Consider the following 57,671-nt stretch of genomic DNA (forward strand, 5'->3'; position numbering starts at 1 on the left):
AGAAGAGCAGGCCAATCAGCTGGGTATCGATGTCGCTAAGATGTTGTTGGCTGATGGTGCAGGTGATATTTTGGCAGCAATTTATAACCCTTAATTGTAAACAGACCCTAGTTGTCGTGAGTATCTTCATGGCTTCTGTTTTTTAATCCATGGTCAAACTCAAAAAGTTGAGCAACAAACGCAGGCAAACTTCTTGAGTTTGGCACAAACCAAACCCATTGTTTCGAGCAAGTATATGTCTATGTCTCGCGCATCATCGTCTCAATTAACGGACTTCTCAACATCATCTCCAGCCGTGGTGATCAATACCCGTCCAGTAGAGCGCGCCGCACCTTTAACGGAGTATTTGCAGGCTGCTGGTTTGACGGTTGTCGATATACCAATGTTGACACTGCAAACCCGTGCTGTCAGTGATGCAGATATCGAGCTGATGCGCCGCTGGCTAGCAGGTGACTATCAAGCGTTGGTCATCGTCAGCCCCACGGCGGCGGCTTCGGGCTTGGCAGTGTGGCAAGCGCTTGCACAAGAAAAGCAGCAAGCTGATACAAATAAATCATCAGGAACGATAGCGAATGAGCTTGGCGCTAACACAGCACCCAGCCACATCATTGCGGTAGGAGAGGCGACAGCTTCAGTATTGCAAGATCCCAAGCTACACCCTAACTATCAAGTCCTAAAGCCAATTATTGCCAACAATGAAGGTATGCTGGCTATGCCAGAGATTGAGCATCTGCAAGCAGGTGACAAGCTTTTGGTTTGGCGCGGGCTTGGTGGACGACGATTATTGGCGAATACTCTAAAGGAGCGCGGAGTACAGATTGATAGTATCGCTTGGTACGAGCGTACTTTACCTGTCGATGCAAGTGCAAACTACCAGCAATGGCATAGCCGCTTTACGGCAAAAGATGAAGAACAACCACTGTCAAAGCCAGTTGTCATTGTGAGTAGTGGTACCGCTTTTGAGCATTGGACAAGCGTGGTCGCGCAAAAACAGGCCTCTGTATCAGACTCAGGTTTAGAGCAGGCGTCTGCGCTGACCTTGTCTGATTTTAATTATGTGGTACTAGGTGAGCGTTTAACGAATATGCTTGCTGAGAAGCAACTGCGCCATTGGCGTGTAGAGGACTTGTCGCCTGCGACTATTTTAGATGCCATTCAAAGTGATCGTCTGTCCTAGCGGACGCTTTTATAAACAACTATTTTTGCTACTTTATTATTTGATTGCTCATTTTGAGGAGCAATCAAAACTATCTATAACGGTGCTGCATTATGTCAACAGAGCTTGAACCTTCATCTGATACGCTAGCTGCCGTTCAGCAGCGCCGGCAGGCGAGCATCTTATTGTTACGATTGCAGTGGCTGTTTATATTGCTATTGATAATCGCTTTGGCTTGGTTATATGTCTCTCAGCAGCGTTTTCAAAATCAAATCAATGAGCGTTTGCACAGCAATGAGCAAGTAGTCAGTCGTTTGAATGAGATGGATGATCGCCTCTTTGCCATCAGTCAGCAAAGTCTACCTGAACCTAGATCGCAAGCAGGCAGTCAAGCACAAAACCAGCTGGATTTATTACGCATTCAAATACAGGCAGCCGATAGACTACTGGCTGATAACAACCATAGTGCTGCGATTGATTTGCTACGAGGTTTGCAGTGGCAGCTATCGCAAAGTAATAATGAGATTGCACCGACTTTAACCATCGTGATCAAACAAAGCTTGGCCGAAGACATTGAGCGTCTGCAGGCTCAGAGCAACCAGCCTAGCCCATGGCAGCTACAAAACCTTGCGATGCAAGATATTCAAGAGTTTTTGCATAGCACTAATTATGGGAATAGCATTGATGCTAGAAATGATGGCCGAGATAGCACTACAAGGATCACAGTAACGAATCGGCAGCTCATCATTCATGAAGTAATCATGACGCTAAACTTGGCGATGCAAGCCAGCAATATGCGTGAAAAAGAACAGTTAACCAGTTATCTACAGCAGGCACAAAAGCAGCTGCAAGTACTTGTGCCAAATACATCTCTGCCCAAAGATAAAGCTCATGCAAAGTTTGCCACGCCATCTACTGATACTGATAAGCACACGACTGGTCATCAGAAGAGCTTAACCAAAGAAGCACCACATAATATCTCCGAAGTCATGGTCTGGCTTGATGAGCTGATTGCCAATGCTCCAGCCGCAACGCCTTTATTGACGACACAAATGCTTGATAAGTCTCGATAGGAGTGAGTATAGTGATAATGGCATCAGCGTTATAGCCAATCCACGATAAAAACAAGGTGAATGATGACTACTATTAATCAAATATCAAGTTTGACGGCAGAGCTGCCACGTGAGAGCCGTCCTGAAGCGCTTGCACATTATGCAGTGATATATATCCAAGCCATACACTGGGGTGAGATGGATGCGTTCAATCATTTGAATAACGTGGTTTATTATCGTTACGCTGAATCAGCGCGTATCGCTTATTTACAAAAGATTGGGGCATTTGATGGCAGTGTTACCATATTGGCGCAGTCAAGCTGTCAGTATATACGTCCAGTGGTCTATCCTGATACTTTACTGATTGGCGTCCGTTGTCAGCGTCTTGGCAATACCAGTATTGTCATTGAGTACAGCTACTATAGCTTGGCGCAGCAAGCAGTGGTTGCTACTGCTGATGCGGTGTTGGTGCGTTTTGCTAGTGATGGCAAACAAAAAATGCCATGGACCACCGCTGAGCGCGAGCAACTGTTTGCTTTGGAAGCAGAGTTTGGTCACACGCCTGAGTCTTAATAGTAGGGTCTGTTTGATTATTCAAATATAGTTCTGACAGTCAGAAGCAGTCTATAGTCGTCGATACACTCTAAAAATGTCATAACGCTACTGGGATGCTATCTTTTGAAGTACAGTTGCGCAGCCTCTGGGTACGCAGCACGCAAGTAAAATTTATACCAGTAGCGCGTTTAATTCCATAACAGTTTTACATTCAGCTGACTATAAACGCAGTTAAAAAAAAGGCACGCCAATAAAATGAGCGTGCCTTTTTTGTATGCTGTATTTGCTAACAGGAAGTTTTAAACTCGATATTAGCTTTATTTGGGTGCATGGACAAAGTCCACAACGTTTAAGTCAAAGCCAGATAGAGCGTAAAACTTCATCGGCGATGACAGCAAGCGCATATCACGCACCCCTAAATGGCGCAGAATCTGGGCACCAAGACCGATACTACGATACGGCTGCTGAGCAATGGTCGATAGTGATTGATTATCGGAGGCTTTATCAAGCGCGTCACCCAAATCGATCGGCTGATGACTACCAATCCATACCAAGACCCCACGCTCTGAAGCACTGATCTCTTCTAATGCCGCTTGTACGCTCCAGCCACTACGTCCAGTGGTGTCATTCTTGGCGGCGAACAAGTCACGCAGCGGATGAAACCCGTGAACACGTACCGTACTCACACCTTCGCTCACATCACCCTTGACCAGTGCTATATGAGTCTCATCTGCACCAAACTCGCGGAAACGGTGTAGCGTAAAGGTACCGTGTTCTGTCTCAAAAGGATGCGTGTCAATCTCTTCTACCGTTTGCTCATTAGCGATGCGATAGTTGATGAGATCAGCGATGGTACCGATCTTTAGATCATGCTCTTTGGCAAATATCTCAAGATCATCACGGCGTGCCATCGTACCATCAGCGTTGATAATCTCTACAATGACCGCTGCTGGCTCAAGTCCTGCTAGACGTGCTAAATCACAACCGGCTTCAGTGTGGCCAGCACGGTGCAAGACACCGCCGTTTTGAGCCATAATAGGAAAGATGTGCCCAGGTTGTACGATGTCTTCTGGTTTTGCAGCTGACGATACAGCCGCCTGAATGGTACGCGCACGATCTGCAGCAGAAATACCAGTCGTTACGCCTTCAGCCGCTTCAATAGAGACGGTAAAGTTGGTGCTGAATTTTGCCTCGTTACGATCAGACATTAGCGGCAGTGCTAGCTGTTGGCAACGTGCTTGCGAAAGGGTCAAACATACCAGTCCACGTGCATGAGTAATCATAAAGTTGATGTCTTCAGGACGGACATGGGTTGCCGCCATGATAATGTCGCCTTCGTTTTCGCGATCTTCATCATCCATTAAGATGACCATCTTTCCAGCGCGAATGTCTTCGATAATTTCAGGAACAGTATTCAAATTCATAAAAAGTCTCAATGTTTTATTATTTATCAATGTGTGGAAGATAAGGTGTAAAAATAAAAATTAATTTGCCTATTGTAGCAGTAGATTAGCCGCAGCGCTGTGGTTGTTGCTAGAAAGTCACTCATTAATAGGGATGGGAAAGCCTCAATAAATGTTACTCGTATCCTGATATGGTTACTGTTGGCAGATTTTAAAGGCTTGGGCTGCGACTGGTCATCTCATTGCTAGGCCATCAATCTGATTATTGGTGTATGGCGTTATAATATTTGTCGCTATTTTATTTAGGACTGACTGTATATCTGATGAGGACGCGGCCTAGAGGACACTTTTTATTCATTGCTCGCCGCTTGAGATTTTAGCCAATCCATAAACTGTTTACTGTGCTGCTCACGCTGATTGTCTGCAAATTCATAAAAGCGTGTGCCCACTAGATTATCAGGCAAGTAGCTCTGCGGATAATAATGATTGGGATAGTTATGTGGATAAGCATAACCTTGACCATAGCCTTGGTCACGCATCAGTTTGGTGACACCGTTACGCAGATGTAGAGGAACAGGGGAGGCGTCTTTTTCTGCCAAAGCCATCGCCGCATTGATTGCTTGATAGGTGCTATTACTTTTGGCGCTGGTCGCCAGATAAACCACGACCTGACCTAAGATAATACGTGCTTCAGGCATCCCAATCGACTGGACGCTGCGCAGCGCCGCATCAGCGAGCAGGAGTGCATTGGGGTTGGCATTGCCAATATCTTCACTGGCCAAAATCACTAAGCGCCGTGCGATAAAGTCTGCAGGCTCACCGCCAACCAACATTCGCGCCATCCAATATAGCGCCGCATCAGGGTCTGAGCCGCGTACGGATTTGATCATTGCGGAGACGATATCATAATGCTGCTCACCGTTTTTGTCGTAGCGTACCAGCGCCGTTTGAGCCACTCGTCCGACCAATTCATCATCAATCATGATAGGTGACTGCTTTGCATCGGCCGTTTGTACCGCCAGCTCTAATAGATTGAGCGCTTTGCGGGCATCTCCATGAGCCAATTGACTGATAAAATCTTGCGCTTGCAAGTTGATAGACAGTTGTTGAAGTACGCTATCTTCAGTAATCGCGCGATGGAGTACGGTAGCAATCTGTTCCGAGGTAAGCGGCTCTAGACGGTACACTTGGCAACGTGATAGTAGAGCATTATTGACACTGAAAGATGGGTTTTCAGTGGTCGCGCCAATCAAAGTAATATCACCAGATTCGACGGCTCCTAAAAGAGCATCTTGCTGGGCTTTATTAAAGCGGTGAATCTCATCGATAAAAACCACTGGCGACTCAAAGCTCAAACCGTCTTTACTGTCCAAGACTTCACGTAGTTGTTTGACGCCTGTATTGAGCGCTGACAAAGCATGAAACGGCCGCCCAACGGCACCAGCTAATAGCATGGCGATGGTGGTTTTACCGATACCTGCTTCACCATGTAAGATGATAGATGGTAGATGGTTTTGCTCAACCAAGCGCCGCAGCGGTGCACCTTCAGCCAACAGATGTGCTTGACCGATGATGGCATCAAGAGAAGTCGGACGCATACGCTGCGCCAGTGGGGTATCGGTATGAAAGTTGGGGGGCATAAAGTTCTCTGTTTTTTGATGAAGCGTTGCTGCAGTATCAGTGAGGCTAGCGCAGTTCCATGTTAATGCCAGTCATATAAATGTACAGCTTATGTCTTAGATGCTTTTATTTTGTGGTGGCCAGCCTTATTTATAGACTATGATAATCAATAGATTATGGTATCAATGCCTTATAAAAAAGTAGGCCGATTACTTGCATCGCAGTTAGGCAGCTATTCTGCATTTGCCATGCAATCTTAACGACGGAGACACTGATTAACCATGATACGTCAGACCATAAAGCAGTTATTGAGTCGAAAATGGCATTTATCAAGCCATGATAAGCAGCTATCGCGGCACCTTAGCACAGGTGAAGTTGCGCTGGCACGTTCAGTCTTTGGAGACAACATTGATCTCGATACTGTGCAGCTAAAAACCGCTTGGTGGGTACTAAAAAACTATGCAGTTAGCCCTAATGGCAATATCTATTTTCATCGAGCAGATTGGATAGAGGATTTTAGTAAAGTCTCAATCAGCAAACAACGTTGGCTAATACATGAGCTGACCCATGTCTGGCAACTGCAGCAAGGCTTAAAGGTGGTGCGCGGAGCACTTATCAATCGGCGTTATGATTATGATTTAGCAATAGGTCAGTCGTTTTTTAAATACGGTATTGAGCAGCAAGCACGCATGGTAGAGGATTACTTTGTACATCGCCATTTTGGACAGGACTGTCGGGCATTTGAAACTTGCATTCCATTTCTAGCATCGCCGGTCAAGGATGCTACTATCATGAGCTGATCCTGTTACCATAAATCAAAGTGTCTCTTTAAAGCTACCTTTTTGGAATTACCTTTTTAAAAGTACTCTAACGAATCGCACTGACGGTTCGTTCACAGATTGATATTCAGCTTGCGCTTAAGACACGCTATGCTAAAACAGGTATTTACTATCAGTGCTTATAATAACCACATCAATTAATAATAAATAAGAGCTGCTATTTGGGCTTGTAACAAAGGAGTGGTGCCGTGATGTTTACTCGTTTAACCTCAAAGTCTGATGCCAACAGTCAGAAAAGCACTATGCGTAAGGATAACGCTACTGAACTGACTACTCAGACACGGCGTATCCCTAGTCTGTTAGCTGCAACACTTGCAGGAGCGTTATTGCTGACGGGTTGTCAGCAGCCGTCAGAACCATCAGCTTCTGATGCAGATAGTCAACCCAGTACCCAAGCCGATGTTGAAGCCTCCAAGCCTGTGGCAATCAGCGACTCTGCAGCAGCGCGTATCGAGCAATTCCAACCATCATACGTCGTGCAGATGCAAGGGCTACAGCGACGATTACAGGCAGAGTATGAGTCATTACAAGCGGCAGATAGTCCTGACAGTGACAATGGCTTACTAACGACTGCATCACCTGAAATGACGACTGGCACCGAGTCCATTGATACCGATAGCCAAACCAATGACACAGCGGCACCTAACACCGCTGAATCGACCAATGTCACTGCTGGTGCCGATACAGCTACTCAAGAAGGCGCTGTAGAGACAGAAATAAATACCAGCACTGAGGTTGGTGAACGAGACTTAGAAGTGCTAAAGCGCATCAGTCTTGAGCCAAGAGAGCCCGAAGTACTGACGGAAGCGCAAATCATAGAACGCTATCAGCAAGCAACACAGGCACTGTATCAGCCAGCAAATACTGCGCTTAGCGCTCAAGACATAGATACTTTGCTTAATATTGCAACCTTATTGCCGCAATTGTTCGAACATACGGAGATTGCAGAGCGGCTGAGCGTAAAAAGCCCAGCACTGGCTCGGATTATCGTACAGCATCAAGTTTGGAAGCAAATAGAAGCGCAGCAAGCATTAGATATGCAACAAATGAAGCTGACACAGCAGCAAGAGTTTGAAACCTTAATGGCAAAGTTTAATGACACCATTAAAGATTATGATGCGCAGATTGCCAAATATGAACGTCTGCTACAAGAGTTTCAGGACTAAAAGAGTTTTAGAGATATAGTCGACCTAAATAAAGCGAATAGATTTTGCCATGTGCTGTTGGGATGAATTTTGCGCAGCCTCTGGAGTGACGAAGTCATACAGCAAGCAAGGAAAATTTATACCAACAGCACTGCATCATTTTTAACATTTCAGCGCAGAATTCCCCTACTTCTAAAGTAGTGGGATGAATGCGTTATTGATAACTACCCTTACTCCCTATGGTATTATAATTAATAATCATAACGCCAATTAACAACAAGCTCCTTATGACCAAGCAAATCCTAAAAGCCTATAAAGTCAGGCTGTACCCTAATGAAGAACAGCAAATATTCTTTGCCAAATCATTCGGCTGCACACGCTTTATCTGGAATAGGATGCTTAGTGACAAGATTGATCATTACAACGAGCATAAGACCGAGCTTAAAAACACTCCAGCTCAATACAAAAAAGAGTTTGAATGGCTAAGAGAAGTCGATAGCCTGGCACTGGCTAACGTCCAGCAAAACCTAAGAGCCGCTTATAGCACCTTTTTCAAAAGCGGGTTTGGCTTCCCTAAGTTCAAGAAAAAAGGTCAGCGTGACAGCTACACTACCAATAATCAAAAAGGCACAGTAGCGGTCACAAACAACACCGTCAAACTGCCTAAGATTGGTCATATCAACGCTAAGTTCCCAAATAAAATAAATGGCCTAATCAAAAGTGCCACCATCAGCAAAACCCCATCAGGCAAGTACTATGCCAGCTTATTGGTTGAAACGGTTGTCGAGGTATTACCTAAGACTGGCTCTAACATCGGCCTTGATTTAGGGTTAACCGACTTCATCGTCTTGTCGGATGGCACAAAAGTGGCTAATCCTAAGTTCTTATCGAAACTGCAAGATAGGCTTACGCGAGAACAGAAAATACTGGCCAAGCGTACAGCAGTGGCCAAAGCCGATCAACGCAAGCTGTCTGACAGCCGCAACTATCAAAAGCAAAAAATCAAAGTCGCTAAGGTATATGAAAAAATAACCAATACCCGAAAAGACTTTCTACATAAACTCTCATTCAATCTCATCAAAAACCACGATGTGATTGCCATAGAGGACTTAAACGTCAAAGGCATGGTTAAGAATAAAAAGTTAGCTAAAGCCATATCAGACAGCTCATGGTCAGCGTTTACCACCATGCTGGCTTATAAAGCGGACTGGTACGGCAAAACGCTGGTGAAAATAGACAGATGGTATCCATCTTCTAAAACCTGCTCAGGGTGCGCTCATGTGCTGACTAAGGCTGAGCTACCATTACAGGTGAGATCATGGAATTGCCCAAGTTGCTTGCAGGACAATGATAGAGACATCAACGCCAGTATCAATATCCTAAACGAAGGATTGAAGCTGCCCACACTCAAAACCGTCGGTGCGACGGGGTTAGCTTAGTCCATTTGCCTAACCGCTGATACAAAACATTGTATCAAGTATGGGTATTACCTAAGAAACCCTCACCTCTATAGGTGGTGGGTAGTTCATAGTATCTTAACTAACTATAGTTCGAGAGTAAGTTTCTCTTCCATAAATCTTCCATAAAAAAATCCCGCACACTGGCGTAATGCCAGTCAGTTAAGGCTGACTGGTATTTTTTTTGGGATATTTTTGTGGTTTACCCTTAACCACCCTCGGGCAAGATCGCTTTCTGCGTTCAGGAATGACAAACAATTTTCCTTCCTCTAAAACTGCATCTAACAACTTAGGGAAGAGTCCTGCAGCCTGTAAAGGCGCAAACCGTAAAAGATCAACAATCGTAATAGACACCATATGAAAGCTAATTCGTAGAGGGCTAACCTTAGCTCTAACTGCCATATATCGCATCAAACGTCTTATCAGATTATAAGCAATCATAAGCCCCCAGAACTCTTGTAACACAAGCTGTGGCAGCTTACTTCTTAACAACAGCCCGTGCTGTAGATCAGACTTAATTTCCCTAAAAGCCATCTCGATCTCCCAGCGCTGCAAGTACAGCTGTGCCACTTTATCCTTAGTAAAGCGTTTATCATCTATTAAAGAGGTGATGTATCGTCTTATCTTACCCTCATAACGACACTCAATTAATCGAGCTTGCCAAGTATCGGGTAGGTTTGGATTTTTCTTTTGAGCTTGGGGAGAAACCGGCATTTGTATCAAGTAGTCCCCTTCACTAAAGGTTTCAATCACAGTGTAACGCAGATTATCTTTAGCCCGCATGAGCCAGTGACTGTTTGGATGGGTTTGTTGCCAACTAATCAGTAGGTCTGCTGAGAAATAGGCTCTATCAAAGAGCGTAATGCTGTTGTCTTGAATATTTAGCTGACGGGCTAATGTGATCTCTCCTTGACCCATATCTCCAAGGGTTGTGTCAATGATCTCATGCGTGTCAGTATTGATCAGGCATACCGAACGCATTTGGGGATAGGGCGCCTCTTTAGTTCTGCCTTTGCTTGAACTAAAGTACTGAAGGTTCTCATCAGTATAGGGTAGTGAGTATACGACACCGTCTACAGCTTGGACGCTAAGTCCCATAAAGTCTTGCTGCTGGGCTCGTGATTCTGTTTGGTAGTGAGCACTTAGTTGATGAAATAGCTGCTTTAGAGGCTCATGCCCGAGGCGTTGTCTTGCTTGTACCACTGCACTGGGTACGCAGGCCTGTGAGTCTATATTAAGCCGCATCTGCTCTGTGATATACCAAATTGAACGGTTTCGATATAAAGCTGTGCCGATGACTATCCAAACAACGTGTTCGGCAGGTAGCTTACGCCTTCTAATGCTCGCCTTGCCGGTATACTCTAAAGCTTGCTGTATCCACTCAGGATCTATTAATTCACTAAATTGTTCTAGGGTGTCTGGAATCCTTTTATGCGTCTCATTAATAGCGTCTTGTAGTCTCATAGTAAAATAGCCCATCTACTTATTAGATGGGCTATTTTATTACTTTTATTGAGTTTTTGCCTTAACTGACTGGCATTAGCACACTGGCGGGATTTTTGTTGTTTCAATATCTAGTATCTGTTCAAAATTACTTACGATCTTCAGTTTTGACAAAATCGCGCTTTACTTCACCAGTATATAACTGACGTGGGCGACCGATTTTGAATGGTGCGCTGTGCATCTCTAACCAATGACTGATCCAACCAGAGGTACGAGCCAATGAGAAAATCACAGTAAACATTGACGTTGGAATGCCGATGGCTTTTAGAATAATGCCAGAGTAGAAGTCAACGTTTGGATACAAATTACGCTCGATGAAGAACGGATCTTCTAAAGCAATTTTTTCGAGCTCCATCGCTAATTCAAGCTTAGGATCATCGATACCTAGCGCTTCTAATACTTCATCAGAGGCCTGTTTAAGCACTTGAGCGCGTGGGTCGAAGTTCTTATAGACACGGTGACCAAAGCCCATGAGTTTCACTTCACGGCTTTTCACTTTTTCCATAAATGCAGGAACGTTTTCAACAGTACCGATCTCATCTAACATCTCAAGTACTGCTTCGTTGGCACCACCATGTGATGGGCCCCATAACGCAGCAATACCAGCAGCGATACAAGCGTATGGGTTTGCGCCAGTAGAGCCAGCCAGACGTACCGTAGACGTTGAAGCGTTTTGCTCATGATCCGCATGCAAAGTAAAGATTTTGTCCATTGCTCTTGCAACAACAGGGTTTACTTTATAGTCAACGTCACCAGGGGTAGCAAACATCATGTACAAGAAGTTTTCAGCATAGCTAAAGTCATTGCGTGGATACATGAACGGCTCGCCCTGTGAGTATTTATAACTCATCGCAGCCAGCGTTGGCATTTTGGCAATCAGACGAATAGCCGTGATCTCACGATGCTCTTCATTACTGATATCTAAGTCTTCATGATAAAACGCTGATAGAGCACCAACGACACCGACCATAATGGCCATCGGGTGTGCGTCACGGCGGAAGCCTTCAAAGAACTTACGCAGCTGATCATGAACACCAGTGTGTTTACGAATTTTTTCAAAGAAGTCTGCTTTTTGTTCGCTATTAGGCAGGTCGCCGTGGATGAGGGCATAAGCCACTTCTAAATATTCAGCATTGTTTGCTAGTTGATCGATAGGGTAGCCGCGATGCAGCAGCTCGCCTTTACCACCGTCGATAAAGGTGATTTTTGACTCGACAGGGGCAGTTACTTTAAAGCCAGGATCGTAAGACCAGTAACCAGACTCTTGTAAGGCAGCAACATCAATAACTGGGCGTCCTAGAGTTCCTTTAGTAATAGGGAGTTGGTAATCCTTACCATCTACTGTTAGTGTGGCATTGTTATCAGCCATAATTTCCTCTCCGTTGGTTTTAGCTTGTTAGAGTAAAAGTGCTAACGATACAAACCTTCGTATCGTTAATTTCGTATCGTTGATAGTACAAATGAATAAACACGAATGAACTAATTTGGTAATTCAGCTATGTTACCAGTAATTAAGCGCGATTTGAAAAGACTTTTCATAGTGAGAGAGCCAAGATATATGGTTTAAAGGCATTTGTCCGCAGTAATATTTGTATCAAAATATGTCTATTTGCCAATTTGTTATAAAACACTCATTCTTGGACTCGCTAAAAAAAGCGGTCTATTATGATAAAATATGACTCTTTTTAACAACAGGCTATGAATAGGTTTTCTATTTAGCTTGGCAAAAACAGACAGTGCATGACTAACAGGAAAACTTAGTCGAGTTTATAATAGATCAGGTATGCGCAACATTCTAGCAAACATATTACGCATATCTGGCTTTTTGTGAGAATAACTCTGATATTCACTATTTAGGGGATAAATTTGTAATTATCGGCCAGTCATTTTATAATTAGAAAAATTTGACTGACACTAATTTCGCTATATCCAATAATTACTTAGCAAAAGACACTCTACTAAGCATCAGATTTGCTGCTATTTTTTAGTCGCTAGTTGATGGTTAGCTCATAAATCAGAAGCTAAACAATAGTTTATGACTTGAATGTTGTTGTTATTTGATCTATTTTTAGATAAGCATTGGTTTTAGAGTATAGTTATGTCTTTTTCAAAGACCAATTAGAAATAGACCAGATAACAATACTCAGCAATCAACGATAATACCGTTGGCTGTTGCAGCCAAAGCATGATTATTGACTTACTTCACCGCTTACAATGACTAGATTCATTATGATTATATGATGAGGCAACACCTATTGTTGACTGTCAAAAAGTAAGTGAGCTGTAAAGTAAGTAAACATAGTATGTATCAGTGATTATAGTATGAATCAGTGATTGTTGAAACTCATAGTGATATGTAGTAGGACCTTAGCGAAGTCAGCTAGCTCTTCCTTACTTTATTCGTCTCGTGTGGTGCTATAGGCACTCAATGTTATTTAGTTTCATTGAATCCCCATGGCAGATACAGGAGTATAACCGCAAAAAGGATGCCCGCTGTGAAAAGCAACCGACCCATTAACTTGCCTTTGAGCCAAGTGATTAGCGTTAATAGTTCGCCGATAGCCAGAGCCTCGATTTTACATCGTATCTCAGGAATTGTTCTTTTCTTATTGATTCCGGTAATGCTGTGGCTTTTACAAACCTCTTTATCTTCTCCTCAAGATTTTGTCGCTGTCTTTGATAATGTGCTTGTGCGTTTTGTTGCATGGGTTTTTGTCGCAGCAACCGCATACCATTTCGTGATGGGTGTTAAGCACTTATTTGCGGATATGGGCTTCAACGAGGATCTTCAGTCAGGTAAAACAGCGTCAATTGTGAGCTTTGTTATTGCCGCTATATTGATCGTGCTGTCATTTATATGGGTGATGTTCTAATGATTAAAAATGATACAGGAATTAAGAGCGCGACTGGTCTTACTGGCTCAGGCTCGCGCGATTGGGTAATGCAGCGTATTAGTGCCGTCGTATTGGCGGTATATTCCGTTGTCATGGTAGGTTTTTTTGTATTCAACGGTGATCTGACTTACGAGCAGTGGGTTGGTTTCATTACGAGCCTACCGATGCGCTTACTAAGCTTGGTGGCAATCATTGCACTGGCAGCTCACGCTTGGGTAGGGATGTGGACGGTATTGACTGACTATATCCAATCTTCTGGGCAGCGCCTTGTGCTACAAGCTGTTATGATTATCGCAATTTTAGTATATCTATTTTGGGGCATCATGATTTTTTGGGGTAATGGCTTAGGTGTCGTTGCCGTTTAACTGTTTAATTCACTGTTAAAAAATGATGGCTATACACATTTTAGTAAGTGGCTGAAGATTGAATAAATAAAGTCCAGTAGGGGTGATTAGGTATCTATACAATACAATGCCTTTTGCTGCTCCAATTAGACTGTCATCCAATCTTTGTATTACTTCCCAAGCATTAACAGGCATTAGGAAAATTGTAATGGCAACAAGACAAGATAATACCATTAGCAACATCAAAACCCTCAACTATGACGCTGTCATCGTTGGTGGTGGTGGGTCAGGTATGCGTGCCTCCCTACAACTGGCCGAGTCAGGCATGAAGGTTGCGGTAATCACAAAAGTATTCCCAACGCGCTCGCATACAGTCGCCGCTCAAGGTGGTATCGGTGCTAGCCTTGGTAACATGAGTAATGACAACTGGCACTTCCACTTTTATGACACTGTCAAAGGGTCAGACTGGTTGGGCGACCAAGATGCCATTGAGTATATGTGCCGCGAAGCACCAAAAGTGGTGTATGAGCTTGAGCATATGGGCATGCCTTTTGACCGTAACGAAGATGGCACGATTTATCAGCGTCCATTTGGCGGTCATACCTCAAACTATGGCGAAAAAGCTGTACAACGTGCTTGTGCTGCTGCTGACCGTACAGGTCACGCACTATTGCATACGCTCTATCAAAGAAACTTAAAGCTGGGTGCTGAGTTTTTTATTGAGTGGATTGCGCTAGATTTGATCAAAGATGAAGACGGCAATATCAATGGCGTCATCGCTATTGAGCAAGAAACAGGTACCGTCGCAGTATTTCAAGCGCCAGCCACGGTCATAGCGACTGGCGGAGCAGGTCGTATCTTTACCGCCTCTACCAACGCCTATATCAATACGGGTGACGGTCTTGGTATGGCAGTTCGTGCTGGTGTGCCTTTGCAGGATATGGAATTCTGGCAATTCCACCCAACGGGTGTGCATGGTGCCGGTGTGCTATTGACTGAAGGCTGCCGCGGTGAAGGCGCGATCTTACGTAACAAAGACGGCGAAGCCTTTATGGAGCGTTATGCCCCAACGGTTAAAGACTTAGCACCACGTGACTTGGTTTCTCGTTCTATGGACCAAGAGATCAAAGAAGGCCGCGGCTGTGGTCCGAACGCTGACCACATTGTTATGGACATGACGCACTTAGGTGTAGACACCATCATGAAGCGTCTGCCATCTGTATTTGAGATTGGTAAAAACTTCGCCAACGTCGATATCACCAAAGAGCCTATTCCTGTGATTCCAACCATTCACTATATGATGGGCGGTATCCCAACGACGATTAACGGTCAAGTGATTGTGCCAAATCTTGAAGGTCCAGTAGACGAAGACGGTCTATATACCGAAGGCACACTCGTAAAAGGTTTATATGCTATTGGCGAGTGTGCTTGTGTGAGTGTACATGGTGCCAACCGTCTAGGCACCAACTCACTGCTTGACTTGGTAGTCTTTGGCCGTGCAGCAGGTAAGCACATCGTTGAAGATTACTATCATGCGGACAACGCTTATAAACCAATCGATCCACGTGTATTAGATTACACCTTGAGTCGTTTGAACAAGCTACAAGAATCAACTGATGGCTATAACGCACAAGACGTCGCTGACGAGATTCGTGCAACCATGCAAACACACGCCAGTGTATTCCGTACACAAGCGTCGATGGATGAGGGTGTCGCAAAGATTCTTGCATTGGGCGAAAAAGTTGACAAGATTCATCTTGGTGATAAGTCGCAAGTGTTCAACACAGCTCGTATTGAAGCGCTAGAAGTGGCTAACCTCTACGAAGTTGCAAAAGCAACGATGATATCAGCAGCGAGTCGTCATGAGTGCCGTGGTGCACATACGGTACTTGATTATGAGCGTCCAGAAGATGATCTAGTTGCACCAAACGGTCGTAACGACAACGAATGGATGAAGCACACTATCTGGTATGCTGAAGATAACAAAATTATCTACAAGCCAGTTCGTAAGGTACCGCTAACTGTGGATTACGTTGAGCCAAAAGTGCGTGTTTACTAATCGTCTCGTTAAACAGGTTTATGTAGTTTAATGAACGGTTTTCGAATTTAATTTTTGATTTTGTAAGGCCCGTTATTCATTATCATAAAGAGTTAAGACTTTTGAATAACATAGCCTTACACCGCGTGGAGTTAGCACTATGAGTCGAGGTACTCGCACCATCGAGATATACCGCTACGATCCTGACAAGGACGCAGCCCCTTACATGCAAACATTTACGGTTGAGCTTTTAGAGTCAGATCGTATGTTGCTTGACGTTTTATTGCGCTTAAAAAAGCAAGACGAAACCATCACCTTTAGACGCTCTTGCCGTGAAGGCATCTGTGGCTCTGACGGCGTGAATATCAATGGCAAAAACGGTCTGGCATGTTTGATCAACATGAACACGCTGCCAGAAAAAGTCACTGTACGTCCGCTACCAGGTCTACCTGTTGTGCGCGATCTGGTCGTTGATATGAACCAGTTCTACGAGCAGTACGAAAAGGTACATCCGTTCTTGATCAATGATCAGCCAGCACCGCCAACAGAACGTTTGCAGTCACCTGAGCAACGTGAAAAACTGAACGGTCTATACGAGTGTATCCTATGCGCTTGTTGCTCGACCAGTTGCCCATCATTCTGGTGGAACCCTGATAAGTTCTTAGGCCCTTCAGCGTTGCTACATGCTTATCGTTTTGTGGCAGATAGCCGTGATACGGATGCACAAGCACGTTTGGCGCGTTTGGATGATCCATTCAGTCTCTTCCGTTGCCGCGGCATCATGAACTGTGTTTCGGTTTGTCCAAAAGGTCTGAACCCGACCCGAGCGATTGGCCATCTACGTAACCTGCTAATCGATCAAGCAGGTTAAGCTAGTAGCTAGCTTTAATAAATAGACCCTTAATATGTTGATAAAACACCGTCTGCTCATCAGGCGGTGTTTTTTTGTGATAATGACTGTCATCATGTAATGAATAAGGTTTATTAAACTAAGGCACTTGTTAATAGCGACGACCGCTCATATATATGCAGTAACGGATTATAAATTTGAGCTTATTGGCTATAAACTTTCACAAAACTGTATCAGTAACTACTAAGTAGTAATAAAAATACGTATGTAAAAATGTTATCATATGCCTGTTCGATTGCCTGAAAGTTTATTTAGAGGTCGCCGAATAAGTAGCCATGTAAATAACCGTGTAAGTAACTATGAGAAATAAAGATGATAATGAGTATTTATTAGGTAAATACCTAGTATTGAAGAAACAAACTATATCAGGTAATTTAGGCATGTTACCCTAGATAGCAATGTATGTTAGGCGTAAAAAACAGCAGAAAATAGCTGAACGTCATGTGACCTATTGATTAAGCGACATTGATTAATAAGTAGCATTGATTAAGTATTTCGATAGGAACTAATTGGTTATAGCTACTGTCAGTATATATAATTTAATTTTTTGAGACGAGCATACAAACAAAACTGTCCGTTCACAAATAATTAAGATTGAGGCATTCATCGGTGTTGACAGTCGCTCATGCAACCGACTCATGTGACATAGCCTGTCCGCTTAGCATAAAATAGATTACACAACAATAAGCACGATTCCATTCATTTATCTATCAAATAGACGATTATTATGAATAGTATAACTAAAGAAAGATCTGGCGCAGCGCATACTGAACTTGCGGCTGATAACGCCCACTATATCGAATCCCTTTATGAGCAGTATCTCAGTGATCCAGATAGCGTCGATGCTGATTGGCAAAGTTACTTCAAACAATACCAATCTCCTAATGATGCTAAGCACAATGAGATCAAAGATCAGTTCTTACTGCTTGCACGCAATCAAACAGCCAATAAAGTCAACACTGAAGCTGGTAGCACTACAGTCAGTGCAGCCGATTGCGCTGATCCTAAGCAAATGGCCGTACAGCAGCTGATCTCAGCTTACCGTCGCCGTGGTCATCGCCGTGCTCAGCTTGATCCCTTAGGGTTGCATCCACGTCCTGAAGTAGTGGATCTGACGCTAGAGTATCATGGACTGTCGGAAGCGGACTTAGATAATATTTATCCTACCAGTGACTTGAACATCGGTAAGAGTGAAGCACCGCTACGCGAAATCATCGAGATTATGGAGCGTGTCTACTGCCGTTATATTGGTGTAGAGTACATGCACGTGACCACCAGTGTCGAAAAACGCTGGATGGAGAAGTATCTTGAGAGCAACCTTGGTCATATCGAGTTCGATAAAGAAAAACGCTTGTCTATACTTGAGCGCTTAACGGCTGCTGAAGGCTTAGAGAAGTATTTGGCACGTAAATATACGGGTGTCAAACGTTTCGGCCTTGAAGGCGGCGAAAGCTTTATCCCTGCGGTCAACGAGATCATCCAGCGTGCCGGAAATTATGGCACCAAAGAGATGATGATCGGTATGGCGCACCGTGGACGCTTAAACGTACTAGTGAATATCTTAGGTAAAAACCCTGCCGATTTGTTTGATGAGTTCGATGGTAAAGTACAGCCAGAGAAAGGCTCAGGTGATGTTAAGTATCACAGTGGCTTCTCCTCTAACGTGATGACGCCAGGTGGTGAGGCGCATTTAGCACTGGCCTTTAACCCATCGCATCTTGAGATCGTTGCACCTGTACTACAAGGTTCAGTACGCGCGCGTCAAGTTCGTCGTAATGACCAACCTGGCCGTAGCGACAAAGATGGTAATTCAGTATTGCCCATCGTGGTGCATGGTGATGCTGCATTTGCAGGTCAAGGCGTGGTGCAAGAGACCTTTCAGATGTCACAAACCCGTGGTTATACCACAGGTGGTACGCTACACATCGTCATCAATAACCAAGTTGGTTTCACCACCAGCCGCCAAGAAGATTTGCGCTCGACAGAATACTGTACTGATGTCGCAAAAATGGTACATGCGCCTATCTTGCATGTGAATGGTGATGATCCTGAATCAGTGATATTTGCTGCTCAGTTAGCGCTTGACTACCGTCATGAGTTCGATAAAGACATCGTCATTGACTTATTCTGTTATCGCCGTAACGGCCATAACGAAGCGGATGAGCCGTCAGCGACTCAACCACTGATGTATGCAGTGATCAAAAAGCTACCAACCACCCGCGCTATTTATGCACAGCAGCTTATTGATAAAGGCGTCATCACTGAAGAAGATGCCAAAAAATATGAAGATCAATACCGTGAGTCGCTAGACCGTGGTGATTATGTGGTGAACTCTTTGGTGAGTGATCCTGATGAAGCGCTGTTTGTCGACTGGACACCCTATATCGGTCATGACTTGATAGATGACTGGGACACTGGTGTCGATATCGAAAAGCTAAAAGGCTATGGTCGCCGTATGGCGCAGATGCCAGAAGGCTATAAGCTTCAGCGCCAAGTAGAAAGACTGGTCGAACAACGTTTGGCCATGCAGACTGGCGAAGAGCCTCTGAACTGGGGTGCTGCTGAGACTTTAGCTTACGCCAGCTTGGTCGATAACGATGAGGTATTGGTTCGTATTACCGGTGAAGATGTCGGCCGTGGTACATTCTCACATCGCCATAGCGAAATATACAATATGAATGACGGCAGCATGTATGTGCCACTGTCTCATATCAGTGAAAAGCAGGCGCGCTTTGCAACTTACAACTCATTGTTGTCAGAAGAAGCCGTGTTGGCGTTTGAATATGGCTATGCAACGACTGTTCCAAATGCGTTGATTATTTGGGAAGCGCAGTTTGGTGACTTCGTCAATGGTGCACAGGTAGTAATTGACCAGTTTATCTCAAGCGGTGAAACCAAGTGGCAGCGTGTTTGTGGTTTGACTATGCTATTGCCGCATGGCTTTGAAGGTCAGGGCCCTGAGCATTCTTCAGCCCGTCTGGAGCGTTTCTTACAGCTATGTGCTGAAGACAATATGCAAGTGATCACTCCGACGACGCCTGCACAGATATTCCATGTGCTACGTCGTCAAGCGATACGTCCAAGCCGTGTGCCATTGGTAGTGATGTCACCTAAGAGCCTGTTACGTCATAAGCTTGCGACATCCTCTCTAGAAGAGTTGGCAGAGGGTAAGTTTGAGACAGTACTGCCAGAGATTGATCAGCATGATGCAGACAAGATCACCCGTTTATTACTGTGTGGTGGTAAGGTTTATTATGACCTACTTGAGCAGCGCCGTGCCTTAGGCATAGAACATATTGCTATTGTTCGTATTGAGCAGCTCTATCCATTACCAGAAGAGCGTCTGATTGCTGAAATTGAAAAATACAGCAATCTTAAAGAAATCGTCTGGGCACAAGAAGAGCCGCTCAACCAAGGTGCTTGGTACTATTTAGCGCCGCATATGTTCCGTATTGTGGTACCGCATCCGACTAGAGCGAAGGTGATGGAGCCAGTAGCGCGTCCACCAAGTGCGGCACCAGCGACGGGTTCACCGAAGTTGCATGCTCAGCAGCAACAAACATTGGTTGCCGAAAGTCTAGGCGTCAGTGTCGATGAGTTGGCAAAGTAGCGCTAAAAAATAGAGCAGCAGTATAAAGAAAAGATCGATCCCTATAACGTATATCAATCAGGCGGTGGCAGTCAGATATTATTAACAGTCAGCAATTATTAAATCATCAATAATAAGCTGTCATAGGTAAATGGCTCATAAATATGCATTATTATTTATGAGCCGTCTTCCAAAATACTGACTGCTCATCACGACTCAATAATAAATAGTAATATTCATATCTAAGGAGTATATCGATGGCTGAAATTAAAGCCCCCGTTTTTCCAGAATCGGTTGCCGATGGCACGATCGTTGAATGGCATGTCACTGAAGGCCAACAAGTTAACCGTGACGACCTTTTGGCTGAAATCGAAACTGATAAAGTTGTATTAGAAGTGGTTGCACCTGATGATGGTGTGGTGACTAAGATTGTTAAGCAAGTCGACGACACTGTTGAGTCTGCTGATTTGATCGCAGAGTTTGAAGCGGGCGCCAGCGGTTCTACCGATGATGCTCCTGCTGTAGATCCAGATCAACCTGCTGCTCCTGTACAAGCAAAGCAAGCTGCTGATGGCGGCGAGCCTACGCAAGGCGCAAGCGCTGCAGAAGCCGATCATAAAGATCAAAGCCCAGCAGTACGCAAAGCGGCAAAAGAGTCTGGCGTTGATCCAAAGAACGTCGAAGGCACTGGCCGTGGTGGTCGCGTAACCAAGACGGATATGGCTAGCCCAACCCTCAAAGCGGACAGCTCTATCAAGTCGGACAGTGGTCGCCCAGTCGCAGAGTCAGTTGGTGAGCGTACGGAAAAGCGTGTACCAATGACGCGTCTACGTAAGACAGTCGCCAATCGTCTGCTATCAGCGTCACAAGATACGGCAATGCTAACGACGTTTAACGAAGTCAATATGAAGCCGCTGATGGACATGCGTGCGAAGTATAAAGAACAGTTTGAAAAGCGTCATGGTGTACGTTTAGGCTTTATGTCGTTATTCGTAAAAGCAGCCACTGAAGCACTCAAACGCTTCCCAGCAGTAAACGCTTCACTAGACGGTGATGACATCGTTTATCATGGTTTCTATGACATCGGTGTGGCTGTTTCTTCAGATCGCGGCTTGGTAGTTCCTGTATTACGTGATACAGATCGCATGAGCATGGCGGATGTCGAGAGCAAAATCCGTGAGCTTGGCGGCAAAGCACAAGACGGTAAGCTTGGTCTGGACGAGATGACTGGTGGTACCTTCACTATCTCTAACGGTGGTGTCTTTGGTTCACTCATGTCTACGCCGATTTTGAACCCACCACAAACGGCTATCTTGGGTATGCACGCGATCAACGATCGTCCAATGGCGGTCAATGGTCAAGTCGAAATCCTACCAATGATGTATCTGGCACTGTCTTATGACCACCGTATGATCGATGGTAAAGAAGCTGTTCAGTTCTTGGTCACTATCAAAGAGCTGGTCGAAGATCCAGCGATGCTCTTACTAGACCTATAAGCCTCTGAGCTTGTATCGGCAATCGTCGATACAAGCTTTTTGCTTTTGAGACAGATGGCTTTTGCTTTTCTTAACCTGAATCTCAATTTAATATGAGTTATCGTAGGCTATATGCTACAAAGCCATATAGAGACGAGAGAGATAACTATCATCAGTCAATGAGCTCAAATGGTGTATTTACTGTTTGCTGATCTTGTATTTGATGACTGATTTTTACTTTTTAATGGCTGAATGATTTACCCTATATTTGATAAACTGCCCAATGAGTCAGTTGATAATCAATCTTAAAAGCAAAGCTAAAACCTAAATTAAAACCTAAGTTATAAATAGGAACCTATTATGAAAGATAATTATGATTTAGTCGTCATCGGCGGCGGTCCTGGTGGTTATGAAGCAGCTATCCGTGCAGGACAGCTTGGTATGTGCGTGGCTTGTATCGGAAAACGCGTTTACAAAGCCGAGCCTGCGCTTGGCGGTACGTGCTTAAACGTTGGTTGTATCCCATCAAAAGCTTTACTTGATAGCTCGCATCGCTATGAGGCGACTAAGCATGATCTGGCTGAGCATGGCATCAGTACTGGCGATGTGGCCATCGATGTAGAGCAGATGATTGCGCGCAAAGAGGGCATCGTTAAGCAGTTAACTGGCGGTGTTGCGGCACTGCTAAAAGGCAATGGCGTTGACTGGTTACAAGGCTGGGGCACGCTGGTTGATGGCAAAGGCGCGGACAAACAAGTTAAGTTTACCGCTCTAGAAGATGAGAAAGAGACCACCATCACTGCCAAAAATGTCATCCTAGCAGCAGGTTCTGTCCCTATCGATATCCCAGTTGCTAAGACTGACGGCGAGCGTATCGTTGACTCTACTGGTGCGCTTGATTTCACCGAAGTGCCAAAGCGTTTGGGCGTGATTGGTGCAGGCGTTATCGGTCTTGAGCTTGGCTCGGTATGGCGTCGCCTAGGTGCAGAAGTGGTGATCTATGAAGCGCTACCAAACTTCTTAGCCGCTGCTGATAAAGACATCTCAAAAGAAGCGGGCAGAATGCTGAAAAAGCAAGGTCTTGATATCCGTGTCGATACCAAAGTGACCAATGCTGAAGTTAAGGGCGATGAAGTGGTCGTCACTAGTGAAAAGAACGGTGAAGCCTCTGATGAAAGCTTTGATAAGCTAATCGTCTGTGTGGGTCGCCGTGCCTATGCTGAAAAGCTCTTGGGTGAAGACAGCGGTATCGAATTGACTGAGCGTGGTCTTATCGATGTTGACGATCAGTGCAAAACCAATCTTGACGGCGTATACGCTATCGGTGACTTGGTACGTGGCCCAATGCTTGCGCACAAGGCGATGGAAGAGGGCATGATGGCGGTTGAGCGTATTCATGGCGAAAAAGCTCAGGTCAACTATGACACTATCATCAACGTCATCTATACGCATCCAGAAATCGCATGGGTTGGTATGACTGAGCAAGAAGCGGAAGAAGCTGGCTATGAAGTCAAAACAGGCTCATTTAACTTAGCGGCAAACGGCCGTGCATTGGCGCAAAGCGAAGCTGAAGGCTCTATCAAGGTCGTCGCTGACGCCAAGACCGATCGCCTACTCGGTATGCATGCCATCTCTGCGGGTGCAGGCGACATCGTCCATCAGGGTATGATTGCGATGGAGTTTGTCTCTAGTATCGAAGATCTACAGCTGATGACCTTTGCGCATCCGACGATCTCTGAAGCGGTACATGAAGCGGCGCTCTCTGCCGATGGCCGTGCTATCCATGCTATTCAGCGCAAAAAACGTAAAAAGAAGTAGCCTTATAGTTAGGTTCTACTCATAAGTAAGTTGTACCTATAAGCTACCCCGCTTGCAACTTTTTAAATATATCGAAGTAAGCGATAGTTTATTCTCGTAGGGTGGGTTAGTTTTATTCTATTCTCGCAGAGAATGAAGATAAAACGTAACCCGCCAATGCTATCTAGGCTACTTGATTATCTAGACTATTTGGCGGGTTACGCTTCACTAACCCACCCTACAAAATTAAGTTGAGAGCGGGGTTATAAGCTATATCTATAAGTCGTCCAATATGAAAAAGGCACGCTTTAAATGCCTTGCTGATTTAGGTCTTTGCCCATGAGGTAAAGACCGCTTCACGATCTAACTCTTGATGGTAGCCCTACCATTATCATCACTGCCATTACTGTCACAAGTGCGCCAGCCAAATGTTGCCGCGCACTTATTTTCACTTTTATTAATTGTAAAAAAATAAAGGATACAATCAATGAATCTACATGAGTATCAAGCAAAAGAGCTACTAAAAAGCTATGGTTTGCCAATCCAAGAAGGCATCATCGCCCGTAATGGCGAAGAAGCGGCAGCCGCTTTTGATAAGACGCCAACCGATATTGCTGTTATCAAAGCACAGGTACATGCTGGTGGCCGTGGTAAAGCGGGTGGCGTCAAGTTGGTCAAGACTCGTGAAGAAGCGAAGCAAGTGGCTGAAGCGCTGATCGGTACCAATCTAGTGACCTTCCAAACGGACGCTGATGGCCAACCAGTCAACTTCGTATTGGTTGCAGAAGATATGTACCCAGTCAGAACTGAGCTGTATCTTGGCGCGGTTGTTGACCGTTCTACGCGCCGTGTCACCTTTATGGCATCAACCGAAGGCGGCGTTGATATCGAAGAAGTGGCCAAAGAAACCCCAGAAAAAATCTTTAAGGTAAGCGTCGATCCATTAGTAGGTCTCATGCCGTATCAAGCGCGTGAAGTAGCGTTCAAGTTGGGTCTTGAAGGCAAGCAGATCAATCAGTTTGTCAAAATCATGACCGGTGCCTACCAAGCATTTGTCGAAAATGACTTTGCCCTACTTGAAGTCAACCCACTAGCGGTACGTGAAAATGGCGAGATCGTCTGTGTCGATGGCAAAATCGGTATCGATTCAAACGCGCTGTATCGTCTACCAAAAATCGCTGCTCTCCAAGACAAAACGCAAGAAAACGAGCGTGAGCTAAAAGCAGCTGAATTTGATCTAAACTATGTGGCCCTAGAAGGTAACATCGGCTGTATGGTCAACGGTGCTGGCCTGGCGATGGCGACGATGGACATCATCAAGCTCTATGGCGGCAAGCCTGCTAACTTCCTAGACGTTGGCGGCGGTGCAACCAAAGATCGCGTCGTTGAAGCGTTCAAGATCATCCTAGAAGACAGCAGTGTGGAAGGCGTCCTGATCAATATCTTTGGTGGTATCGTGCGCTGTGACATGATTGCAGAAGCCATCATCGCCGCAGTAAAAGAAGTGGGCGTAGAAGTGCCAGTCGTAGTACGTCTAGAAGGTAACAATGCTGAAAAAGGCGCGCAGCTACTAGAAGAGTCAGATGTACAGATCATCTCAGCTCAGGGCCTCGCCGATGCTGCACAGAAGATCGTCGCTGCGGTGGGAACCAACATCGTTTACTAGGCATTGTTTATTAGGCATCTTTAATCAAGCATCATTCACTAAGAGATGCCCTAGACAGACAGCCAGATATACAAGATTATAATTAGGAGCAAATAATGAGTGTACTCATTGATAAAGACACCAAAGTATTGGTGCAAGGTTTCACTGGTAAAAACGGCACGTTCCATTCAGAGCAAGCCATCGCATACGGTACCAAAGTCGTCGGCGGTGTCACCCCAGGTAAAGGCGGTCAAACGCATTTAGGTCTCCCTGTATTCAACACCATGGCTGAGGCGATGGCGAAGACACAAGCGGACGCATCGGTTATCTATGTACCAGCGCCATTCGTCCTAGACTCTATCGTAGAAGCGGTCGATGCAGGTGTGAAGCTGATCGTGGTCATCACTGAAGGCGTACCTACGCTCGATATGCTAAAAGCCAAGCGCTATATCGAAGCAGCAGACGGCGTACGTATGGTTGGCCCGAACTGCCCAGGTGTCATCACGCCAGGTCAGTGCAAAATCGGTATCATGCCAGGTCATATCCACTTGCCAGGTAAAGTGGGCATCATCTCACGCTCTGGTACGCTGACTTATGAAGCAGTCGCGCAAACGACTAAGCTTGGCTTTGGTCAGTCTACTTGTATCGGTATCGGCGGTGACCCTATCCCTGGTATGAACCAAATCGATGCGCTAAAACTGTTCCAAGACGATCCACAAACCGAAGCCATCGTCCTGATCGGTGAGATCGGTGGTACGGCGGAAGAAGAGGCGGCTGCTTATATCAAAGAGCACGTGACTAAGCCTGTGGTTGGTTATATCGCTGGGGTGACGGCTCCAGAAGGTAAGCGTATGGGTCATGCTGGCGCGATCATCTCTGGTGGTCAAGGTACGGCAGAAGAGAAGTTCAAAGCCTTTGAAGATGCAGGCATTGCGTATACTCGTGATCCAGCGAAGATCGGTGAGAAGCTAAAAGAAGTGACTGGTTGGTAGCATATTCTGATAAAAGAATATATATAATTCTAGTAAAAACTGTTAAATATCCTTGATATACCTTTAAGACACCCCTACAATGGGGTGTTTTTTTATGTAAATTTGTCATTACGAGTAAAAATTCATATTTATAGTAGATTAAGGTGTAAAAAATTGTGAGTAAACTTACTAAATTAGCAAAAAACCCATCTCTTTTTTTTCTGGATTCTTTCAAAAAAAGAGTAAAGCAACTTAACTCTACGCTAAACAATGATAATTATAAAGTTGATAAAAAAGGCTCAAATAAAGCTAATAATATATCTAAAAAAAGCATCAATAATAATGATAAACCAGAATTTAAGAATTCTGTTGCAAATTCTTTGAATGTTCTAAGACCTGAATACGATTTTGAGAAAAATAAAGAAATTTACCTATACTTACCTTGGATAAAAAGTCACGGTGATGCAGTTATAGAATCAATAAATAAGTCAGAAAAGTTCAAAGTTTATCCACTAGAAATTTTCGAAGGCAGTAGTGAGTCGAATAGGAAGAGTATCTCGAGAATCTCGCGTGAAAATCCTGTTCAGTATAGAAAGTTCCTTCTAAGTCATTTAGCAATTATTAAGAATGATATTGAAGGAGTTATATTCACATTTGACTGGCATCCTGCAATGAGGATATTAGTAGATGTATGTAAAGACTTAGGAATAAAAACAGTTCTAGTGTTACATGAATCTGTATTTCTATCGCAAGAGAAATATTATATGTATAAGCTAGGAGATATAGAGGTAAACCTTCCAAAATGTGATCATGTAATCACATGGGGTGAGTTGCAGAAAAATATATTCATGGAACGTGGATTGAATGAAAACAAGATTCAAGTCCTCGGTGCGCCGAAATTCGATATTTATCATCAGTACAAAAGGTTAACTTCGCGCGAAGATTTTTGTATGATATATGGTCTTGATCCAAAGAAAGACATCTTGTTATATGCTTTACAACCTATGGATATTCAAGTAGATCAAAGTTATGCACTTCAGCGTCAAAATCAAGCATTACTAGATATCATAGAATATTGTGAGAGAAACGATTCTCAGCTTATTATGCGTGAACCACCAAGTAATCACAAAAATACTATCTTCAGGAGAGTAAGAGACAAAGTAGATTACGATGAAAGATTAGTTATTGATAAATCTGGTTCCTATTTGATGCCAGTAGCTGAAAATTTATATCATGCCAACTTACTGCTATCAGTCAACAGCACTTTAATTCTTGAAGCGTTATTGTCAGATACTCCAGCCGTGTCTACAAAGTATTTCGATTTTATACAGCTATGGGATGGGATTAGAATTCCAGTAGCACATGATAAAGATGAACTTTATTATGAAATAGATAAAGCTTTATCAAGCAATGATACACTTAAAAATATAGATTGGTCTTGGGCAGAAAGAGCTCTTTCAGCAGGTAGTTTTGATGGGCAATCTTCAATGAGGATCGTAAGATATTTAGAAGGTTTGGCTGATACTAAAGAACTAAAAGGAAGTAGAGAGATAAAACGTTTTAATTCTCATGTAACGTATGTCGCTAATTCTAATCCTAACTTGATAAATAATACGGGATTGTATTTACCAGAACTCTTAAATTTCTCTAAAATGATAAAGCCTAAGAACGAAATAGAGGCTTCTCTCTGTGATGAGGTAATACAATGGGGTATTACAGAAAACAATAATAAGAAGTCGGTCTCAAATCTAATGAGAAAGTTTGGTAAAAAACCTTTTATAATAGAAGATGGTTTTATAAGGTCGGTTGGCATCGGTTTATCTAAAGAGCCTGCGTTATCTATCACTCTATGCGGTAGTAATACTGCCTATTACGATTCCTATAATGCTTCAAGTTTCGAGGAGGTTCTAAACTCTGATAGAGTATTCACAGATGAAGAGTTGATGAAAGCAAAGAATACGATTGGTTTAATAACTGAGAATCATATTTCTAAGTATAACGATTCTCCTTATTTGCCTGTTTCAATAGGTCGTACTGACGCACGCAAAGTACTTGTAGTAGATCAGCGGTATGGTGATCAGTCTGTAGTCTGTGCGAAAGCTAATGAGAATGATTTTCAGATTATGTTGGTTGATGCTATTCGAGATAATCCTGATGCCGATATTTTAATAAAGAGACATCCAGATGCCGTCAAAGGAGATAAAGGCTCATATTTTAGCGACGCAAATGTAGATTTTACTAGAGATATAAATAATGTACACTTGATAGATTATGATATCCATCCTCATCAATTATTGGAGATGGTAGACAAAGTTTACGTTTGTAGCTCTGGTCTTGGATTCGAAGCATTAATGTATGGGAAAGAAGTTATCTGTTATGGCGTACCATTCTATTCTAACTGGGGCGTTACCGTTGATAAGAAAAACGAAGAAAGGAGAATAAAAAATAGAACGATAAACGAAATATTTTATGTTTCTTATATTGAGTGTAGCCGTTATTATTCTCCAGAGTTAGAAGCAGTTTGTGATATAGATGAATGCATAGAGTATACTATAAAAAATAGAAATTTTAAGTTTTGAATTTATAGAAATTGTTTTTCTAGTTAATATCATCTACAGATAAAAGTCTCTATTTTATTTCTGAAATATATATAGGGTGTCTTATGTTATATAGTTTTACACAAAAATCAGCAAAATCAGTCGGACTAAATATTGATTTACTCCGTTTAAAAGGTGAATTAAACTGTGCTGCTCCTGTATCTTCTCAAAATTGTTTAATATCTGGGAACTGTAGTGTAGGTGCTTTTACTTATTTCGGTAAGAACTGTGAGATAAGGAATACGGAAATAGGTAACTACTGCTCTATTTCTGCAGAGGTTATTATTAATCCTTTCCAACATCCAATTAATTTTTTAAGCACATCTGGTTTTGCTTTTGGTGATAATGGAGGTTTAGGGACTTTTGATGAATTTAAAAGAATTAAGTCAAGAAAAAAACAGAATAAACAAGGTGAGGTTAAGATAGGTAACGATGTTTGGATAGGTAGACGAGCCATCATTATGGCAGGAGTTCATATTGGTGATGGTGCAATAATTGCTGCTAATTCAGTTGTTACTAAAGATATTCCTCCTTATAGTATTTACGGTGGAGTAGCAGCAAAGCTAATAAGAATGAGATTTGATCCCAATTTAGTGGATATAATTTCTAAAAGCAGTTGGTTCGATTACGTATTAGATAGTAAAGTCTTAGGTGATATTGATTATAGTAATGTAATTGAGTCTGTTGATATTATTGATTTACATAAAGACAATCTTAAAAAGATAGAAAAAAATATCACCTTGAGCAGGAAAAATTCTGAAATAAAAATTAAGTATTAGAACTTATAAAAGACAATGGTAAACTAATTATCAGGCGTGCTATTCTGAGAATAAAATATGAAAAATGAATATTCTGTAGTGTTTGAAAGAGTTGTTAGTATAGAAATAGAGTCCTTATTTAGACTTAAAGAGACTGTGAATGAAAGTTTTACGAAAGCTTGCAACGAGATTCTTGAATGCAAAGGACGTCTAATCATTACGGGAATGGGTAAGTCAGGTTTAGTAGGTCGTAAAATAGCGGCGACGATGGCTTCTACTGGTACCCCAGCGTTTTTTGTGCATCCTGGTGAAGCTGGCCATGGCGACCTTGGGATGATCGTAAAAGGTGACGTTGTCCTAGCCATTTCAAACTCAGGCAATAGCGATGAAATCAACGTCTTATTGCCTGTGATTAAAAAGCTAGACTTACCATTGATAAGTATCAGTAAAAACTTATCAGGCAGACTGCCTCAAGAAGCCGATGTGGCTTTGATACTTGGTGACTTTGAAGAAGCCTGTCCGATGGGTCTGGCTCCTACGTCTAGTACTACAGCCACAATGGTGCTAGGTGATGCACTGGCTATCGCCTTGCTTGAAGCTCGCGGCTTTAAATCTGACGACTTTGCCTTATCCCATCCTGCTGGGTCTCTAGGCAAAAAGCTGTTGACTCATGTAGCCGATCTTATGAAATCTGGTGATGAGATTCCTGTAGTAACAGGAGATACCAGTATCATTGATGCACTTTTTGAAATTACAGAAAAAAGACTGGGCATGACAGTGGTAGTGGATGATAATAAATATGGGGTATTGACGGATGGTGATATACGTCGACTGCTCACGCTCGATCAAGATATGAGCCAGCCGATTGCAAGTGTTATGAAGACTACGCCTATTACTGCCTCACCTTATATGAAAGCCTCAAAAGCCCTTGATATCATGAGACAAAAGAAAGTAAACCAGCTCATAGTTTTTGATAATGACACGCTGGTAGGGGTTCTTGCTTTACGTGACCTAGTACAAGCTGGTATTAATTAAATAGACATCACTAACCTTTTATAGTCTTGGAGAGTACTAATGAAGATTACGGAAAATATAACGGTTGGCAATGATAAGCCTTTCGTACTGTTCGGCGGCATCAATGTCATCGAGTCAAGAGATCTTGCTCTAAAGGCGTGTGAAGCTTACGTAGAAGTCACTCAAAAGCTTGGTATACCGTATGTATTCAAAGCCAGCTTTGATAAAGCCAATAGATCGTCCATACATTCTTTTCGTGGTCCAGGCTTAGACGAAGGTCTAAAAGTCTTACAAGAAATCAAAGAGACCTTCAATGTGCCAGTGATATCTGATGTGCATGAAGTCTATCAGTGCCAGCCAGCTGCTGAAGTGATTGATATCTTACAGTTGCCAGCTTTTTTAGCACGTCAGACAGATTTGGTAAAAGCACTAGCAGAGACTGGACGACCAATTAATATCAAAAAACCACAGTTTCTTAGCCCAGAGCAAATGAAAAATATCATTAATAAGTTTAATGAAATGGGCAATGATAAATTAATGCTTTGTGAACGTGGCAGCTGTTTTGGGTATGACAACCTAGTAGTAGATATGCTTGGTCTAGGCGTGATGAAGCGTGTCAGTAACAACTTACCAATCATCTTTGATGTCACTCATTCACTGCAAACTAGAAATGCGGGTAGCGAGGCATCAGGCGGTCGCAGAGACCAAATTATTGAGTTAGCCCGCTCAGGAATGGCAGCTGGCCTCGCTGGATTGTTTTTAGAAGCGCACCCAAATCCTGATGCCGCTAAATGTGATGGGCCAAGTGCTTTGCCACTTGATAAGTTAGAGCCTTTCTTACAGCAAATGAAGCAAATTGATGATTTGGTCAAATCACTGCCTGATTTAGACATTCAGTAAACTCATTCAAAGGTATATCAGATGCAGTCTGTTGCTATCGTCATTCCCGCGCGCTATTCATCTTCACGCTTTCCTGGCAAACCACTTGCAGATATTTTGGGTAAGCCAATGATTCAGCATGTGTATGAGAAAGCCGCATCTGTGCACAACGCCACCGTAGTCGTTGCCACAGATGATAGTCGAATACTGTCAATAGTTGAAGGGTTTGGCGGCAAGGGAGTAATGACTAGCTCAGATCATGCTTCTGGTACAGATAGATTGGTAGAGGTAATGAGTGAGGTAGACGCAGATCTGTACATCAATTTGCAGGGTGATGAGCCTTTGGTTCGTGCTGAGGACCTTGAACTGCTCATTAATGCTATGGCAGCAGACAAGTCAATTGAAGTGGGAACGCTTTATCATTCTATCAACGCAGATCAGGCCAAAGATCCTAATACAGTCAAAGTGGTGACATCGCATAGTGGTCGAGCGTGTTACTTTAGCCGTTCTCCCATTCCTTTTATCAGAGATAAAGATGTGCAAGCGAGTTATAAACAACATGTCGGGGTATATGCGTATCGTAAGTCCGTATTAGAAAAGTATACTCGATTAGATGAATCTCATATAGAGACAGTAGAGCAGCTTGAGCAGTTGCGGCTGCTAGACAGTGATGTAGATATCTATGCGTTTGAAGTGATGCCGACAGGGCCGGGGGTAGATACTCCAGAAGATTTAGAGAGAGTAATTAAGATACTCAAGGGTGAGCAAGTAGATAGTGAGAAAACTTTACTCTCTAATATTGAGCTTGTTATCACTGATGTTGATGGCGTGTTAACAGATGGTGGTATTTACTATGATGAAAATGGTGAGTGTATTAAGCGTTTTCATGTGCGAGACGGCCTAGGTATTAAGCTTTTACAACAAGCTGGAGTTAAGGTAGCGGTATTATCAGGTAGGGATTCAAGAGCTTTGAGAAAGAGAATTTCTGACTTAGGAATTGATATTTTTGATTTGGGTGTCAAAAATAAGGAAGTAGCTTGTAAAGATATAATCAAACAAGCGGGTACAACCAGTGCTAATACGGTATATGTTGGTGATGATACTATTGACCTGCCAGCTTTCATTAGTTGTGGCTTAGCTGTCACTGTTGCCGATGCTCCTGAGTATATTAAGTCTAAGTGTGATTTAGTACTGGATAAAAACGGTGGTTTTGGCGCTTTACGTGAGTTAGCTGATAAAATATTAATTGAGCAAGGTAAGTCTAAATTGCTTGATGACCCCTCAACATTCTTAAAAGTTCATGCAGATGTAACACAGTGATTATATTGACTGTATAAGTAGCATATTAGAAAATATTGATATTTCTCATGATCTTTCTGACAAAGAGATTTATAAAAAGGTCGCCCTAATACGGTGACCTTTTTACCTCTTAGTAACGCCTCAAACCCACCTAATGACGTAATCGTATATACATGATCGACAGTCTCTAACGCATCGACCAAATGAATAGACTGGGTGAGGATAAGACAATCTAGCTCAGTGAGGGCACTGACGATAGACGGATCATCCAGTGTCATCGGATGTGGTTTGACGATGATCTGCGCATTAGGGTTTTCTTCGATTGCCTGATTGACCACATCCAGCAGCGTAATACCGATACCGCCACCGTATTTCAATGAATCATCATAGGGTACTTGTCCTAACACCAAAACTCGCTTTTTATTTTTCACCCCATAGATAGGTACGACATCGACATACGGCTGATGATTGTATTTACTCACCCGATGCGCGACGTAATAATCGAGCATCTCCTGTGCCAACGCCTCATCATAGCCGTCTTGTGTGAAATCAAAGTTTGCGATGAGATCAGTCAAATCATTTGGACGAGTGGTATCGAAGTAGGGCGCTTGGCTGTCCATCACAATAGAGAGTGGCGGAGTACTGCTATCATCATCAGGACCTGAACGGATAAAACCATCCTCTAAGAAGAAAATATCCAGATCTTGCTCGCGTATATAATCAATGAAATAGTCAGGCGCTTTATAACCCCAGATATAAATAACAGGGTTGACCCGCTTGATAAAGGGCTGTAGCCATCGCGTAAAGTAGCGTTTATCAAAATGCCTTTGTATTTGGATATGCGATGACTCTAACACCCAATCCCCAACCATATCTTGCCACGGCCACATACCAACAACCAACGCTAACCGTTGGTTGTGCTGACGATAGTGTTGATAGTAGCCTAAAAGTAGGGGCTGAAGGTAAGCGTTAAATGTCATAATATGATTAATGGCGTTGATTGATAATGAATAGTGGGTAGCGGTAAGCTTTATGAAAGACTATAGCAACTATCATAAGTAGCTATAATAACTAACCATCATACTCTATAGTGACCATGGCTTGAAATGATGAATTTGTTCTGAGGTGTTTTTTAGTTATTTTTAAGAGCTCCTTTTTTAAAGGCTCCTTTAGTCTAAACGATATAATTGGCAGCTGAAGATTTAAGTAGTAGTACAAATCTTTTTGTATGAAATAGCGTATCTTAGAAGGATTGACTGATTTTTGTTGGCAATATAGCGCAATTGTTAGTATAGTCACTTATGTGAATAAAGTTAAAAATAACCAGTCTGCTATCAATATATACCAATCGTACGATTGAATGGCTGTCACGCTTTTATTTGCAACCAACTATAGTATGATTGACGATAAATAACCATTTAAACACTTTTGGCTGATTTTATGACTAAAAAAATATTAGTAACTGGCGGTGCTGGCTATATCGGCTCACACACTTGTATAGCGTTGCATGAAGCAGGCTATGAAGTTGTGGTATACGATAACTTATCTAACAGTAGCCGTGAAGCGATCAATCGTGTCTTTAGCATTATTGGCCAGCCTATCTCCTTTATCGAAGGCGATATCCGCGATGCTGAGACTCTCAGACAAGTCTTTGCTGCGCATGCCTTCTTTGGCGTGATTCACTTCGCTGGACTAAAAGCCGTTGGTGAATCCGTCGCCAAGCCTTTGCTGTATTATAATAATAACGTCAGTGGCAGCATCACTTTACTGGAAGTCATGGCAGAATATGACGTCAAAAATCTGGTCTTTTCCTCGTCTGCCACTGTCTATGGCGACCCAGAAACGCTCCCTATCGATGAAACCTCCCCACGCTCTTGTACCAATCCTTATGGACAAAGCAAACTTACCGTCGAGCATATCCTAGAAGACCTAGCGGTATCGGATGCTAGCTGGAACCTCATCCCTCTTAGATACTTCAATCCAGTAGGGGCACATCCCTCAGGACAGATCGGCGAAGATCCGAATGACATTCCAAATAATCTCATGCCTTATATCTCGCAAGTGGCCGTCGGTAAACTTGAGAAACTCAGCATCTTTGGCAATGACTATCCTACCGTCGATGGTACGGGCGTCCGTGACTTTATCCATGTCACTGATCTGGCGCAAGGTCATGTGGCCGCGCTGAATTACTTACAGCAACACGCCAGCTCAAAAAACGGTTCGGATACAACTGGCTCAGTCGGTTTTCTACCTATTAACCTAGGAACGGGTAAGGGTACCTCGGTCTTAGATCTGGTTGCAGCGTTTACCAAAGTCTCTAAACAGCCCATTCCTTATCAATTCGCTGCCCGCCGTGCAGGGGATATTGCCAGTTGCTATGCCAGTGCTGACAAAGCCAAAGAGTTATTAGGCTGGGAAGCCAAGCTGTCTATCACTGAGATGTGTCAAGATACTTGGCGTTGGCAAAGTCAAAACCCGAATGGCTATGATAGTCACTGAACGCAATGTACTCAGTACGAGTAAAACTCTATCGTGCTTCTACTTTATAATAAATCGATTTGAATAAACCATTATGAAAAACATCACCCACGCCGTTATCCCCGTCGCAGGCTTTGGTACCCGTATGCTGCCACTGTCCAAATCCGTGCCAAAAGAGCTGTTGCCACTGGGCAATCGTCCTGCCATTCATTATGTAGTGGCAGAAGCGATCGCTGCTGGTATCAAGCACATTGTCCTGGTCGGCCATGCACAAAAAGGCGCGATTGAAAACTACTTCGATATCAATGCCGAGCTGGACAATCAGCTGCGAGCCAAAGGAAAAGATCAGCTGGCGGATAGTCTCAACTGGCTACCAGAGGATGTGACCGTATCTATGATCCGTCAGGGCAAGCCTTTAGGACTGGGACATGCGGTATTGGCAGCGCGTCCCATCATTGGCGCGCACGACTTTGCCGTCATGCTACCAGATGTAGTGCTCGATCCATACACCACCGACATGGCAGCGGATAACTTGGCCTTTATGATTGCTCAGTTTACTGATGATGGGCATTCGCAGATATTGGTCGAGACCGTGGCAGATGAAGACGTGCATAAATATGGCATCGCCCAATTGCATGAAGCGTCTAACGATGACGGTGGCAGCAATAGCAACGAAAATGTGAATACCAGCTTTAAAGTGGCGGGTTTTGTAGAAAAGCCCAGCTTAGCAGAGGCACCTTCACGCTTAGCCGTGGTGGGTCGCTACGTGTTTAGCAATCACATCTTTGACTATCTGGCCAATACCAAAGCCTCTGTCGGCGGTGAGATTCAGCTGACCGATGCCATTGATGCCTTGATTAGCGAATATGGCGTCAATGTGACCACCATGCGTGGCGATAGCTATGATGCAGGCGATATGCGCTCGTATATGCAGGCCTTTATCTACTTTGCCGAGCAGCAGTTAGCGAGTAGTGAAAATAGTGAGTAGAACTATTGTAGGCTGGGTTTTTAACCCAGCATTTTAATTTTGTAAAGTCTCAAAGCTGGGTTAAAAACCCAGCCTACGCCAATAACCTTAGACAGTTGATAGCGGAGTGATCAGTACCAGATAAAGTTTATTCCAATAGCACTGTATTTATTTCAAAGTGGATTAACGTTATGCACAATAACACCTATCACAGCGCTCGCCACTCTGAGTACTGGCAGCAGTTGCAGACACTGGCAGCGCAGCCGTGGTCGCTGGCGCAGCTGTTTGCGCAGGACGATGAGCGTACCACCCGCTTTAGTAGCCAGGCGGGGGCGCTATATATGGACTATAGCAAGCAGTGTATCGATGACACCGTATTAGCCAACCTATTGAGCCTTGCCGATAGCTGTGAGTTGTCTACCCGTATTCAGGCGCTGCTACAAGGGGAGATGGTCAATACCAGTGAGCAGCGCGCCGCCCTGCATACCGCGCTACGTTTGCCAGAGACTGCCGAGCTACAAGTAGGCGCGCAAGACGTGGTTGCCGATGTGCATCATAGTCTAGCAAGAGTGGCGCGACTGTCCGAACGCGTACGCAATGGCACTTGGCGCGGGTTTTCTGGGCAAGCCATCACTGACGTGGTCAACATTGGCGTCGGTGGTTCTGATCTGGGCCCACTAATGGCGACCACCGCCCTTGATGAGTGGGCAGATACCGACATCGACGTGCATTTCGTCTCTAACATGGACGGCACTCAGCTGGATAACCTGCTCAAGCACCTAAATCCTGAAAATACCTTATTTATCATCTCTTCCAAATCCTTTGGTACGGTGGATACCTTGTCCAATGCCAAGACCGCACTGTCATGGCTGCTTGCTACGGCCAAGCTGCGTGCAGGTACCGAAGACAGCGTCTTACGTCGGCACTTTATCGGTATCTCTGCCAATAGCGAGAAGATGAGCGCGTGGGGGATTCATCCTGAGCATCAATTGCAGCTGTGGGAGTGGGTCGGTGGTCGCTTCTCGTTATGGTCAGCGATTGGACTGGCCATTGCGATTCGCATTGGTATGCCAAGGTTTAAGGAGCTGTTGAGCGGTGCGCATAGTATGGATGAGCACTTTGCCCAGGCGGACTTTGGCGACAATTTGCCCGTGTTATTAGGTCTGCTTGCCGTTTGGAACAGTACCTTTTTACAAGTGAATGCCCATACTGTCTTGCCGTATGATGGCCGTCTCAGCTATTTGCCCAGCTACTTGACCCAGCTAGAGATGGAGAGTAACGGTAAGTCCGTCACCCTGCATGGCGACCATATCGATTACGATACCTGTCCGATTCTATGGGGTGAGATTGGCTCCAATGCGCAGCATGCGTTCTATCAGCTGCTGCATCAAGGAACGCAGCAGGTCTCTTGCGACTTTATCGCTTGCGTGCGTCGTTATAGCACCAAGGTGCAGAATAATGCGCCATTACAACAGCAGCATGAGCTATCGCTGGCCAATTGTCTGGCGCAAAGTCGGGTACTGGCCTTTGGTAATGCCGCGGTTGCCGATGCTGACAAACTTAGTGGTGAAGCGACCACAGCTTGCGATGCGGATAAGTATAAATACTACCGAGGCAATCAGCCGTCAACGACGCTACTGATCGACGAGCTGACCCCGCACAGCTTAGGGGCGCTGATTGCGCTCTATGAGCATAAAGTCTATGTCATGGCCAGTATCTGGGATATTAACCCGTTTGACCAATGGGGCGTTGAGATGGGTAAGCAGATGGCAGAGTCCGTACACCATGCCATGCAGCATGAGGTTGATGGTCAGTTTGACAGCTCCACCGATCAGCTATTACAGCATATCAAACAGCTGTCGTAGGACGCATTCCATGCACCATCATAACAACGTTTGACAGGTACTGAGTTATCGTAGGCTGTGGCTTTAGCCCAGCATTTTGCTCTTGCGAAGGTTTGATTTGTAGGGCGCATTCCATGCACCATTATTGCAATGCTTGAACGATGCTTAGAAAGCACCCTACACAAAAATTTAGTCTACGCTGTAGCGTTTGTAAAGTAAGCCGACCGTATTAAAAAGGATAAAAGATGTCTGTTCATCCAAGCCATGCCAATAATAGTCATAGTAAAACAAAGGTCTGTGTGATTATCGGACATAGTATTGAGGCCATTACTAGCGCCGTAGTGCTGGCAAGTCTCGGGCAGCGCGTGCATCTCTATGCCGATAAAGAACGCTTGGCGCAGCAGATACAGCAGTATGGCTTTGAGCATCATCTGCAGGCGCTGTGGCAGATGTATGTGCAGCAGCAGACTATTATCAGTCAGGCGCTGCCAGCTAGTGCAGATGCCTTAATACAGAGTTATGAAGCGACAGGTCAAGATGCCGATCATGACGCTAATCATCAGGGTCATGAGCAAACAACCGTGGCGCTGTACTGGTTGTTTTTAGACAGTATCAAGTCAGTTTGGTTGGATGACAGTTGGGTGACAGCCTTTAATCACAGTCATCAGCAGGCGCTACCTGTGATTATGAGCGGTATTGAGCAACTAGGGCATATCGCAGGGTTGGCGCAGCGCTTGCAGCGTGCTTGGGTGTATTATGTGCCGTTTGTATTCTTAAAAGACGGTGATGCCTATAGCTCGATGTTAAACCCCTCATTGTGGCTCTTGGGTGAAAAGACCGCAGACAGTCGTCAGCATCTACCTATCTTAGCGCCTTTAATGCAGTCTGCTCACGCTGCTCATCATGCGGATATCGCCACCATAGAGTTTGCCCGTAGCAGCATCATGGCCATGCTAGCGACGCGGGTAAGCTTCATGAATGAGATGTCACGCTTGGCAGACAGTCAGCAGATCGATATCAAGCACGTCAGTCGCATCATGGGCTTAGATGAGCGGGTGGGCAGCAGTTACTTGCAAGCAGGCTGGGGGTTTGGCGGTAATACCCTACCGACAGAGCTGGTAAAGCTGCAGCAATCAAACCAAGAGCATAGTTTGGACATGCCGCTCTTGCAGTCGGTGCTGCATATCAACGAAGATCAAAAAGAGCTGATATTCCGCAAGTTTTGGCAATACTTTGATGGCTTTATTGATAATAAAACCGTCATGATTTGGGGCGGCAGTTATAAAGCGGGATCGGGACGTACGGCGGACTCTGCCATTCATCCATTGTTGGCATTATTATGGTCGTATAACATTCGGACGCTGGTCTATAGTGACAAAGCCCAGACTGAACTCGCTGCGCTTTATGGACAACAGCCATTGCTCAAGCTAGTAGCCAGTCCTTATCAGCAGCTTGATGAAGCACAGGCGGTATTTATCATCAGTTGGTCGCCACGCGATCAGCTCGATGTTGCCAAGCTCAATCAGCAAGCCATGCCAGTATTTGATGCGCAGAATGCACTGACCAGGGTTCAAATTAATAGTTTAGTGGGTGATTATATGGGTATTGGCCGTGCTAAATAAGTCATCCAACTTTAAGCTGGCACCGCGCCTTGCTCACTTAACCAGGTTTTTATTTCTTGAACCTTGTCGGCTAATAACGTCTCATCTCCGCGAGTTTCGATATTTAGCCTGATCAGCGGCTCAGTATTCGATGCGCGTAAGTTAAAGCGCCAGTCACCGAAGTTGAGGCTTAAACCATCAAGCATCGATTTGCTGGGGCTCTCGCTGCGATACTTGTCTTCAATAGCGCGAATGATGGTTGGCGCATCGTGGGTGATAAGGCGAAAATTAAGCTCTCCTGAGCTCGGATACGCTTGAATGTAGCCAGTGACCAATTCAGACAGCGTCTTACCCGTGACGGATAACAGCTCAATGGTGAGTAGCCACGGAATCATCCCGCTGTCACAATAGAAAAAGTCACGGAAATAGTGATGAGCAGACATCTCGCCGCCATAGACGGCGCCTGACTCGCGCATGACTTGCTTGATGAATGAGTGCCCAGACTTACTGATGACCGCCTTGCCATTATATTCTTCGATGACTGCTTCGGTGTTATATATTACTCGGGGATCATAGACGATGGATTCATTTGGATACTTGTTTAAAAATGCTTGTGCAAGCATACCAACCACGTAGCTACCATCAATAAACTCCCCGCTTTCATCGAATAAAAAGCAGCGGTCAAAATCACCATCAAAAGCAATACCCAGATCGGCTTTATGTGCTAATACGGCCTGTTTGGTTGCCACTCTATTGGCTTCAATCATAGGATTGGGGATGCCGTTAGGGAAGCTGCCGTCTGGGGTGTGATGTAATTTAATCACTTCAATCGGTGCGTGCGCTTGTGCAAGCTTATCAATCAATAAGTCAACCACGGGGCCGGCGCTACCATTACCTGAGTTAATCACTAGCTTCAGGGGTTTGAGCTTATCGGTATCGATAAAGGTCATCACGTGCTCGACATAGGCGTTTTTATCAGTCAGCAGCTGCAAGGTTCCTGATTCATTACTGGTAGCGAACTGCCCAGACTCTGCCAATGCTTGAATCTCGGCCAGACCATCATCGGCGCTGATCGGCTTTGAGTGTTCTTTGACCAGCTTGAGGCCATTATAATTGATGGGATTGTGACTGGCGGTGACTTCGATGCCGCCCAGCGCCTGATAGTAACTGGTGGCAAAGTACACTTCTTCGGTGCCCGTCATGCCCAAATCGATGACATCGACGCCTGCATCTAGCATGCCTTTAAGAGTAGCTTGTTTTAATTGCTCACTAGAATGGCGGATATCGCTACCGATGACGATGGCAGGTTTTAGCGTTGCCAGTTCACTCTCTTGATCGGCGGCAACGGCAGCGTTATAACGCTGAAATAAAATCTGCGCAAAGGCACGCCCGATACGGTAAGCGATCGCCTCATCAAGGTTTACCCCAAGCTCACCGCGAATATCATAAGCTTTAAATGAATCGATCGTCATGGGATGAAATTCAGTTGCTGGCTGATAGCTAGGGGTCGCAGAAGTAGGCATAATGAGAAGATTCCTTGCGCTTGAGCAGTGAGGTGAGAAAATAGGGTGTGTTAAATATTTGGCCATACAATTATAAGCCAATTAGCGTTCAATGCTACACTATAGTCGATTAAATTTACAAACAATAGCGTATTGCTAAGAACAGAAGATTTGTAGGCTGTGGCTTTAGCCCTGAGAAACGTCAAAAAATTGCACTGCAATTTTAGTTTCGCAAGAGAAATTCTTTAAATAGAATTTCTGGAAGATACTTTGAAAAATATGTTGCAGTGTTTTGCTAAAGCCACAGCCTACGTTAAGATATTTAAGGGGTTGAGATATTAGATGGTAAGTAGAAATAATAAAAAATGATAGAAAGAGAAGAGTAGCCTTTATGAATAATCCAGACCTTATTAATGCTCAAAAAAGTGTGAGTACCCATAAAAATAACAGCTCAACTGCGAATAATGAGAATCAGCAACAAGTCTCCGCACCCGAGCCTGTACAAGGTACGCCAAAAGCCAGCGGGCAGCTTGATGACCTTCTCGCCTTGATGGCGCGGCTACGTGCTGACTGTCCTTGGGACAAAAAACAAAGCAATCATAGCCTCATTCCGTATGCCATCGAAGAAGCCTATGAGCTTGGTGAAGCGGTACAAAGCGATGATGACGAAGACATCAAAGGGGAGCTCGGTGATGTGCTGCTACAAGTGGTCTTTCACTGTCAGATGTACGCTGAGCAGGGACGCTTCGATATCAGCGACGTCATTACCACCTTGCAAGAGAAGCTGATACGCCGACATCCGCATGTTTTTGAAACCGAAACCCTTAAAGATGAAGCGGCAGTCAAGGAGCGCTGGGATGAGATAAAAGCTGAGGAAGCGCTTGAGCGTCAAAGCCGCGGTAAGCCCAAACGTCGTCTCGATAAAGTAAAAGCGGGTAGTGCCCTTATGCAGGCGCAAAGCTTACAAAAGGCGGCCAGTAAATTGGGGTTTGATTGGGAAGGGGTCGAGGGCGCTATCGAAAAGTTAGAAGAAGAAATCGCTGAGCTGAAAGACATCATTCCGCAAACAGGCGAGACCTTAAACGCGGCACAGCGTGATGAGCTAGAAAAGGAAATGGGCGACTGTCTGTTTGGCTTAGTCAATGTCGCGCGCAAACTAAACCTCGATGCCGAGATGGCAGCCCTGACTTGTGTGCATAAATTTAAATCGCGTTTTGGTTATATCGAAGCGCAGTTGGCCGCCGCTGGCAAGCGTGTCGAGGACAGTGATATCACAGAAATGGACGCTCTATGGGAAGCCGCAAAACAACATGAACGCTCATAACACTTGTAGCATCTACAACATCTATAATAAAGGCTCATGCGTTTATTTGATAATGAGTGCTGTTTGTTGTTTGGCTATTATCAGCAGTGTCATGCTCACCAGTGTTATGATTAATAATGCCCATGCTGCACCGTGTTTTGACAATCCCCAAGCTGCTTATAATCATCTGATTGCGCAAGAAAACGCGGCAATTCAAGCGCGTGATCAGGCCGTAATCAATATTAACCGTGCTACGGAAGGCGAGCTGACCTCATTGCATGGTATCGGCAGCAGTAAAGCACAAGAAATCATCTTATATCGTGAGATGTTTGGTGATTTTAGAAGCGTTGATGAGTTAACCAAAGTCAAAGGTATTGGCGCAAAAACCGTTGAGAAAAACAGAGCCCGTCTAACGGTGCAAGAGTAGGTTTTTTGTGGTTAAAAACAGCATAACCCTTGATATTGACAAAATAGCGCACAACTAAAGCGCATAATACACCTAGCAAGCCTAAAGTTTGTTAGAATAGCGAATACATCCGCCTGATAAACGCTAAGCTCGTTAAAAGCTAAGTTAATCAAGAGCGGTTAAGAATACCGGCGAGGAGTAGATGCATGGCCGAGCGTGCCGCCAAGCAGTTAGAACTGAATAAATCTGAATTACCCAATTCCATCACTGAAGTTATTGCCACATTATCCCGAGCTGGGTTTGATGCCTATATCGTCGGTGGCGGGGTGCGTGACACCTTATTAGGTCTGCAGCCAAAAGACTTTGACGCCGTCACTGATGCCAAACCGCACGAAATCAAAGACGTCTTTGGTAAGCGCTGCCGCATTATCGGTCGTCGTTTCCAGTTGGCCCATGTCTACTCTGGACGCGACTTGATTGAAGTCGCTACGTTTCGAGGGCCGCCAACCAGTGATGCCAATACCAACCAAGACGGTATGATCCTGCGTGACAATGTCTGGGGCGATATCAAGCAAGACTTTGCCCGTCGTGACTTTTCGATTAATGCGCTTTATTATCAGCCGCTCAAAGGCGTGGTGCATGATTTTTGCGGTGCCCTTGAAGACATTAATAATAAGACCATTCGCTTGTTAGGTCATGCGCCAGTACGCATTGAAGAAGATCCCGTACGGCTGTTACGTGCTCTGCGCTTTAAAGCCAAGCTGGGTTTTGAGTTTGATAAAGAGTTGTCTGAGCAGTTCCATGACAACAACTGGGCGCTACTCGAGCAGATATCGCCGCATCGTCTCTATGATGAGACACAAAAGATGTTTACCGGTGGTTATCTGGTGCCGTTATTGCCGCTCTTATTTGAGTCGGGTGCGATTGACAGCTTACTTATCTATCCGCCGTCTGAGCCAAGCGCCTTGGTAAAGCAAGTCGCTATCAATACTGACAAACGTATTGCCGCAGGCAAAAGCATCAACCCCGCGTTTTTCTATGCAGCCCTCTTGTGGGAAAACTATCTGCATCAGCTAGAAAAAGCCAAAAAGCGCAACATGCCATTTGCCGAAGCGCAATTGCACGCCGCCAGCAAGGTCATCGACCGTCAGCGCATCAAGACGGCTATTCCTAAGTTTGCTGAGCAGTTCATCCGCGATATCTGGCTATTGCAGCCAAAACTCTCTGCGCCGCGTAGCAAGCAAATTGTACAGCTTTCTGAGCATCCACGTTTCCGTGCAGGTTTTGACTTTTTATTGTTGCGTGAGCAGTGCGGCGACGCTGAGCATCCACTGTCAGAGTCGACCAATGGCATGGGCGACTGGTGGCAGACCTATCAAACTCTGTCAGAAAAAGAGCAACAGCAAGCCATCGATAGCTTTGATGAAAATCTGCGCCGCGGTGCTCACAAAAAAGGGCAGCGTGGCCGTGGACGCAATCGCCAAAAGCCTGCGACAAGTACTGCAGATGAGTTAGTGGTTAGTCAAAGCGACACTAAGCATCATCAAGATAATGGCAGCGCTGCAAAAGAGGACTCAAACGTACCCTCACGCCGTCGCCGTGCCGAAAGCTTGCCTGCAAACGCTAAGCACTCTGCTAATAAACGCAAAACGCAAGGTGAGCAGCAGAGCAAACAAGACAGCAAAGAGCTGGCACAGTTGCAGCAGCTATCGCTTGCTGGTGATACTAAGCAATCGTCACACAAGCGTCAGGCATCTAAACCTGCCCCGTTATTTGTCATCGAGCACGAAAAAGTGGTGCCACCACTACCAAGACAGCCAGCGGATGAGCAGCCGCAAAAAGACAGTCAAACGCCTGCTCAAAAAAAGCCTGTACAAAAAGAGCCAGTGTCTCATAAAGCATCAGTTGAGAAGAGTAAAAAGGGTCAGCAAACACAGAGTGTAAAGTCAGATGCAAAGGTTGATGGCTCAAACATTGCTCAGCCAGATCAAGTAAAGCAGCCTGAGGCTAAATCCTCATCTGCTACTCCAGAAAAGGCAACTCGCAGCATAGCAAGATCGCCTGCGCTAGTGAGCATGAACAACGAGCCAATACCGCATAAGCGCCGTCGTCGTCAGCCTAGCGCTGCTAGCGTCAGTGTTACTAACGATGCTCCAGAGTCAACAACTGGCACTAAGTACGCAAAAAAAGTACCTAAACCAGCGGCAGAAGTTGATCAGAAGCATAGCCAGGCTAAAGCAGATGCCCAAGCTCAGCAGCGAGATCAACAGTCAGCAAAGCAGCCAACCAAAGCACCCGTGGCGGTAGCAGAAACAACAAAAGCTACCAAAAGCAGTCAAGTTGCGGACAGTCTGGCCATTGCTAGCAAGCTGAATGACAATAAAGGGCCAATACCGCATAAGCGTCGCCGTCGTCAGCCAAGCACTGACAATGCGTAGCTTGAATAACTAAGTAGCGATAATACGTGGCTTTGACAATGACTATTAGAATAAAATGAGCACCATGAATAATGCTAATTGGGTTACCTGCTATGTGGGCTTGGGTAGCAATCTCTCTAATGAGCTAGGTTCCCCTGTAGAACACTTGCAGCAAGCCATTGCAGCGATGCGAGAGCATGAGCAAATACGCAAAGTTGATGTCTCTTCGTTCTATGCCTCAGCGCCTATGGGGCCACAAGACCAGCCAGACTTTGTCAATGCAGTTGCAAGCTTTGAAACGACATTGACCCCTGCCGAGTTGCTCGCATTTTGCCAACAGTTGGAGCAGCAAGCGTTGCGCGCGCGATTGCGCCGTTGGGGTGAGCGTAGCCTTGATGTGGATATCTTGTTGTACGGTGAAGCGCAAATCGCAGAGCCACAACTAACGATACCGCATGCTGGACTGCTTGAGCGCAATTTTGTCCTGATACCGCTACGTGAGTTGGCAGCAGATATTATGATTTCTGGTCAACCGATAGACAGTTATGCAGCTAGTAATGATTGGACAGGCTTAAGGCTACTATAGTCAATCCACTATAAAATTCATACCAGTAGCACGCCGTAAAAACTTTACTCTTTTTTATTTAGGACTCACTATAGTGAGAGTTAAAAGCATTTAGTTAAAGGCATTGCAGATTAATTGAGGGTCATATGACGACGTTATCTACTTTAAATAAATTTAAAAAAGACGGTATCAAGTTTACCTGTTTGACCTGCTATGATGCTATGTTTGCGCGGATGATGGATAAGGCGCAGATTGATACCATCTTGATCGGTGACAGTTTGGGCATGGTAGTACAAGGTCATGACTCAACACTGCCCGTAACAGTCGATGACATGGCATATCATACTGCCAATATTGCTCGTAGCAATGAGCACGCCTTGATCTTAGCTGATCTGCCGTTTATGAGCTATGTGACCTTGCCAGAAGCCGTGGCTAATAGCAGGCAGTTGATGCAAGCGGGCGCGCATGTGATCAAGATCGAAGGCGGTAGTGAGCTTTGTGAGCTGGTCACGACGTTAGCGCAAGCGGGTACGCCAACGTGTGTGCATTTGGGCTTAACACCGCAGTTGGTCAACGTCTTTGGCGGCTATAAGATTCAAGGCCGCGGTGATGAAGCGGCTGATAAACTACTTGCGGACGCCAAAGCAGTCGTCGCCGCAGGTGCTGCATTATTGGTATTGGAGTGTGTACCTGCTGAGCTTGCCAAAGCAGTGACAGAAGCGGTGGCTGTGCCCGTCATTGGTATTGGCGCTGGTGCCGATACTGACGGTCAGGTATTGGTGATGCATGACATGCTGGGCATGGTGCATGGACGCGTGCCGCGCTTTGTCCATGACTTTTTGACCGATGAGCGCAATAGCACCCATAGCATCGAAGGTGCCTTTGCCCTGTATCAGCAGTCAGTCCGTGAAGGCAGTTTTCCAACTGAGCAGCACCAATTTAGCTAGTTTTATGTAATCTGTTGGTTTTTACGATTCGAAATAGAAGAAAATGACATCATGCCCACCATTTATCATCATATTGCGGCGTTACAAGACACGCTAAAACCGCTCCGTAGTGAGCAACGTATTGCGCTAGTGCCAACGATGGGCAATCTGCATGACGGTCATCTAGAACTGGTAAAAATGGCAAAGCAGCAGGCTGATATCGTAGTGGTAAGTATCTTTGTCAATCCCACTCAGTTTGGTGAAGGTGAAGACTTTGACAGTTATCCTCGTACTTTAGATGAGGATGTCGCAAAGCTAGCGACGGTTGGGGCAGATTATGTTTTTGCGCCCAGTATCGATGAGATGTACCCAGTACTGCCACCACCGACATCTGTTCTCGCTGGTGCTATTACCACTCAATTATGTGGTCAATCGCGTCCTGGTCATTTTGATGGTGTCGGGATTGTGGTCTCGAAGTTGTTTAACATAGTGCAGCCTGACGTGGCTATATTTGGGCAAAAAGACTATCAGCAATTGGCCATTATCAAGCAATTGGTGCGTGATTTAAGCTATCCGATAGAGATCGTTGGTGCGCCTATTGTCCGTGCTGCGGACGGCTTGGCACTGTCCTCACGCAATCAGTACTTAAGCGCAGCTGAGCGTCAAATGGCTCCTATACTGCATCAAGAGCTACAACGGTTAGCACAGCAGTTGATGGCAGGAAATGATCAGCATGAGCTTAAATCGTTATTAGCAGAAACACAGACGCGCATTACGGATGCTGGCTTTACTATTGATTACTTGGATGTGAGAACTGAGCAGCTAGACGCTGTTGATAATGTTAAAAGCTTAAAAGAAAATAATCAAAAGTTAATGATATTGGTCGCGGCATGGCTCGGGCGGGCGCGACTGTTAGATAACGAGATTGTAACCTTTAATTAGAATGATAATAGCGAATGTAGATGGTTTTAAGCTAAAGGTTGTCAGTGTTGTATGAGGAAACGCGCTAGGGCAGCAGTGGACGTAATGAACTAGGATGGTCAACCATGGAAGCGGCAGGTATGAATCAAGAGCATGAGTCAGTATCAGGACAGTCAGTGATAGAGAAGCCCAAGGACGATAGCCTTAGTATCTTAGTGGTGTCAGGACGCTCTGGTTCGGGTAAAACTTCGGTATTAAATATCTTAGAAGATTTGGGTTATTATTCTATAGATAATCTACCGCTGTCCTTGGTGCCTAATGCTGCTCACAAGCTAGTAGGAGAGAGTAGTATCCGCCGCATTGCTCTGGGTGTCGATATTCGTACTCCACGGGCGGACTTATCCAAATTCGATGCAATTTACGACTCACTAAAGCAAACGTATGGAGCGCAGGCGGTCAAGGTTGTCTACGTGACGGCGCAAGAGAGTACGTTGGTAGCACGCTTTAATGCTACTCGCCGCGTACACCCGCTGATGGCGCAAGATATCGATAGTGACAATGCCAAGCATATCGCTTTTAATTTACCTGCTGCCATCAAAAAAGAAGTTGAGCTGTTAGAGCCTATTGCTAGCCATGCTGACATAAAAATTGATACCAGCAATTTAAATATCCATCAGCTAAAAGACACCTTGCGTGAACACGTGGGTATGGACAATCAAATAGTCATCAACATATTGTCTTTTGGTTTTAAATACGGTAGCCCTATCGACGCTGACTTTATATTCGATGTCAGGATCTTGCCCAACCCCCATTGGAACCCTGATCTGCGCGCCTCAACAGGTCTGGACTCCGAGGTCGGTGAGTTCTTTGCTGATTATCCAGAAGTAGCGGAAATGAACGACGATATTGCTAAGTTTTTGACACGTTGGTTGCCAGATTTTTTACATAACAATCGCCATACGGTGACAGTTGCGATTGGTTGTACAGGTGGCAAGCACCGCTCAGTATTCATTACCGATAACCTGCAACGCCGATTGGCCGATAGTATGCCAGCAGGTTTAAAAGTGGTTGCCAAACATCGCGAAAAAAGTCGTTGGTAGCTCTTGGATGTTATATAGCTGATAGCTAATCTTATTAAGAAGTTTGCTGTTAAAGTTTTTTATTAAAAGTTTGCTGCTACAAATCGTGGTTAGTAGGCCCTAATTTTATTTATTATTTTGGAAAGCTTGTATGATTGACTGGTCAGAACACGACATGCGCGTCTCGCGCACCGAACTGAAAAAAGCCCACGAGCGCTTGCAGCAGTTATCTATACCGCTGGCAGGCTTATCAAAAAAGCAGTTAAAAAAACTCCCAGCCAGTGAGTATTTTATGGCGGAGTTGATGGCACTTGCTGATATTACCAGTGCCAATGCACGCAACCGTCAGACCAAACGTGTCGGCAAGCTGATCGGTGAAGAAGATCGCCATGCTTTGGTAAAAGCACTGTTTGATGCCCTATTCCCAAATGAGCAAATCGTGAAGATAGAAGGGTGGTTTGGCAGGCTTAATATCAATGATGAAGGCACACTGAAGCAGTTTATAAAGCAGTACAAGGCCTCTGAGCGCAACAGTCTATATCAGCTACTGCTATGGATTGAGTATGCCAAACACATGCAAGATGATGAATTGTTAGCAGAGTCGGAAGAAGATTTGGCCAGCTATATTCGCGAAGTCGCCATACTTTCGCAGCTAAAGTAAAGATAGTCCAATGCACAAAAAGGCCAATCATTCACTGATTGGCCTTTTTAGTTTTTGCATAGAGTAGTGCGAACAACGTACTTTTCTTATGCAGCTTTTATTAAGCTACAGCTGTTTTGCAGAATTATTTTAGAGTTATTTTTTCTCAGCACGTACTTTATCGATTAAGAAATCGACTACTTTAGGCACGGTAGCACTTTCACCAGTCACGACATATTTACCATGTACGACAACAGCAGGTACGCCAGAGAGTTGATAGCGCTTTGCACCCGCTTGCGAGCGACCAATCTTGGTGCCGACAGCGAACGAGTTGTATAAACTGTTAAATTTCTTTTGATCGACACCTTTAGAAGCATAAAATTTACTCAGTGAGGCTTGATCAAACAGCTGCTTGCCGTCTTTATGAATGGCATTAAACAAAGCGTCATGCGTCTTGTTTTCATAGCCTAATAACTGAGCAGCATAAAAACCGCGTGCACTGGCTTCCCATACTGGGTTTAGGGCTGCTGGGGTTTTGAAGAATGCCACATCTTTGTCTTTGGTTTTTGCCCACTTTTCCATATGCGGGTTCAGGGAATAGCAGTGTGAACAGCCATACCAAAAGAACTCACGGACAATAATGGCATTGCCGCTGATGTTTTCTGGGTTGTTTAACACGCGATAGTCTTTTCCTGCGACATAATCGGCCGCTTGTGCGCCCATATTGGCAAGTCCAATGGCCATGGCCAGACCAGTCAGTGTGATGACACGTTTCATACTGTTTCCTTGGGAGTAAATATTTAAATTATCAAAAAGGGTATCAAAGGGAATACATGCTAAAGCGTTGAGTGCCTATTTAAGCGAGACGCGCCTATGATAACGTAAAAACACGGCCCTTGTGAACCGGATTCTTAAGCAAGCGTTGTAAAGCTGTGAGACTATATTTAAGGTATATTGCTCGTCAGTTAACAATACCAGTCATAAATGCTCACGATGTCGTCACGACAAACAGCCCGCACTCATGCTAATATTGAGCACATAAATAATCAGTTCGTTTAGACTACTAATGCAAATAATGCAAAAATCATACCATAAAGAGAAACGCCATAAGCGCTACTGTCTCTTCTCAATCTACTCATACATAGCCGGATTCTGACATGAATACTACGATTAACGTGGACCTAAGTGAAGTCGATAAATTTAATAAGCTTGCCAGTGAATGGTGGGATAAGACAGGTGCATTTGCAACCTTACATCATATCAATCCTTTGCGCCTAAACTGGATCGAAGAAAACGTCAAACGTGGTTATCAAAGCAGCCATCAAAGCAGCCATCAAAACCCTGATGCTAATAAAACCGCAGAGGCTGGGCTTGCTGGCAAAAAGATAGTAGATGTAGGTTGTGGCGGCGGTATATTGGCCGAGTCAATGGCGCGCCGCGGTGCTGATGTGACGGGTATCGACTTAGGCACTGAGAACTTAAAAGCCGCCAGCCTGCATGCCGAACAAAGTGACTTAAATGACGTTTTACGTTATCAGCATATCCCTGTTGAGGACTTAGCAAAAACGCATGCAGGACAGTTCGATGTGGTGACTTGTATGGAAATGCTAGAGCATGTGCCAGATCCAAGCGCCATTGTGCAAGCCTGCTACGATCTGCTTGCGCCAGGCGGTGTCTGTGTGCTTTCTACCATTAACCGTAATCCTAAGTCCTACCTGTTTGCCATCGTTGGGGCAGAGTATGTCTTGCGCCTACTGGATCGCGGTACCCATGACTATGCAAAATTTATCACGCCAGCAGAGCTTGATAAGATGGCAATGCGTGCCGGATTTACCCGTCAAGATATCATTGGCCTGCATTATAACCCGATCACCAAGCGCTATTGGTTGGCACAAAATGTCGACGTGAACTATCTGATGGCGGTCCAAAAACCACTGGATGCATAAAGTCTTTAACCTAAGTATTTAAAATAAGAGCATGTATCATGAGCCAATTTGTAAAAGCGGTGTTATTCGATCTTGATGGCACTCTTATCGATACTGCGGCTGACTTTGTACGCATTATTGGTAAAATGAGTGCACAAAATAACTGGCAAGCCCCACCTGCAGCAGACATTCGTGAGCAGGTTTCTGCTGGCGCGTCAGCGATGGTAAAGCTTATGCTACGTCATAATAATCAGATGAACGTGAGCGAGGAAGAACTGTTGGAGTTCCGCCAACAGTTTTTGGATGATTATGAAGCGGATATCTGTGTCGACAGCTGTCTATTTGATGGCCTTGAAGAGATATTGAGTAAGCTTGAAAAGCAGGACGTGCCTTGGGGTATTGTAACCAATAAGCCCCGCTATTTATCTGAGCAGCTACTTGCAGCCATGCAGTTAGATGAGCGCTGTGCTGTGTTGGTATGTCCTGATGATGTATCGCGTAATAAGCCTGACCCAGAGCCTATGTATATGGCATTAGAGAAGCTTGCCATACCACGCGGTGCATCTGCGTCTGTACTCTATATAGGCGATCATGTGCGTGATGTTGAAGCTGGGAATGCGGCAGGTATGCCGACTATTTTGGCGGCTTATGGTTATATCCCGCCTGAAGATCAAGAGGACTTAAAAAGCTGGGGGGCAGACTATATTGTTGATACCCCTAAACAGTTAAGTAAGTTGCTATTGTCTTCAGGTAAGTTTGAATACCTTTGAGTTTTGCATGTTTAGCACACCCTAACCAATAGCCCTTTATCTTTATTATAAATCGATAAGTAGTGAGTAATTTCATGAGTGACAATGCCAATCAGGCTGCAAGCCAGTCTGCCAAATCTGCTGGTCAAGTTTTGAGCCACGATGATATTCGTAACTATGCGCCACCTGAAGGATGTTTGGAAGGTAAAACCATCTTGGTCACAGGTGCGGGTGCGGGTATCGGACGCGTAGCGGCTTTGACCTATGCCCGTTATGGCGCCACGGTGTTACTGTTAGGTCGCACCAGTAGCAAGCTTGAAGAAGTGTATGATGAGATAGAAGGCTCTGGTGGTCAGCAGCCAGCGATACTTCCTATGGATCTAGAGCATGCTACTTATGGCGAGATGCAGCAGTTAGAAAACCTAATCAATAAAGAGTTTGGTCAGCTTGACGGCGTACTGCACAATGCTGGCATCTTAGGCGATTTGACGCCGCTGGCGATGTACGATGTTACGACCTTCGCCAAGGTCATGCATATCAATGCTACTGCCACCTTTATGCTTACCCAAGCATTACTTCCCCTACTCAAAGATGCAGCCCATGGCTCGATTGTATTTACCTCAAGCTCAGTCGGTACGCATCCACGGGCGTTTTGGGGTGCATACGCTTTATCAAAGCAAGCGGTAGAAGGCATGAGTGATATCTTCACTCAAGAGACGCAAAACACCACCAACTTACGTTTTAATTGTATTAATCCTGGCGGCACGCGTACAAACATGCGCGCTCATGCTTATCCAGGCGAAAACCCAATGACATTAAAAACGCCTGAAGAGATCATGGCAGGCTACGTTTGCCTCATGAGTGATGACAGTATCAATGTACGCGGGCAGGTCGTGGCGTTACAGCCAAAAGAATAGCCACTGCCAGTATTACCTTTGCATGCTCAACAGATGCTAAGGCGTATTGAAAGCACTCATAACTAACCCCATCTATTTGTTATTAAAGCATTTAATGCTGAATTTTATAAATTAATAACAAAGGATAAATTATGGCAGGTGGATGGTCAAGAGATGGCGCGGAGCATGAGCAAATGGATGCTACCGTCAATGACGCGCTCGATAGACTAAGACGTACCCTACCGACAGGCGACAGCGCTGAGTATTGTGATGAGTGCGGTGAGTCAATACCTGAAGCAAGGCGAGAGGCACTGCCAGGGGTGCAGCACTGTGTTAGCTGTCAAACTGAGCTTGAGAAGCAAACCAAAGCATCTGAGCTGTTTAATCGCCGTGGTAGTAAAGACAGTCAATTGCGTTAATGAGTTAGTTGATACTAACGGATCACCTCAAACGTAGACCAATAAAAAACCCTGTCACAAATGTGCAGGATTTTTTATTGGTCGTTTTTTATTTGATAAAGCGTATAAAAGCCTTTTGAAGTTACTCGCTTTTGGCTTCTTCTACTTCCGCTTCATCCGGAACGAAGACGTAGCCCACGCCCCAGACAGTCTGAATATAACGTGCTTGTGATGGGTTGTCTTCAATCAGACGACGTAGACGTGACACTTGCACATCGATTGAACGCTCCATGGCGCCCCATTCGCGGCCGCGCGCAAGGTTCATCAGCTTATCACGAGTCAGTGGCTCGCGTGGATGCTGTACCAGTGCTTTGAGGACGGAAAACTCACCTGTCGTCAAAGTCACCACATTGCCATCACGTTTGAGCGTGCGCGTCGACAGATCAAGTGTCCAAGGACCAAACTGCACCACTTCTAGCTGATGGCTTGGTGCGCCAGGTAGCTCACGGTTTTGGCGGCGTAGTACGGCTTTGATACGTGCCAGTAGCTCTTTTGGGTTAAATGGTTTGGGCAGATAGTCATCGGCACCTGCTTCAAGTCCCGCAATGCGATCCGCGTCACCGCCTTTTGCCGTTAGCATAATAATGGGGATATCGCCTTTGTCTTCACGTAAGCGCTTACAAATACTAATGCCATCCTCGCCTGGTAGCATCAAGTCCAATACCACCAAAGAAAACAGCTCGCGTTGCATCAGTTTGTCCATTTGACTGGCATCATGCGCCGTGCGTACGACAAAACCATCGTCCTCTAGAAAGCGCTGGAGCAAAGAGCGTAAGCGCGCGTCGTCATCAACGACTAAAATACGCTGGGTCATGGTATCTGGGCTGGTATTATCAGTCATGCAGAATTCCTTTTAGTAAAAATTATTATTGTCAGAGATGCTTCAATTGTTTCATTTATAAGCAATCATTTAATTATATAGGGCAGTCACAACTTTTGTGCAATAGCTGGTTGGTTGTCAATATTTACAATATTACTGCTTTAGTGTATAAGATTGTGTCACTAATTGCATCACTCATGCACACAAATGCTGTATGCGTTTGTTTAACATACATACAGAGGTGCTGGTATAGGGCGATTTGAGCGATAAAAACCCTGATAAATAACGAAAGTATAAAAAGGATTTTTATTCATCCAGCTTTTGCTATAATGCAAAACTACATTTCTCAACGATTGATACGTATATGAGTAGCACTGATACCCAAACGTCTTCTCAGGCCTCGACAAAAGCTCAGAGCCTAGATGCAACCACCCACGCGAATATTCACGACAAGCTTGCTCGCGCGCTTGGCATTAAGACTGCTCAAGTCAATGCGTTTGTCAAACTATACGATGAAGGGGCGACGGTCCCGTTTATTGCGCGTTACCGCAAAGAAAAAACCCAGAATCTCGATGATGCGCAGCTGCGTGCTTTAGAGAAGTCTCTCAATTATGAGCGCGACATGGCAACCCGTCGTCTCAAAATTACTGAGCTGCTTAGCACGCAGGGCAATCTCACCGACGAGCTACAGACGCGCATCGATAATGCGACATCTAAGCTTGAGCTTGAAGACATCTACTTGCCGTACCGTCCGCGTCGCCGCTCACCAGCTGCCAAAGCACGTGCTGCAGGCCTTGATGCGGCAGCGCAAGCGCTGTTGACGCAAGAGGTGACTCCAACAGAAGCCTTGGCTGACTATCAAGCACCGTCTAGCATCTCTGACGATAATGGCAATGAGATTGAAGTGGACTTCAGTGATCTCGACAAGCAACTGGCTGGCGTACAAGCCATCATCGTCGATGAATGGACACAAGCGCTCGACCTGCTTGATGGCCTGCGTAGTGGCTTTGCCAAAACAGCGAGTATCGTATCTGCTGTTGCCAGTGACGAAAAGCGTGAAGTGGGCGAGAAATTCAAAGATTACTTTGAGCATAGCGAAAGCCTAGCGCGCCTGCCCAATCATCGCTTGCTTGCGATGCTGCGTGGTCGTCAAGAAAACGTCTTAGGTCTAAAAATTGAAGGCGAAGACGCACCCTTTATCGAAAAAATCATTCATCATTTCAATGTTGATGCCAAAGCGCCTGCCGAGCGCCGTGAGTTTTTGACCGAAGCAGCGAATAGCCTGTGGAAAGATAAATGGCGTCCGCATATCGAGCATCGCTTGCTGACTGAGAAGCGTCTGACGGCAGAAGCGGATGCGATCGATGTGTTTGCCAACAACTTACAGCATTTATTGATGGCAGCGCCTGCTGGCCGCAAAGTAATCTTAGGTGTCGATCCTGGTATCCGTCATGGCGTCAAAATGGCAATCGTTGATGCCCAAGGCCATGTCGCGCTAGACAGTGAAGACAAGCCTGTGGTAGCAACTGTCTATCCATTTGCCCCTGACAATAAGATGATTGAGGCCAAAAAAGTCATTGATGAGCTGTTAAGCACTTATGACGTTGATTTGGTTGCTATCGGCAATGGTACTGCTAGCCGTGAAACAGATGCTATGATAAAAGAGATTTTGGCTGCCAATACTGAGCTAAAAGCCAAAGCGGTGATCGTCAATGAATCGGGCGCGTCAGTTTATTCTGCCAGTGAGCTTGCCAGTGATGAGCTTGCCAACCTTGATGTCTCGGTACGCGGCGCGGTCTCTATTGCCCGCCGTCTACAAGATCCGCTATCAGAGTTGGTGAAAGTCGATCCAAAAGCCATTGGTGTAGGCCAATATCAGCACGATGTCAACCAAAGCCAATTGGCAGATAGCCTTGATAAAGTCACGCAAGACAGCGTGAATGCTGTTGGCGTTGATGTCAATACGGCAAGCCCTGCTATCCTAGCCCACATTGCTGGTCTGAATCGCAACGTCGCGCAGCAAATCGTCACTTATCGTAAAGAGCATGGTGCATTTGATAGCCGCGAGGCGCTCAAAAACGTTCCGCGCTTGGGTGCTAAGACCTTTGAGCAAGCAGCAGGCTTCTTACGTATCCATGATGGTAGCAATCCCCTTGATGCCACTGGTGTGCATCCAGAAAGCTATGAGCTAGTCGACAGCTTACTGGCGCAAACCGGTAAAGCATTGCCAGAAGTGCTCGGTAATGATGGTGTGCTAAATAGCATCGATACGACTGCGCTCGCTGCAAATGATGACAATATCAGTGTCAAAGCCATCATCGAAGAGCTGGCCAAGCCAGCACGCGATCCACGTCCTGAGTTCAAAACCGCTAATTTCCGTGAAGACGTCAATAGCATTAAAGACTTAGAGGAAGGCATGCAGCTTGAAGGCGTCGTGACCAACGTCACCGCCTTTGGTTGTTTCGTTGATGTCGGTGTGCATCAAGACGGCTTAGTGCATATCTCGCAGATGGCCAATGACTTTGTCGCTGATCCGATGAACCGCGTTAAACCAGGCGACATCGTCTCAGTACGTGTCATCTCTATCGATGAAAAACGTGGTCGTATCGGCTTTAGTATGAAACCAGAAGGCGAAAAGCCTGCCCGATCTGCTGATGAGAAGCCCAGTCGCCCGCGCAGTAGTCGCCCAGCTGCTGAGGGTGATAAACGCCCTGCAAAGCCACGTGGCAAACGTCCTCAGGACAGAAGTGATAAGAATAATAACCCAGCGAATAACCGTAATAAAGCATCAAAGCCTAACAAGGCTGAGGCACCTACCAAAATTGGTACGCTTGGGGCATTATTACAAGAAGCAGGCGTGACCAAAACCAAGAAGTAACCGCCATTTAGCATTTAGCACCACATAAAAAGGCAGCCATTCGGCTGCCTTTTTATGTTTACGATATTTACTGAAAGCTTTTAATTACTGATAGATTCAAAATCGTCTAGCGTACAGTAATGCGACGACTCTCATTTGCTTCGATTTCTGCAGGCTGGGTAGCAAGCAGCTCACCGCGTGGGTCTTTTTTCTTTTCTTGCAGCGTAATAGCGGTATCTGCGGCTTGCTCGTCAGTAGCGTTTTCACCAGTGATCAATGGCTGATAGTTAGCCTCACTATGCTGCATATTCAAAGCTTGCGTATTCTGTGCTGGTTGCAAAGCTTCTGCTTCTACCATATCAGCATCGTCAGCAGCA

The 57,671-nt window shown here is 44.9% G+C and carries 46 protein-coding genes and 1 pseudogene (2 of these 47 running past the window's edge); 38 read left to right on the forward strand and 9 right to left on the reverse strand.

The features are described from left to right. From hemC to JMX03_RS00825, 4 genes are all read left to right on the forward strand, one after another. Window positions 1-94: the end of a hydroxymethylbilane synthase gene (gene hemC / locus JMX03_RS00810; protein WP_201593853.1), read on the forward strand. Its footprint begins 914 nt before the window's first position; the window shows 94 of its 1,008 coding nt (coding positions 915-1,008); the start codon falls outside the window, past its left edge; its stop codon occupies window positions 92-94. 147 nt (window positions 95-241) lie between these two features. Beyond that, window positions 242-1,177: a uroporphyrinogen-III synthase gene (locus JMX03_RS00815; protein ID WP_227695086.1), complete on the forward strand. Its 936-nt coding sequence runs from the start codon at window positions 242-244 to the stop codon at window positions 1,175-1,177. A 92-nt stretch (window positions 1,178-1,269) separates the two neighbouring features. Next, complete coding sequence (locus JMX03_RS00820) at window positions 1,270-2,229, forward strand: hypothetical protein (protein WP_201593855.1); 960 nt, start codon at window positions 1,270-1,272, stop codon at window positions 2,227-2,229. A 63-nt stretch (window positions 2,230-2,292) separates the two neighbouring features. After that, window positions 2,293-2,781 carry an acyl-CoA thioesterase gene (locus JMX03_RS00825; RefSeq protein WP_201593856.1) on the forward strand — a complete coding sequence of 163 codons (489 nt, stop codon included), beginning with the start codon at window positions 2,293-2,295 and terminating at the stop codon, window positions 2,779-2,781. 299 nt (window positions 2,782-3,080) lie between these two features. On the opposite strand, the gene ribBA is transcribed toward JMX03_RS00825, so the two are convergent. Beyond that, window positions 3,081-4,187 carry a bifunctional 3,4-dihydroxy-2-butanone-4-phosphate synthase/GTP cyclohydrolase II gene (gene ribBA / locus JMX03_RS00830; protein ID WP_201593857.1) on the reverse strand — a complete coding sequence of 369 codons (1,107 nt, stop codon included), beginning with the start codon at window positions 4,185-4,187 and terminating at the stop codon, window positions 3,081-3,083. 329 nt (window positions 4,188-4,516) lie between these two features. After that, window positions 4,517-5,806: a replication-associated recombination protein A gene (locus tag JMX03_RS00835; protein ID WP_201593858.1), complete on the reverse strand. Its 1,290-nt coding sequence runs from the start codon at window positions 5,804-5,806 to the stop codon at window positions 4,517-4,519. Between the two features lie 261 nt (window positions 5,807-6,067). Here JMX03_RS00835 and JMX03_RS00840 point away from each other — a divergent pair, with 261 nt between their 5' ends. From JMX03_RS00840 to tnpB, 3 genes are all read left to right on the forward strand, one after another. Then, entirely contained in the window at window positions 6,068-6,586 is a 519-nt protein-coding gene (locus JMX03_RS00840) for a type IV secretion protein Rhs (protein WP_201593859.1), read from the forward strand. Window positions 6,587-6,813: 227 nt separating this feature from the next. After that, the gene (locus JMX03_RS00845) at window positions 6,814-7,791 is read left to right on the forward strand and encodes a hypothetical protein (protein ID WP_201593860.1); all 978 of its coding nucleotides are present in this window, start codon (window positions 6,814-6,816) and stop codon (window positions 7,789-7,791) included. Window positions 7,792-8,057: 266 nt separating this feature from the next. Continuing rightward, window positions 8,058-9,209 carry an IS200/IS605 family element RNA-guided endonuclease TnpB gene (gene tnpB / locus JMX03_RS00850; RefSeq protein WP_201593861.1) on the forward strand — a complete coding sequence of 384 codons (1,152 nt, stop codon included), beginning with the start codon at window positions 8,058-8,060 and terminating at the stop codon, window positions 9,207-9,209. A 180-nt stretch (window positions 9,210-9,389) separates the two neighbouring features. Here tnpB and JMX03_RS00855 read toward each other — a convergent pair whose 3' ends face one another. Both JMX03_RS00855 and gltA read right to left on the reverse strand, forming a co-directional pair. Then, window positions 9,390-10,706 (reverse strand): IS4 family transposase, encoded by a 1,317-nt coding sequence (locus tag JMX03_RS00855; RefSeq protein WP_265090434.1) that lies wholly within the window; start codon window positions 10,704-10,706, stop codon window positions 9,390-9,392. A gap of 112 nt (window positions 10,707-10,818) precedes the next feature. Further along, complete coding sequence (gene gltA / locus JMX03_RS00860) at window positions 10,819-12,099, reverse strand: citrate synthase (protein ID WP_201576224.1); 1,281 nt, start codon at window positions 12,097-12,099, stop codon at window positions 10,819-10,821. Window positions 12,100-13,216: 1,117 nt separating this feature from the next. Between gltA and sdhC the strand changes: the two genes are divergently transcribed. From sdhC to kdsB, 14 genes and pseudogenes are all read left to right on the forward strand, one after another. Further along, the gene (sdhC, locus tag JMX03_RS00865; protein WP_201576222.1) at window positions 13,217-13,603 is read left to right on the forward strand and encodes a succinate dehydrogenase, cytochrome b556 subunit; all 387 of its coding nucleotides are present in this window, start codon (window positions 13,217-13,219) and stop codon (window positions 13,601-13,603) included. A gap of 20 nt (window positions 13,604-13,623) precedes the next feature. Beyond that, window positions 13,624-13,989, forward strand: coding sequence for a succinate dehydrogenase, hydrophobic membrane anchor protein (gene sdhD / locus JMX03_RS00870; protein WP_227678044.1), 366 nt, complete (start codon window positions 13,624-13,626; stop codon window positions 13,987-13,989). A 187-nt stretch (window positions 13,990-14,176) separates the two neighbouring features. Then, complete coding sequence (gene sdhA / locus JMX03_RS00875) at window positions 14,177-16,027, forward strand: succinate dehydrogenase flavoprotein subunit (RefSeq protein WP_201593862.1); 1,851 nt, start codon at window positions 14,177-14,179, stop codon at window positions 16,025-16,027. 139 nt (window positions 16,028-16,166) lie between these two features. Further along, a complete protein-coding gene (locus JMX03_RS00880) occupies window positions 16,167-16,877 on the forward strand; it encodes a succinate dehydrogenase iron-sulfur subunit (RefSeq protein ID WP_201576217.1) in 711 nt (236 codons plus the stop codon). Window positions 16,878-17,643: 766 nt separating this feature from the next. Next, the gene (locus JMX03_RS00885) at window positions 17,644-20,526 is read left to right on the forward strand and encodes a 2-oxoglutarate dehydrogenase E1 component (protein WP_201593863.1); all 2,883 of its coding nucleotides are present in this window, start codon (window positions 17,644-17,646) and stop codon (window positions 20,524-20,526) included. A gap of 236 nt (window positions 20,527-20,762) precedes the next feature. Further along, on the forward strand, window positions 20,763-22,001 hold the full coding sequence (gene odhB, locus JMX03_RS00890) for a 2-oxoglutarate dehydrogenase complex dihydrolipoyllysine-residue succinyltransferase (RefSeq protein WP_201593864.1): 1,239 nt from the start codon (window positions 20,763-20,765) through the stop codon (window positions 21,999-22,001). A gap of 339 nt (window positions 22,002-22,340) precedes the next feature. Then, window positions 22,341-23,798 carry a dihydrolipoyl dehydrogenase gene (gene lpdA, locus JMX03_RS00895; protein WP_201593865.1) on the forward strand — a complete coding sequence of 486 codons (1,458 nt, stop codon included), beginning with the start codon at window positions 22,341-22,343 and terminating at the stop codon, window positions 23,796-23,798. A 466-nt stretch (window positions 23,799-24,264) separates the two neighbouring features. After that, window positions 24,265-25,443: an ADP-forming succinate--CoA ligase subunit beta gene (gene sucC, locus JMX03_RS00900; protein ID WP_201593866.1), complete on the forward strand. Its 1,179-nt coding sequence runs from the start codon at window positions 24,265-24,267 to the stop codon at window positions 25,441-25,443. A gap of 95 nt (window positions 25,444-25,538) precedes the next feature. Continuing rightward, window positions 25,539-26,414 carry a succinate--CoA ligase subunit alpha gene (gene sucD, locus JMX03_RS00905; RefSeq protein ID WP_201576200.1) on the forward strand — a complete coding sequence of 292 codons (876 nt, stop codon included), beginning with the start codon at window positions 25,539-25,541 and terminating at the stop codon, window positions 26,412-26,414. 155 nt (window positions 26,415-26,569) lie between these two features. Beyond that, complete coding sequence (locus JMX03_RS00910) at window positions 26,570-28,972, forward strand: capsular polysaccharide export protein, LipB/KpsS family (RefSeq protein WP_201593867.1); 2,403 nt, start codon at window positions 26,570-26,572, stop codon at window positions 28,970-28,972. 434 nt (window positions 28,973-29,406) lie between these two features. Beyond that, window positions 29,407-29,572: pseudogene (locus JMX03_RS15285) on the forward strand (DapH/DapD/GlmU-related protein); the annotation flags it as partial. A gap of 254 nt (window positions 29,573-29,826) precedes the next feature. Continuing rightward, window positions 29,827-30,783 carry a KpsF/GutQ family sugar-phosphate isomerase gene (locus JMX03_RS00920; RefSeq protein ID WP_201593869.1) on the forward strand — a complete coding sequence of 319 codons (957 nt, stop codon included), beginning with the start codon at window positions 29,827-29,829 and terminating at the stop codon, window positions 30,781-30,783. 39 nt (window positions 30,784-30,822) lie between these two features. Continuing rightward, window positions 30,823-31,662, forward strand: coding sequence for a 3-deoxy-8-phosphooctulonate synthase (kdsA, locus tag JMX03_RS00925; protein ID WP_201593870.1), 840 nt, complete (start codon window positions 30,823-30,825; stop codon window positions 31,660-31,662). A gap of 21 nt (window positions 31,663-31,683) precedes the next feature. Beyond that, complete coding sequence (gene kdsB, locus JMX03_RS00930) at window positions 31,684-32,961, forward strand: 3-deoxy-manno-octulosonate cytidylyltransferase (protein ID WP_201593871.1); 1,278 nt, start codon at window positions 31,684-31,686, stop codon at window positions 32,959-32,961. On the opposite strand, the gene JMX03_RS00935 is transcribed toward kdsB, so the two are convergent. Beyond that, entirely contained in the window at window positions 32,940-33,920 is a 981-nt protein-coding gene (locus JMX03_RS00935; protein WP_201593872.1) for a capsular polysaccharide export protein, LipB/KpsS family, read from the reverse strand. The two genes, kdsB and JMX03_RS00935, sit on opposite strands and share 22 nt — an antisense overlap. A 460-nt stretch (window positions 33,921-34,380) precedes the next feature. Here JMX03_RS00935 and galE point away from each other — a divergent pair, with 460 nt between their 5' ends. The 4 genes from galE to JMX03_RS00955 all read left to right on the forward strand — a co-directional run bounded on the left by galE (window position 34,381) and on the right by JMX03_RS00955 (window position 39,851). Then, a complete protein-coding gene (gene galE / locus JMX03_RS00940) occupies window positions 34,381-35,439 on the forward strand; it encodes a UDP-glucose 4-epimerase GalE (RefSeq protein ID WP_201593873.1) in 1,059 nt (352 codons plus the stop codon). A 73-nt stretch (window positions 35,440-35,512) separates the two neighbouring features. Beyond that, window positions 35,513-36,406: a UTP--glucose-1-phosphate uridylyltransferase gene (locus JMX03_RS00945; protein ID WP_201593874.1), complete on the forward strand. Its 894-nt coding sequence runs from the start codon at window positions 35,513-35,515 to the stop codon at window positions 36,404-36,406. Window positions 36,407-36,576: 170 nt separating this feature from the next. Then, a complete protein-coding gene (gene pgi, locus JMX03_RS00950) occupies window positions 36,577-38,250 on the forward strand; it encodes a glucose-6-phosphate isomerase (RefSeq protein WP_201593875.1) in 1,674 nt (557 codons plus the stop codon). A gap of 224 nt (window positions 38,251-38,474) precedes the next feature. Further along, window positions 38,475-39,851, forward strand: a complete 1,377-nt coding sequence (locus tag JMX03_RS00955; RefSeq protein ID WP_201593876.1) for a UDP-glucose/GDP-mannose dehydrogenase family protein — start codon at window positions 38,475-38,477, stop codon at window positions 39,849-39,851. An 11-nt stretch (window positions 39,852-39,862) separates the two neighbouring features. Here the strand turns inward: JMX03_RS00955 and JMX03_RS00960 are convergent, their stop codons facing one another. After that, window positions 39,863-41,353, reverse strand: coding sequence for a phosphohexomutase domain-containing protein (locus tag JMX03_RS00960; RefSeq protein ID WP_320158292.1), 1,491 nt, complete (start codon window positions 41,351-41,353; stop codon window positions 39,863-39,865). 370 nt (window positions 41,354-41,723) lie between these two features. On the opposite strand from JMX03_RS00960, the gene mazG reads away from it, so the two are divergent. The 8 genes from mazG to yjgA all read left to right on the forward strand — a co-directional run bounded on the left by mazG (window position 41,724) and on the right by yjgA (window position 49,610). Continuing rightward, window positions 41,724-42,656 (forward strand): nucleoside triphosphate pyrophosphohydrolase, encoded by a 933-nt coding sequence (gene mazG, locus JMX03_RS00965; protein ID WP_201593877.1) that lies wholly within the window; start codon window positions 41,724-41,726, stop codon window positions 42,654-42,656. Between the two features lie 91 nt (window positions 42,657-42,747). Further along, entirely contained in the window at window positions 42,748-43,062 is a 315-nt protein-coding gene (locus JMX03_RS00970) for a ComEA family DNA-binding protein (protein ID WP_227695088.1), read from the forward strand. A 185-nt stretch (window positions 43,063-43,247) separates the two neighbouring features. Beyond that, complete coding sequence (gene pcnB, locus JMX03_RS00975; protein WP_201593879.1) at window positions 43,248-45,479, forward strand: polynucleotide adenylyltransferase PcnB; 2,232 nt, start codon at window positions 43,248-43,250, stop codon at window positions 45,477-45,479. A gap of 64 nt (window positions 45,480-45,543) precedes the next feature. Continuing rightward, window positions 45,544-46,044 (forward strand): 2-amino-4-hydroxy-6-hydroxymethyldihydropteridine diphosphokinase, encoded by a 501-nt coding sequence (gene folK, locus JMX03_RS00980; protein ID WP_406947688.1) that lies wholly within the window; start codon window positions 45,544-45,546, stop codon window positions 46,042-46,044. Window positions 46,045-46,169: 125 nt separating this feature from the next. Then, complete coding sequence (gene panB, locus JMX03_RS00985) at window positions 46,170-46,970, forward strand: 3-methyl-2-oxobutanoate hydroxymethyltransferase (RefSeq protein ID WP_201593881.1); 801 nt, start codon at window positions 46,170-46,172, stop codon at window positions 46,968-46,970. A 51-nt stretch (window positions 46,971-47,021) separates the two neighbouring features. Then, window positions 47,022-47,891 carry a pantoate--beta-alanine ligase gene (gene panC, locus JMX03_RS00990; protein WP_201593882.1) on the forward strand — a complete coding sequence of 290 codons (870 nt, stop codon included), beginning with the start codon at window positions 47,022-47,024 and terminating at the stop codon, window positions 47,889-47,891. A 119-nt stretch (window positions 47,892-48,010) separates the two neighbouring features. After that, the gene (gene rapZ, locus JMX03_RS00995; RefSeq protein ID WP_406947732.1) at window positions 48,011-48,970 is read left to right on the forward strand and encodes an RNase adapter RapZ; all 960 of its coding nucleotides are present in this window, start codon (window positions 48,011-48,013) and stop codon (window positions 48,968-48,970) included. A 130-nt stretch (window positions 48,971-49,100) separates the two neighbouring features. Continuing rightward, the gene (yjgA, locus tag JMX03_RS01000) at window positions 49,101-49,610 is read left to right on the forward strand and encodes a ribosome biogenesis factor YjgA (protein ID WP_201593884.1); all 510 of its coding nucleotides are present in this window, start codon (window positions 49,101-49,103) and stop codon (window positions 49,608-49,610) included. 135 nt (window positions 49,611-49,745) lie between these two features. On the opposite strand, the gene JMX03_RS01005 is transcribed toward yjgA, so the two are convergent. After that, window positions 49,746-50,366: a thiol:disulfide interchange protein DsbA/DsbL gene (locus JMX03_RS01005; RefSeq protein WP_201593885.1), complete on the reverse strand. Its 621-nt coding sequence runs from the start codon at window positions 50,364-50,366 to the stop codon at window positions 49,746-49,748. Between the two features lie 380 nt (window positions 50,367-50,746). On the opposite strand from JMX03_RS01005, the gene ubiG reads away from it, so the two are divergent. The 4 genes from ubiG (at window position 50,747) to JMX03_RS01025 (ending at window position 53,578) form a co-directional block, all read left to right on the forward strand. Beyond that, entirely contained in the window at window positions 50,747-51,535 is a 789-nt protein-coding gene (ubiG, locus tag JMX03_RS01010) for a bifunctional 2-polyprenyl-6-hydroxyphenol methylase/3-demethylubiquinol 3-O-methyltransferase UbiG (RefSeq protein WP_201593886.1), read from the forward strand. Window positions 51,536-51,573: 38 nt separating this feature from the next. Beyond that, a complete protein-coding gene (locus tag JMX03_RS01015) occupies window positions 51,574-52,284 on the forward strand; it encodes an HAD family hydrolase (RefSeq protein ID WP_201593887.1) in 711 nt (236 codons plus the stop codon). A 74-nt stretch (window positions 52,285-52,358) separates the two neighbouring features. Beyond that, window positions 52,359-53,180 carry a YciK family oxidoreductase gene (locus JMX03_RS01020; RefSeq protein ID WP_201593888.1) on the forward strand — a complete coding sequence of 274 codons (822 nt, stop codon included), beginning with the start codon at window positions 52,359-52,361 and terminating at the stop codon, window positions 53,178-53,180. A 131-nt stretch (window positions 53,181-53,311) separates the two neighbouring features. Next, window positions 53,312-53,578 (forward strand): DksA/TraR family C4-type zinc finger protein, encoded by a 267-nt coding sequence (locus JMX03_RS01025; RefSeq protein WP_201593889.1) that lies wholly within the window; start codon window positions 53,312-53,314, stop codon window positions 53,576-53,578. Between the two features lie 121 nt (window positions 53,579-53,699). Here JMX03_RS01025 and ompR read toward each other — a convergent pair whose 3' ends face one another. Then, window positions 53,700-54,458, reverse strand: coding sequence for an osmolarity response regulator transcription factor OmpR (gene ompR / locus JMX03_RS01030; RefSeq protein WP_227677908.1), 759 nt, complete (start codon window positions 54,456-54,458; stop codon window positions 53,700-53,702). A gap of 343 nt (window positions 54,459-54,801) precedes the next feature. Here ompR and JMX03_RS01035 point away from each other — a divergent pair, with 343 nt between their 5' ends. Continuing rightward, entirely contained in the window at window positions 54,802-57,315 is a 2,514-nt protein-coding gene (locus tag JMX03_RS01035) for a Tex family protein (RefSeq protein ID WP_227695090.1), read from the forward strand. Window positions 57,316-57,421: 106 nt separating this feature from the next. Here the strand turns inward: JMX03_RS01035 and JMX03_RS01040 are convergent, their stop codons facing one another. After that, on the reverse strand, window positions 57,422-57,671 hold the 3' end of the coding sequence (locus JMX03_RS01040) for a hypothetical protein (RefSeq protein ID WP_201593890.1). It continues 296 nt past the right edge of the window; only the last 250 of its 546 coding nucleotides appear in the window; its start codon lies beyond the right edge, outside the window; its stop codon occupies window positions 57,422-57,424.

Origin of the sequence: Psychrobacter fulvigenes, assembly GCF_904846155.1 — a bacterium.
Lineage (GTDB): Bacteria > Pseudomonadota > Gammaproteobacteria > Pseudomonadales > Moraxellaceae > Psychrobacter > Psychrobacter fulvigenes.

What these genes read in the sequence shown, in the direction of transcription:
- JMX03_RS00820 (WP_201593855.1), top strand. Translation starts at nt 1,270, where the DNA reads ATGTCAACAGAGCTTGAACCTTCATCTGATACGCTAGCTGCCGTTCAG.
- JMX03_RS01025 (WP_201593889.1), top strand. Translation starts at nt 53,312, where the DNA reads ATGGCAGGTGGATGGTCAAGAGATGGCGCGGAGCATGAGCAAATGGAT.
- JMX03_RS00945 (WP_201593874.1), top strand. Translation starts at nt 35,513, where the DNA reads ATGAAAAACATCACCCACGCCGTTATCCCCGTCGCAGGCTTTGGTACC.
- ubiG (WP_201593886.1), top strand. Translation starts at nt 50,747, where the DNA reads ATGAATACTACGATTAACGTGGACCTAAGTGAAGTCGATAAATTTAAT.
- JMX03_RS00855 (WP_265090434.1), bottom strand. Translation starts at nt 10,706, where the DNA reads ATGGGCTATTTTACTATGAGACTACAAGACGCTATTAATGAGACGCAT.
- JMX03_RS01015 (WP_201593887.1), top strand. Translation starts at nt 51,574, where the DNA reads ATGAGCCAATTTGTAAAAGCGGTGTTATTCGATCTTGATGGCACTCTT.
- JMX03_RS00960 (WP_320158292.1), bottom strand. Translation starts at nt 41,353, where the DNA reads ATGCCTACTTCTGCGACCCCTAGCTATCAGCCAGCAACTGAATTTCAT.
- JMX03_RS00970 (WP_227695088.1), top strand. Translation starts at nt 42,748, where the DNA reads ATGCTCACCAGTGTTATGATTAATAATGCCCATGCTGCACCGTGTTTT.
- JMX03_RS01020 (WP_201593888.1), top strand. Translation starts at nt 52,359, where the DNA reads ATGAGTGACAATGCCAATCAGGCTGCAAGCCAGTCTGCCAAATCTGCT.
- JMX03_RS00835 (WP_201593858.1), bottom strand. Translation starts at nt 5,806, where the DNA reads ATGCCCCCCAACTTTCATACCGATACCCCACTGGCGCAGCGTATGCGT.
- rapZ (WP_406947732.1), top strand. Translation starts at nt 48,011, where the DNA reads ATGAATCAAGAGCATGAGTCAGTATCAGGACAGTCAGTGATAGAGAAG.
- mazG (WP_201593877.1), top strand. Translation starts at nt 41,724, where the DNA reads ATGAATAATCCAGACCTTATTAATGCTCAAAAAAGTGTGAGTACCCAT.
- gltA (WP_201576224.1), bottom strand. Translation starts at nt 12,099, where the DNA reads ATGGCTGATAACAATGCCACACTAACAGTAGATGGTAAGGATTACCAA.
- panB (WP_201593881.1), top strand. Translation starts at nt 46,170, where the DNA reads ATGACGACGTTATCTACTTTAAATAAATTTAAAAAAGACGGTATCAAG.
- yjgA (WP_201593884.1), top strand. Translation starts at nt 49,101, where the DNA reads ATGATTGACTGGTCAGAACACGACATGCGCGTCTCGCGCACCGAACTG.
- folK (WP_406947688.1), top strand. Translation starts at nt 45,544, where the DNA reads ATGAATAATGCTAATTGGGTTACCTGCTATGTGGGCTTGGGTAGCAAT.
- JMX03_RS00880 (WP_201576217.1), top strand. Translation starts at nt 16,167, where the DNA reads ATGAGTCGAGGTACTCGCACCATCGAGATATACCGCTACGATCCTGAC.
- galE (WP_201593873.1), top strand. Translation starts at nt 34,381, where the DNA reads ATGACTAAAAAAATATTAGTAACTGGCGGTGCTGGCTATATCGGCTCA.
- pcnB (WP_201593879.1), top strand. Translation starts at nt 43,248, where the DNA reads ATGGCCGAGCGTGCCGCCAAGCAGTTAGAACTGAATAAATCTGAATTA.
- sucD (WP_201576200.1), top strand. Translation starts at nt 25,539, where the DNA reads ATGAGTGTACTCATTGATAAAGACACCAAAGTATTGGTGCAAGGTTTC.
- lpdA (WP_201593865.1), top strand. Translation starts at nt 22,341, where the DNA reads ATGAAAGATAATTATGATTTAGTCGTCATCGGCGGCGGTCCTGGTGGT.
- JMX03_RS01035 (WP_227695090.1), top strand. Translation starts at nt 54,802, where the DNA reads ATGAGTAGCACTGATACCCAAACGTCTTCTCAGGCCTCGACAAAAGCT.
- JMX03_RS00935 (WP_201593872.1), bottom strand. Translation starts at nt 33,920, where the DNA reads ATGACATTTAACGCTTACCTTCAGCCCCTACTTTTAGGCTACTATCAA.
- JMX03_RS00920 (WP_201593869.1), top strand. Translation starts at nt 29,827, where the DNA reads ATGAAAAATGAATATTCTGTAGTGTTTGAAAGAGTTGTTAGTATAGAA.
- JMX03_RS00815 (WP_227695086.1), top strand. Translation starts at nt 242, where the DNA reads ATGTCTCGCGCATCATCGTCTCAATTAACGGACTTCTCAACATCATCT.
- JMX03_RS00840 (WP_201593859.1), top strand. Translation starts at nt 6,068, where the DNA reads ATGATACGTCAGACCATAAAGCAGTTATTGAGTCGAAAATGGCATTTA.
- JMX03_RS00955 (WP_201593876.1), top strand. Translation starts at nt 38,475, where the DNA reads ATGTCTGTTCATCCAAGCCATGCCAATAATAGTCATAGTAAAACAAAG.
- pgi (WP_201593875.1), top strand. Translation starts at nt 36,577, where the DNA reads ATGCACAATAACACCTATCACAGCGCTCGCCACTCTGAGTACTGGCAG.
- JMX03_RS00825 (WP_201593856.1), top strand. Translation starts at nt 2,293, where the DNA reads ATGACTACTATTAATCAAATATCAAGTTTGACGGCAGAGCTGCCACGT.
- JMX03_RS00885 (WP_201593863.1), top strand. Translation starts at nt 17,644, where the DNA reads ATGAATAGTATAACTAAAGAAAGATCTGGCGCAGCGCATACTGAACTT.
- ribBA (WP_201593857.1), bottom strand. Translation starts at nt 4,187, where the DNA reads ATGAATTTGAATACTGTTCCTGAAATTATCGAAGACATTCGCGCTGGA.
- ompR (WP_227677908.1), bottom strand. Translation starts at nt 54,458, where the DNA reads ATGACTGATAATACCAGCCCAGATACCATGACCCAGCGTATTTTAGTC.
- kdsB (WP_201593871.1), top strand. Translation starts at nt 31,684, where the DNA reads ATGCAGTCTGTTGCTATCGTCATTCCCGCGCGCTATTCATCTTCACGC.
- tnpB (WP_201593861.1), top strand. Translation starts at nt 8,058, where the DNA reads ATGACCAAGCAAATCCTAAAAGCCTATAAAGTCAGGCTGTACCCTAAT.
- sdhC (WP_201576222.1), top strand. Translation starts at nt 13,217, where the DNA reads ATGCCCGCTGTGAAAAGCAACCGACCCATTAACTTGCCTTTGAGCCAA.
- JMX03_RS01005 (WP_201593885.1), bottom strand. Translation starts at nt 50,366, where the DNA reads ATGAAACGTGTCATCACACTGACTGGTCTGGCCATGGCCATTGGACTT.
- panC (WP_201593882.1), top strand. Translation starts at nt 47,022, where the DNA reads ATGCCCACCATTTATCATCATATTGCGGCGTTACAAGACACGCTAAAA.
- sucC (WP_201593866.1), top strand. Translation starts at nt 24,265, where the DNA reads ATGAATCTACATGAGTATCAAGCAAAAGAGCTACTAAAAAGCTATGGT.
- sdhA (WP_201593862.1), top strand. Translation starts at nt 14,177, where the DNA reads ATGGCAACAAGACAAGATAATACCATTAGCAACATCAAAACCCTCAAC.
- odhB (WP_201593864.1), top strand. Translation starts at nt 20,763, where the DNA reads ATGGCTGAAATTAAAGCCCCCGTTTTTCCAGAATCGGTTGCCGATGGC.
- kdsA (WP_201593870.1), top strand. Translation starts at nt 30,823, where the DNA reads ATGAAGATTACGGAAAATATAACGGTTGGCAATGATAAGCCTTTCGTA.